This window comes from Streptomyces litchfieldiae, from assembly GCF_031845365.1.
GTDB lineage: Bacteria > Actinomycetota > Actinomycetes > Streptomycetales > Streptomycetaceae > Streptomyces > Streptomyces litchfieldiae.
Window position 1 is genome coordinate 277,222 of the sequence record NZ_JAVREL010000005.1, and the last position, 54,991, is coordinate 332,212.

Consider the following 54,991-nt stretch of genomic DNA (forward strand, 5'->3'; position numbering starts at 1 on the left):
GTGAACAGCTCCCGGAACGCCTCCGGGTCACCGTCGCGCACGCGGGCGTGCATGGAATAGCTCACCCCCCGTCTTGTCCGGTCGCGCGCTCCGGTTCCCGTGGCGCCTGTCACACGTTATGCACCGAGGAGGCCACCTAACCGAGCAGCCCGCCAATTGGGCTGAGGCTGCTCTCCTCACCCCCCTCTTCGGCGGGCGCGCTCTCCTCGGCCGGCTCGGCCGCGTCCCCCGCGTCGGGGGCGGCGGGCGCCGGAGCCGGCTGCTGCCCCTGCTGCTCAGCGGGGGACCGGGGCGCCGGCTCGGCCGGCTGCTGCGGGGCCGGCACCGTCCGCTCGGCGCTCGGCGACTCCGCCTCCCGGGTGTCCTCGGCGGACGGCTCGCCCGCGTCGTCGGGCTCCCGGCGGTCCGGCGCGGCGTCCTCGGCCGGATCGTTCGGCGTCCTCGGCGTCTCCTCGGCACCGGCGCCGTCCGCCGGGCGGTCCTCCGCCCGCTCGTCGCCCTTCTCGGTCTCCCCGGGCAGCGGCTCGCCGGGCAGATGGTTGCGCGGGGGCTGACCGGGCTCGGGGACCGTGGGGAACTGCGCGGACCGCACCGCGCTGCCCAGCAGCGAGCCGATCAGCAGCGCCAGCCCGAGCAGCAGCGTGGCCAGCGCCGCCCCCCGGCGCAGCACCCGGTGGCGCAGGTCGCTCAACGGGGCGCGTGGCCCCAGCGTGCGCCACGCCTCACCGGCCAGCCGCGCGTCCAGCGAGTAGACCGGGGCACCGGCGATCACCAGGGGCGACCACGCCGCGCACAGCAGCAGGTCGGGGGTGTCGTAGGCCGGGCCGTGCCCCCAGCTCACGGTGACCAGCAGCGCCAGGGACAGCAGCGCGCCGAGCCCGGCGGCCAGCCGCTGCCAGAGGCCGAAGACCGTCAGCACCCCGACGATGATCTGGGTGAACGCGACGCTCAGCCCGGCGCCCACCGGGTGGGCGAGCGCCCAGTCGTGCAGCGGGGCGGCCACGCTCCACGGCTGGAGCGAGCTGAGCCAGGCGTTCAACGAGCCGCGCTCGCCGCCGTCGAAGTACACCGGATCCGTGAGCTTGCCCATCCCGGCGTAGATCGCCACGAACCCGAGCAGCAGCCGCAGCGGCAACAGCACGACGCCCAGGCTCAGATGACGGCCCGGGTGGTACGCCTGGCGGCCGTCGTGAACGGCCGGGCGGGGCCGCTCCCGGGGCTCCTCGGCCGGCGGCCGGGCCGCGGTCGGCGGCGTCCCGGCCCGCTCGGGCGGCTGGGGCCGGCGCGGGCTCACGACCGGGGCCGGCGCCCTCTCGGTCGCCACCCGCGGCAGCACCCGCGTGTCACCGCCGCCGGCCACCGGCGCGTGCCCGGCCTCGCGCACCGCGCGGATCAGCGTGCCCGCCCCCGCGTCGCCCGGCGCGCTCCGCCCACTCCACACGAGCGGACGCCGGCGGGCCGCCGCGGGCACCCGGGGCAGCGGGCCGGTGGGCGGAACCGCGATGCTCACCGGGGGCGGGGTGGCGAGCTGCACCCGGAAACTGGCGTGGTTCACGATGACCTGGGCGGGGTCGCACGGCACCTTGACCGTGTTCAGCACCGGCTCGTCCATCGTCAGGCCGCGGGGTGTTCTGGTGTCCACACTCATCTAACCGAGTGACACAGACTTAGGACACTGCCTTGACCGAAGTCTGTCCGCGACCCGTCAAGGGCACGCCGGCGGCCGCCCCCGCCCGGCCTCAGCGGCGCCGCCGGGCCGCCTCGTAGAGAACGATCCCGGCGGCCACGCCGGCGTTCAGGCTCTCGGCACCGTCCGGGGCCATGGGGATGCGCGCCCGGATGTCACAGGTCTCGCCGACCAGGCGGGACAGGCCCTTGCCCTCGCTGCCCACCACGACGACCACCGGCCCGGACAGCGCCGCGACCTCGCCGAGCTCGACCTCGCCGTCGGCGGCCAGGCCGACCACGGTGAGCCCGGCCTTCTGGTACGCCTGGAGCGCCCGGGTCAGATTCGTCGCGCGGGCCACCGGGATACGCGCCGCCGCGCCCGCGGACGTCTTCCACGCGCCGGCGGTCATGCCCGCCGCGCGCCGCTCGGGCACCACCACGCCGTGCCCGCCGAACGCGGCGGCGGAACGGACCACCGCGCCCAGGTTCCGCGGGTCGGTGACGCCGTCCAGTGCGACGATCAACGGGTCCTGGCCCGCGTCGGCCGCCGCGTCGGTCAGGTCGTCCGGGTGGGCGTACTCGTAGGGCGGGACCTGGAGGACCAGGCCCTGGTGGTTCAGCCCGCCGGTGAGGCGGTCCAGCTCGGCGCGCGGGGCCTCCATCAGGTGCACGTCGCCGCGCTCCATGGCGAGCTTCACCGCGTCGGTGACGCGGTCGTCGGTCTCCAGGAACTGCTGCACGTACAGCGCCCCGGCGGGCACGCCGCCGCGCAGCGCCTCCAGCACCGGGTTGCGGCCGACGACCATCTCGGAGGGCGCCTTGCCGCCCCGCCGGGCGGCGGCCTGCCGGCCGGCGCCCTGCTTGCGGGACTTGGCCTCGGCGGCGCGCTGCTTGGGGTGCCCCTTGCGCATCTCCGCGGGCGGGGTGGGGCCCTTGCCCTTCAGGCCGCGGCGGCGCTGGCCGCCGCTGCCGATCTGAGGCCCCTTCTTGTTGGACGTGCGGCGGTTGGGCCGGGGGCTGTTGCCTGGCATGAGTGCGTGTGTTCCTTCTTCAGCTCAGTTCCCAGCGGGGACCGCTGGGAGTGTCCTCGATCACCAGGCCGGCGGACTGGAGTTCGTCACGAATGGCGTCCGCGGTGCCGTAGTCCTTGCGCTCGCGCGCGGCCTGCCGCTGCGCCAGCACCAGCCGCACCAGCGTGTCCACCACGCCGGTCAGCTCCTCGCTCCGGCCGCCGGCGGCGGCCCACGGGGCGGCCAGCGGGTCCAGGCCCAGCACGCCGAGCATGGCGCGCACCTGGGCGGCCAGCGCGGTGACCGACTCCTTGTCGCCCTCGGCCAGCGCGGCGTTGCCCTGCCGGACCGTGATGTGGACAGCGGCCATGGCCTGCGGCACACCGAGGTCCTCGTCCATGGCGGTGGCGAAGTCCTCCGGCATATCGGCCGCGGGCGCGAACTCGCCGACCTGCTCGACGGCGCGCTGGAGGAAGCCCTCGATGCGGCCGAACGCGGACTCGGCCTCGGCCAGCGCCTCCTCGCTGTACTCGATGGTGGAGCGGTAGTGCGGGGTGCCCAGGTAGTACCGCAGCACCACCGGGCGCCAGCGCTTCAGCATCTCGGCGGCGAGCACCGAGTTCCCCAGGGACTTGCTCATCTTCTCGCCGCTCATGGTGACCCAGGCGTTGTGCACCCAGTACCGTGCGAACTCGTCCCCCACCGCCCGGGACTGGGCGATCTCGTTCTCGTGGTGCGGGAAGATCAGGTCGATGCCGCCGCCGTGGATGTCGAACGCCGCGCCCAGGTACTTCTGCGCCATCGCCGAGCACTCCAGGTGCCAGCCGGGCCGGCCGCGCCCCCAAGGGGTCTCCCAGCTCGGCTCGCCCGGCTTGGCCGCCTTCCACATGGCGAAGTCGCGGGCGTCCCGCTTGCCGGTCTCGCCCTCGCCGGAGGGCTGGAGCAGATGGTCCAGATCCTGGTTGGACAGCTCCAGATAACCGGGGAAGCTGCGGACGTCGAAGTAGACGTTCCCGTCGGCCGGATACGCGTGACCGCGGCCGATCAGGGTGCGCATCATCTCGATCATCTCCGGCACATGGCCGGTGGCACGTGGTTCATAGGTGGGCGGCAGGCAGCCGAGCGCGGTGTAGGCGTCGTTGAACGCGCGCTCGTTCTCGAATCCGATGGCCCACCACGGGCGGCCCTGCTCGGCGCTCTTGGCGATGATCTTGTCATCGATGTCGGTGACGTTCCTGATGAACGTCACCTCGTAGCCGCGATGGGTGAGCCAGCGCCGCATGATGTCGAAGTTGAGCCCCGAGCGGATGTGCCCGATGTGCGGGGCCGCCTGCACCGTCGCGCCACAGAGGTAGATCGAGACACAGCCCGGCACGAGGGGGCTGAAGTCGCGGATCTTCCGGGCGGCGGTGTCATAGAGGCGAAGGGTCACGCGTCCAGAGTAGTGGGCCGGGGCCCTCCCCCGTGCCTGTCGGCACGGGGTCCGGCCGTACCCGAAGGTCTCGAACGGCCCGGACGGCGCACCGGCTTCAGGACCGGCTTCAGGACCGGGGCAGCACCAGGGCGGTGGCGATCGCGGCCAGCCCCTCGGCGCGCCCGGTCAGCCCCAGCCCGTCGGTCGTGGTGCCGGAGACCGAGACGGGCGCGCCGATCGCCTCGGACAGCGCTCGCTGCGCCTCCGCGCGGCGGCTGCCGATCCGGGGCCGGACGCCGATGACCTGGATCGCGACGTTGCCGATCTCGAACCCGGCGGCGCGCACGATACGGGCCGTCTCGCCGAGCAGGGCGACGCCGGAGGCGCCGGACCACTCGGGCCGGTCGGTGCCGAAGTGCTCGCCGAGGTCGCCGGTGCCCGAGGCGGAGAACAGCGCGTCGCAGGCGGCGTGCGCCGCGACGTCCCCGTCCGAGTGCCCGGCCAGCCCGAAGGAGGCGTCCGGCCAGTGCAGGCCCGCGCACCACAGCGCGCGGCCCTCCTCGAACGCGTGCACATCGGTGCCGACGCCCACCCGGAGGGCGGCGGGGGTGTCAGAAGCCATCGTTCTTTCTCCGGCGGGCGAGCACGGCCTCGGCGAGCACCAGGTCCAGCGGCCGGGTCACCTTGAACGCCTCCTCGTGCCCGGGCACGAGGACCACGGGAACGCCGAGCCGCTCCACCAGACCGGCGCAGTCGGTGGCGTCGCCGTCGCCCGGTCGCTCATGGGCCTCGACCAGAGTGGCGCGATCGAAGCCCTGGGGCGTCTGCACCGCACGCAATAGCGAACGGTCCGGCGTGCCGACCACCGGCTCCACCCCGCCGTCGGCGGCCGGAGCGGCGATCTGCTTCACCGTGTCGGTCACCGGGAGGGCGGGCACCACGGCGGGCGCGCCGGCCCGCACGGCGGCGGCCACCGCGTCCACGGTGTCCACCGGGACCAGCGGCCGGGCGGCGTCGTGCACCAGCACGACCTCGATGTCCTCGGGCAGCACGGCCAGGCCGCGTTTGACGGACTCCTGCCGGGTCGCGCCCCCGGCGACCACGACTTGGTCGACGGAGGGTGGCGGGGGGTGTTCGTCCAGGAGCGAGCGGACGGCGTCGACCTCGGCGGGCGGGGCCACCACGACGACGAGCGCGACGGCCCGGGCGCGGGCCATCGCGCGCACCGCGTGCACGAGCATCGGGGTGCCGTTGAGCGGGCGCAGCGCCTTGGGCGCGCCCGGGCCGAGCCGGACACCGCTGCCCGCCGCCGGGATGACGGCGGCGGTGCGGGGGAGCCGGGCGGCGGCGTTGGATGTGGTGTCTGTCATTTGGCGACGAGTGCAGGTTTGTTTGCAGGGTGGTGTTGGGTATGGCCTGAGCGTGCCGGGCACCACACGATCGGACCCTTCCGTGACAGGCCGGTCGAGCCAGCTTCACGGGCCCGGCACACCTTCCGAAAACGATCCGTACATGCGGCAGCGCCCGTAGACACTCGGGGAATGCCTTCCGGGCGCTGCGGCAGGCTGTCGCACGCTGACGAACTGAGTGTTCGAGAAGCCGTGTGTTCGACGAGTTCAGTGTTCGAGGATGGGTGGGCCGCGCTTTCAGGAGCCGTGCCTGATCAGGAGGCGAGAACCTCGTCCAGCAGGGATTCGGCTTTGTCCTCGTTGGTGGCCTCGGCGAGGGCGAGCTCGCTGACGAGGATCTGCCGTGCCTTGGCGAGCATGCGCTTCTCCCCGGCGGACAGGCCACGCTCGCGCTCCCGGCGCCACAGGTCACGCACGACTTCCGCGACCTTGATGACATCGCCGGAGGCCAGCTTCTCCAGATTCGCCTTGTACCGGCGGGACCAGTTGGTCGGCTCTTCGGCATACGGCGCGCGCAGCACCTCGAAGACCCGGTCCAGCCCGTCCTGCCCGACCACATCGCGCACGCCGACGAGCTCGGCGTTTTCCGCCGGCACGCGCACTTCCAGGTCACCCTGGGCGACCTTCAGTACCAAGTAGGTCTTGTCCACGCCTTTAATCTGGCGAGTTTCGATGGCCTCGATCAGCGCGGCCCCGTGATGGGGATAGACCACGGTGTCGCCAACCTTGAACGTCATGTGACAGGTACCCCTTCCGTGGCTCTCCATGCTAACACGGAAAGACGCCCCTTTGAATGACGTTTTCGCAGGTCAGGACCCATCTCGGGGGTTGACAAGGCCGCCTGTGGCGTGCTTCGACCGGTTCATACCGGCAGGTATCCGCAGGTGAGGGCGGGTCTTGACGGCTGGGGCAGTTCGTGGATCTACGCCCGGATGAAGACGAGAAAGGTCGGTTGACCGCCGAAAAGTGTCTGATTTGTCATGGTTGGCAGAATGCTCCCGGACACCAGTGCCGCTCTCGATGAATTGATCAACGGAAAGTCCCTTGATCACCAATTCCGCCGCGGCTTCCCGCAGCTTCCCGCAGCTTCCGAGGTGGGGCCCGGCGTTAGGCCCGGTAAGCGGCTTGGGTACCCTGTGGGCCGATAGATCAACAGGACTGTCCGAGGAGATGCCGCCGCCGTGAGCAGCAGCCTTCGACGCGGCGTGACCGCCGCTTTCTTCGCGCTCTCGATCGCCGCGCTGGCGGCCTGCGGCGCCGGCCATGACGCCGAGACCGGCGAAATCCGGCCGGACAACGCTGCCGCCCAGGTCGACGACATCAAGGTGCAGAACGTCAACGTGATACTGGCGGACGACGGCGAGGGCCCCGGTGCCGTCAGCGCCCGGCTGTTCAACGAGAGCGCCGAGGACCAGGTGCTGGAGGCCGTCCGGGTCGCCGACTCGGGCACGGCCTTCGAGCTGACGCCCGCGGAGGGCGAGAGCCGCGTCGTCGTGCCGGCCCACGGTTCGGTGGCGCTGGGCGGCGAGGGCAACGCGACCGCGCGGCTGGAGGACCCGGCCGCGGCGGACGTCGCCCTGGGCAACGCGCAGAAGCTGGTCTTCCTGCTGAGCGAGACGGGCGAGATCAGCCTGTCCGCCCGGGTGGTCGCCGACTCCGACGCGTTCGGCCACTACGAGGGCTGGGGCGCGACCCCGACCCCGGAGGCGCCGGCGGAGCCCGAGCCCCCGGCGGACGACGAGGCCGGCGCCGACCCCTCGGGCGAGGCGGACCCCGGCGCGGAGACCGAGGGCGCCGCGACCGAGGGCACCGAAACCGAGGGATCCGGGGAGCCGGCCGACGGCGAGACGGGTGAGACGGGCGCCACCGGTGAGACCGGCGAGACCGGGACCACGCCGGACGAGAGCGCTTCCGAGGACCCGGCGGACGACGGCCTCGTCGAGGACTGACCGGCACGGGCGACGGCACACGCGACGGCCGGGGGCGTGCCCCCCGGCCGTTGTCGTACGGCGGCGACCGTTCCGGAGCCCTGGGCCCGGCGCCTTAGGGCATGTATCGAGTTCCCGCCCGGGCCCGCGACGCCAGTCACGGCACCTCGCCGCTCCCCCAGACTCCGTCTGGGAGGTGCCCCCAGCCGAATCGCGCGAATACGGCCGGGTATGAGCTGCGATCCGGTGCCTTGCTGGGGGTACCTCCCAGGCCCCCAAGGGCCTGGGGGGGCACCGCGTCTGACGCCGCGGGCTGATCCGACCGGGAACTCGATACAGGCCCTAGGGCTCGAACTTGTAGCCGAGACCGCGCACGGTGACCAGGTACCGCGGGGCGCCCGGGTCGGGCTCGATCTTGGCGCGCAGGCGCTTGACGTGCACGTCCAGGGTCTTGGTGTCGCCGACGTAGTCGGCTCCCCACACCCGGTCGATGAGCTGCATGCGGGTCAGCACCCGTCCGGCGTTGCGCAGCAGCATCGCCAGCAGGTCGAACTCCTTCAGCGGCAGGTCCACCTTGCGGCCCGAGACGGTGACCACGTGCCGGTCGACGTCCATGCGCACGGGGCCCGCCTCCAGGGCGGCCGGGCTCTCCTCCTCCGACTCGCCGCGGCGCCGCAGCACCGCGCGGATGCGGGCCACCAGCTCTCGCGAGGAGAACGGCTTGGTCACGTAGTCGTCGGCCCCTATTTCCAGGCCGACGACCTTGTCGATTTCGCTGTCCTTGGCGGTCACCATGATGACCGGGACATTCGAGCGGCCCCTCAACTGGCGGCAGACCTCGGTGCCGGGCAGGCCCGGCAGCATGAGGTCGAGCAGAACCAGGTCGGCGCCGTTGCGCTCGAACTCGTCCAGCCCCTCGGGCCCCGTGGCCGCGGTGGCGACCTCGAAGCCTTCCTTGCGGAGCATGTACGACAGAGCGTCGCTGAACGACTCCTCGTCCTCGACGACGAGCACTCGGGTCACGGGAGGACCTCCCGGGCGGGATCGTTGGTGCGGGTGGGCTGTGGCTCCGGTCCGGCGACCGCGTCGGCTTCGGCGCTGTCGGGGAACTCGGCCGGTTCATGAAGGGTGCCACCGAGGCCCTCGCGTTTCCTGCGGGCGGCCAGATGACGTTCCCGCGCGCTGCCGGGTTCCGGCAGCCGCAGGGTGAACGTGGAGCCCTGTCCTTCAGCGCTCCACACCTGGACCTCCCCGCCGTGCGAGGCGGCCACGTGTTTGACGATCGCCAGCCCGAGGCCGGTGCCGCCGGTGGCCCGGGAACGCGCCGGGTCGACGCGGTAGAAGCGCTCGAAGACGCGCTCCCGGTCACTCTCGGGTATGCCGACGCCCTGGTCGGTCACGGCGATCTCGACCAGGTCCCCGCCCTGGGCGGGGACGCGGGAGCCGGCGATGGCGACGCGGGTGTGCGGCGGGCTGTAGTTGACCGCGTTCTCCACCAGGTTGCCCAGGGCGGCGGCGAGCTGGGCGCGGTTCCCCCAGACGGCGAGCTCGCCGACGCCGCCCGAGAGGATCGTGATCTGCTTGCTGCCGGCCTGCTGGCGGCAGCGGTCCATCGCCTCGGTGACCAGCTCCTCGACGGGCACCAGTTCGGCGTTGGACAGCATGTCGTTGTCCTGGACCCGGGAGAGGTCGATCAGCTCCTGGATGAGGTTGGTCAGGCGGGCGGCCTCGTTCTGCATGCGGCCGGCGAAGCGGGTGACCGCCTCGGGGTCGTCGGCGGCGTCCAGCACCGCCTCGGAGAGCAGGGAGAGGGCGCCGGCCGGGGTCTTGAGCTCGTGGCTGACGTTGGCCACGAAGTCGCGGCGGACGGCCTCGATGCGGCGGGCCTCGGTCAGGTCCTCGACCAGCAGCAGCACCAGGCGGGAGCCGAGCGGGGCGGCGCGGGCGGAGACGGCCAGCACGTCCGCGCGGCCCAGGCCCCGGCCGCGGCGCGGGAGGTCCAGCTCCAGCTCGCGTATCTCGCCGTCGCGGCGGGTGTCGCGGGCCATCTTCAGCATCGGCTCCACGGCCAGCCGGCCGCCGCGGACCAGGCCGAGCGCGTACGCCGCGGAGCTGGCCTTGACCACGCCGTCGCCCTCGTCGAGGACGACGGCCGAGGAGCGCAGGACCGACAGCACCGTGTCCACGCCGGGCGGCAGGACGGCCTCGGCGGGCTGGGGGGCGCCGTACGGACGTGTTCGTTCGCGCTCACTGAGACGGAATGCCAGCATGGCAATGACGCCGGTGCACACACCGGCTATCGCCGCCACTGCGGCGACCGCCGCGTTCACGTCCATATCCTCAGGTTATGCGGGGCTTGCCCGTGGGCCACAGATGTGACCGAAGATGCTCGTCCGACCGCCCGCGAGAGTTCACCTTGCTGACAGCGATGATTCACTTGACGGGGCGGAAGCGGCTGCTTTCCGGGCAGAGCCTCGGACGACACAGACCTGCCGCCGGCCGGTGAGGAAGGACAGTCATGCGTGACGCATATCACGAAGAGCTTGATGCGATCAGCGACCACCTGGTCGAAATGGCGCGATTCGTCGGGTCTGCCATTGGCCGGGCCACCACGGCGATGCTGGATGCCGACCTGAAGCTCGCGGAGAGCGTCATAGCCGCGGACGACAAGGTCGACACCATGCAGCGCGACCTGGAGAACTCGGCGATAGCCCTGCTGGCCAGGCAGCAGCCGGTGGCGACCGACCTGCGCATCGTCGTGATGTCGCTGCGGATGAGCGCCGACCTGGAGCGCTGTGGCGACCTGGCGCAGCACGTCGCGAAGGTGGCCCGGCTGCGGTTCCCCGACTCGGCGGTGCCGCGCGACCTGTCGGCCACCATCCTGGAGATGGGGCAGCTCGCCCAGCGGCTGATGGCCAAGGCCACCGAGGTGCTGATCACCAAGAACGTGGACCTGGCGATGCAGCTCGAACAGGACGACGACGAGATGGACTCGCTGCACCGGACGCTGTTCAGCCACCTGCTGGACGACCGGTGGAACCACGGCATCGAGACGGCGGTGGACGTGACGCTGCTCGGCCGTTACTACGAGCGCTTCGCCGACCACGCGGTGTCCATCGCCCGGCGGGTCGTCTACCTGGTCACCGGCGAGCACGCGGACGAGTTCACGCCGGAGCCGGAGACCACGGCCTGACCTCACGGCCCGGCCCGCGAGTGCGCCGTGGCGCACGGGCCGTGCTTCCGAGCGCCCGTCGCGCGCGGTTGACGCGCGGTGCCGGTGGCGGCGGGAATGGCTGCGGAAGTCTCGTTGCCGAGGAGGGATTTCATGGCTGCCTCACCTGCCTCACCCGCCCCGATATCCGTGCCCGCCCCCGCGCGTCCGCTGGAGCGGCGTCCGCTGCCGCTGCTGGGCGGCTGCGGCTGTGGCTCCGGTTGTAGCTGCGGCTGCCAGTCGGGCTCGAGCTGCCAGTGCGGAGGTAACTGCTGAGCACCCCGCCGGCCCCGGGGGTCCGCTAGCCGGCGGGGTCCCAGGGCAGCTCCGCGACCAGTTCGAACGTGGCGCCGTCGGCGCCGTGCCGCAGCGTTCCGCCGTCGAGCGCGGCCCGTTCCTCCAGGCCGGCCAGGCCGGCGCCCGCGCCGGGGATCTCCGCGCCGGCGGCGGCCGTGCCGGAGGCGAGCGGATTGCGCACGGTCACGGTGAGCCCGCGGCCGGGGGCCCCGGCGAGGGACACGGTGACGGGGGCGTCCGGGGCGTGCTTGCGCGCGTTGGTCAGGCCCTCCTGGACCACCCGGTAGGCCGTGCGCTGCACCGGACGGCGCAGCGCCGCGGCAGCCCGGGCGTCGTGGTCATGGGTGAGCGTGACGCGCTGCCCTGCCCGCGCGGCCTCGGCCACCAGTGCCTCGATGTCCTCGATCCCGGGCTGTGGCGCGCCCTCGGCCGCGCCGGTGCCGCGCAGCACGGTCAGGACCCCGCGCAGCTCCTCCAGCGCCTGGTGCGCGGTGTCGCGGATGAGCTGGGCGCTGTCGCTGATCTCCTGGACGGTCAGCGGTTTGGCGCCGCCGGTGGCGCTGTCGGTGCGGTAGGCGAGCGCCCCGGAGTGCACCGAGAGCAGCGAGATCCGGTGGGCCAGCACGTCGTGCATCTCGCGCGCGATGGCCTCCCGTTCCGTCCGGCGGGCGTCGGCCAGCCGCCGGGCGTGGTCGGCTCGTTCCCGCTGGGCGTCCGCGCGCAGCCGCAGCACGAGCTCGCGGCGCACCCGCATGCCGATGCCCCAGGTGAAGAGGAACAGCATGTACGCCGCGATGAACGCGACGGTGCTCCAGCCGCCCTCGTCCGGCACGGTGTACGCCAGCATGTAGGGCGCCGAGGCGGCCAGGTGCGCCAGGACCACCAGCAGGCCGGTGCGCAGGGGAACGCGCAGGCCGAGGTTGAGCAGGGCGACGCTGAGCGCGCCGAAGAACGTCGTGGAGATCGTGGCGACCGGCAGCAGGCCGAGCGCCAGGAGCAGCGGGTGGCGGCGGCGCCACCACACGGCGACGCAGGCGAGGGCGCCCAGCGGTGGATCGAGGAGGACGATCCACCGCGGGAGGTAGTCCGCCTCCTCGACGACCGGCAGGAGGGCGGCCCACAGCAGCACGGCGAAACCGAACGCCACCGTGTCGACGACCCAGTCGCGGCCGGTGCGGCGGGGAGCCCGGCCGGAACGGGCTCCCGAGGCCGGGCGCCGCTCCCCGGCGGACAGCAGCTCGCCGGGCAGCAGCCAGCGGTGCTCCCAGGTCTCCGACGCCCCCGTGTCGCTCATGCGCCTGAGCTTATGCGCGCGGAGGCGCCACCCGGTGCCCCTACTTCTTGCCCTGGTTCTTGACGGCCTCGATGGCCGCCTTGGCGGCGTCCGGGTCGAGGTAGGTGCCGCCGCGGACGACCGGGTGGTAGTCGGCGTCGAGCTCGTAGAGGAGCGGGATGCCGGTGGGGATGTTCAGCCCGACGATGTCGTCGTCGGAGATGTCGTCCAGGTGCTTGACCAGCGCGCGCAGGCTGTTGCCGTGGGCGGTGACCAGCACGGTGCGGCCGGTGTTGAGGTCGGGGACGATGCCGTCGTACCAGTACGGCAGCATCCGGATGACGACGTCCTTCAGGCACTCGGTGCGCGGGCGCAGTTCGCTGGGGATCGCGGCGTAGCGCGGGTCGTCGCTCTGCGACCACTCGGCGCCGTCCGCCAGCTCCGGCGGCGGCGTGTCGTAGGAGCGGCGCCACTTCATGAACTGCTCCTCGCCGAACTCGGCGAGGGTGGCGGCCTTGTCCTTGCCCTGGAGGGCGCCGTAGTGGCGCTCGTTCAGCCGCCAGGTGCGGCGCACGGGGATCCAGGCCCGGTCGGCCGCGTCCAGCGCGAGGTTCGCGGTGCGGATGGCGCGCTTGAGGGTCGAGGTGTGCAGCACGTCGGGGAGCAGCCCGGCGTCCTTCAGCAGCTCGCCGCCGCGGACGGCCTCCTTCTCGCCCTTCTCCGTCAGGTTGACGTCCACCCAGCCGGTGAACAGGTTCTTCGCGTTCCAATCGCTCTCGCCGTGGCGGAGCAAAATCAGCTTGTACGGTGCGTCGGCCATGCCCCCGAGATTAGACGAGGCGGCTGGCCCGGCCGGATGCGGCCCGGAGTTCCCCCGGGGTACAAAGTGAAGTAATGAGGGCATTTTCGCTGCGCGGGTCGCGGGGTCGGCACGCGCTGTTCAGTGTCCGCTCCATCGTCGGCCAGATGTTCATCCTCCAAGTGGTGCTCGTTTCGCTTCTGGTCGTCGCCGCGGCGCTCGCCCTCGTCCTCCAGTCGCGGCAGGACAAGACGGACGCCGCGTTCGACCGTTCCCTCGGCGTGGCGCAGACCGTCGCCAACGCGCCCGGCACCCGGGAGGCGCTGGTCGCCCCGGACCCGACGGCGGTGCTCCAGCCGCGGGCCGAGGCCATCCGCAAGGACGCCGCGGTGGACTTCGTCGTCGTGATGGACCCGACCGGCATCCGCTACACCCATCCCAAGCCCGACCGCATCGGCAAGCGCTTCGTCGGCACGCTGGAACCGGCGCGGCGCGGGGAGGTCGTCCGGGAGTCCATCAAGGGCACCATCGGCCCGCTGCACCAGGTCGTGGTGCCCGTCGAGAACGCCGACGGCGACGTGATCGGGCTGGTCAGCGCCGGTGTCACGGTCGACCGGATCAACCTGATGATCGCCGACGAGCTGCCCATCGTGCTGGCCTCGGCGGCCGGCGTCCTCGCGCTGGCCACCGGCGGCGCCGCGCTGGTCGGCCGCCGGCTGCTGCGCCAGACCCGCGGGATGGGCCCGCGCGAGATCACCCGCATGTACGAACACCACGACGCGGTGCTGCACGCGGTCCGCGAAGGCGTGCTGATCTTGGACGAGCACAACCGGCTGCTGCTCGCGAACGACGAGGCCCGCCGGCTGCTGGGCCTGCCGCCGGACGCGCCGGGGCGGCCGATCGACGAGCTCGGTCTGGACCGGGCCACCGTCGAGCTGCTGTCGGCCGACCGCGAGGTCACCGACGAGGTGCACCTGACGGGCGGCCGGCTGCTGGCCGTCAACCACCGGCCGATGCCCCGGGGCGAGGGCCCGCCCAGCAGCGTCACCACCCTGCGCGACACCACCGAGATGCGGGCGCTGTCCGGGCGGGCGGAGGCGGTGCAGCGGCGGCTGTCGCTGCTGTACACGGCGAGCGTGCGCATCGGGACCACACTGGAGGTGGCGCGCACGGCCGAGGAGCTGACCGAGGTCGCGGTGCCGGATTTCGCCGACTTCGTGACCGTGGACCTGGCCGCACCGGTGCTGCGCGGCGAGGTCGCGTCGGGCCGGGAGGCACCCATGCGCCGGGCGGCGACCGGTGGCATCACCGACGACCACCCGCTGTGGGCGGCGCGGCAGCGGGTCTCGCTGGACCCGAAGTCGCCGCAGATCAGGGGGCTGGCCAGCGGGCAGGCCGTGGCCGAGAGCGATCTGGCGGGCACCGACTGGTGGCGGGCGGGCGATGAGGAGCACGCCCGGCGGCTGCTGGACTACGGGATCCACTCGCTGATCGCGGCGCCGCTGCACGCGCGCGGCATGGTGCTGGGCGTGGCCAGCTTCTGGCGGTCCCGCAACCCGGAGCCGTTCGACACGGAGGACCTGTCGCTGGCCGAGGAGCTGGCGGCGCGCACGGCCGTCTGCGTCGACAACGCGCGCCGTTACACCCGCGAGCACGACATGGCCGCCACGCTCCAGAGCAGCCTGCTGCCGCGCGGGGTGCCGGAGCAGAACGCCGTCGAGGCGGCCTACCGCTACCGGCCCGCGCAGGCCATCGGCGGCGACTTCTTCGACGTCATCCCGCTGTCCGGCGCGCGCGTCGCGCTGGTCGTCGGCGACGTCGTCGGGCACGGCCTGCACGCCGCGGCCACCATGGGCCGGCTGCGCACCGCGGTGCACAACTTCGCCGCGCTGGACCTGCCGCCGGACGAACTGCTCGGCCGGCTGAGCGAGTTGGCCGACCGCGACGACCGCGACGAGTCGGACACCGACGGCCTGGGTTCGGTCACCGGCGCCACCTGTCTGTACGCGATCTACGACCCCGTCGAGGGCCATTGCACGATGGCCCGGGCCGGGCACCTGCCGCCGGCGCTGGTCCACCCGGACGGGCGGGTGGAGTTCCCCGAACTGTCGGCCCAGCCGCCGCTGGGCGTGGCCGCGGTGCCCTTCGAGACCGCGGAGCTGCGGCTGGCCGAGGGCAGCCGGCTTGTGCTCTACACCGACGGCCTGGTGGAGGCCCCGGACCGGGACATCGACGAGGGCCTGGAGCTGCTGCGCACCGCGCTGACCGGCCGGCCCGGCGATCCGGAGGAGATGTGCGACGCGGTGCTGGGCACGATGCTCCCGGCCCAGCCGCGCGACGACGTGGCGCTGCTGATCGCCAGCACCCGGGTGCTGCCCCCCGACCGGGTCGCCTCGTGGGACGTGCCGGTCACGCCCGCGTCGGTGACCACGGTCCGGGCCGAGGCCAGCCGCCGGCTTGCGTCCTGGGGGCTGGAGGGCATCTCGTTCATCACCGAACTGATTCTGACGGAGCTGATCACCAACGCGATCCGGCACGCCTCCGGCCCGATCCGGCTCCGGCTGCTGCTCGACCGCGCGCTGATCTGCGAGGTCTCCGACAGCAGCAGCACCTCGCCGCACCTGCGCCGGGCCGCCACGACGGACGAGGGCGGCCGCGGCCTGTTCCTGGTGGCGCAGTACGCCGAGCACTGGGGCACCCGCTACACGGCGACCGGCAAGATCATCTGGGCCGAGCAGCGGTTGCCCCGGGGGTACCCGGTCTGAACGGATCTACTCGGCGCCCTCGGGTCCGGCGGGCCGGGTGAGGTGGGCGAACGCGTCCAGGTTGCGGGTGGATTCGCCGCGCGCCGTGCGCCAGGCGTACTCCTTGCGGATCGCGGAGGCGAAGCCGAGCTCCAGCAGCGTGTTGAACGAGCCGTCCGCGGCCTCCAGCACGGTGCCCAGGATCCGGTCGATCTCCTCCGGCGTGACCGCGGCCAGCGGCAGCCGCCCGGCCAGATAGACGTCGCCGAGCCGGTCCAGCGCGAACGCGACGCCGTACAGCCGGGTGTTGCGCTCCAGCAGCCAGCGGTGCACCGCGGCGTGGTTCTCGTCGGGGCGGCGGATCACGAACGCGTTCACCGACAGCGAGTGCCGCCCCAGCACCAGCGAGCAGGTGGTGGCCAGCTTCCGGGTCCCGGGCAGCGTCACCACATACCGGCCGGGCTCGGGCGACTCCCAGGTGGCGCCGGAGTCGCGCAGGCAGTCCTCGATGATCCTGCTGCTGTCAGCCATGCGCCGATCCTAGGGGCTTGTCTGACAGCCCCCGCCGGGCGCACGTCGTCTGGCACCGCATCTCGCTGCTCCCCCAGACTTCGTCCGGGAGGTGCCCCCTGTCGCATCGCGCGAGTACGGCCAAGTACGAGCTGCGATACTCCGCCTTGCTGGGGGTACCTCCCAGGCCCCCAGGGCCTGGGGGAGCACGGCACCAGACGACGTGCGCTGACCCGACGCGAATTATCAGACAGACCCCAGGCCCGCGCCCGCCCGCGCGAACCGGCGTGCCTCGGCGGCGGCCCGGTAGACCGCGAGCGTGTCGGCGGCCGTGGCGTCCCAGCCGAAGCCGCGCGCGTGCCGGGCGGCGGCGGCGCCCAGCCGCTCGGACAGTCCGGGCCGGTCGGCGAACCGGCGCAGGGCGCGCGCGTAGTCCGCCGGGTCGTGGCCGTCGATGAGGAAGCCGGTGTCCCGGTCGCGCACGACGACCGGCAGGCCGCCGACCGCCGCGGCGATCACCGGCGTGCCGCACGCCTGCGCCTCCGCCGCGACCAGCCCGAACGACTCGCTGTAGGACGGCATCACCAGCACGCTGGCCGCCCGGTACCAGTCGGCCAGCTCGGCCTGCGCGACCGGCGGGCGGAACAGCGCCAGATCGGCCAGGCCCAGCCGCGCGGCCAGCTTCTGCATGCGCTCGGGCCGGGCCAGCCCGGTGCCGCTCGGCCCGCCCACGATCGGGACCAGCAGCCGCGAACGCAGCGACGGGTCGGCGTCCAGCAGCTCGCGAACGGCGTGCAGCAGGATGTCGGGCGCCTTCAGCGGCTGGATGCGGCCGGCGAACAGCGGGATGAACGCGTCCGGCGGCAGCCCCAGCCGGGCCCGGGCGGCGGCGCGGCCGTCACCGGGCCGGAACCGCTCCAGATTGACCCCCGGGTGCACCACGGCCGTGCGCCGCGGGTCGGCGTCGTAGTGCCGCACCAGCTCGGCCGCCTCCTCGGCGGTGTTGGCGATCAGCCGGTCGGCGGCCTGCACGATCTGGGTCTCGCCGATCACGCGCGCGGCCGGCTCGGGGGTGTCGCCGGTGGCCAGCGCGGCGTTCTTCACCTTGGCCATCGTGTGCATCGCGTGCACCAGCGGCACGCCCCAGCGCTCGGCGGCCAGCCAGCCGACGTGCCCGGACAGCCAGTAGTGGGAGTGCACCAGGTCGAAGTAGCCCGGCCGCTCGCCCGCCCAGATCTGCATCACGCCGTGCGTGAACGCGCAGAGCTGCGCGGGCAGCTCCTCCTTGCTCAGCCCCTCGTAGGGGCCCGCGTCGATGTGCCGCACCAGGACCCCGGGGGCCAGCTCGGCGGTCGGCGCCAGCGCGCCGGAGGTGGCCCGGGTGAAGATCTCCACCTCGATCCCCAGCGCCGCGAGCTGCCGCGACAGCTCGACGATGTAGACGTTCATCCCGCCGGCGTCACCGGTGCCCGGCTGGTCCAGCGGGGAAGTGTGCACACTCAGCATCGCGACCCGGCGGATGTGTGGCACCAAGCCTCCTGAATCGTCTGCGGCTCCGAAACCGTTGCGGCTTCCTCCGTACAACCACGCCCGGGGCGCACGCCTTCCCGATCCGCCCAGCCCATTGTGCCCAGCCATTACCCTCGACCGCATGGCCGAGGGGATGGTGACCCGCGGGACCACCAACCCCAACCGGCTGCGCCGGATGGACCGGTGGATCGCCGCCGCGCACGCCCCCGCGCTGCGCCGGGCGCCCGTGCCGCCGCTGGCCGTGGACCTGGGCTACGGCGCGGCGCCGGTGACCGCGGTGGAGCTGCTGGGGCGGCTGCGCCGGGTGCGCGCCGACGCGCGGGTGACCGGCGTGGAGATCGACCCGGCGCGCGTGGCCGCCGCCGCGCCGTACGCGCGCCCCGGGCTGCGTTTCGTGCGCGGGGGTTTCGAGGTGCCGCTGCCCGGCGGGGAACGTCCGCTGCTGATCCGGGCGGCCAACGTGCTGCGCCAGTACGACGAGGCCGAGGTGGCCGGCGCGTGGGCGCGGTTGTGCGCCCGGCTGGCGCCGGACGGGCTGCTGGTGGAGGGCACCTGCGACGAGATCGGCCGGCGGCACGTCTGGGTGGCGCTGGGCCCCGAGGGTCCGCGCACCGTGACGTTCGCCACCCGGCTGGCCACCCTGACCACGCCGTCCGAGCTGGCCGAACGGCTGCCCAAGGCGTTGATCCACCGGAACGTGCCGGGCGAGCCCGTGCACCGTTTCCTGCGTGACTTCGACCGCGCGTGGGCCGCCGCCGCGCCCTACGGGCCGCTGGGCGCGCGCCAGCGCTGGGTGCGCGCCGTGCGCGCCCTGGCCGCCGACTGGCCGCTGGCCGACGGCCCGCGGCGCTGGCGGCAGGGCGAGGTCACCGTCCGGTGGGCGGCGGTGGCCCCCCGCCGGTACCCGGGCTGAGCAGGGCCAGCGCCTCGTCCAGCAGCGCGCGGTTGCCCGGGTGGCTGAGCTGCGCGCGGGCGTGCGCCGGCGGGAGCCAGCGCACCTCGTCCACCTCGCGGCTGGGCACGAAGTGGCCGCCCACCGCCTCCGCCACCCAGTAGACGACCTCCTTGGGCCGCCCCCGGGCCAGGTAGCGGGCCGTGGTCAGCGACGGTCCGAGCCAACACTCCACGCCGGTCTCCTCGCGCACCTCGCGCCGCGCCGCGTCCGCCGGGGCCTCGCCCGCGTCCAGCTTGCCCTTGGGGTGCGACCAGTCGTCGTACTTGGGCCGGTGCACGAGCGCGACCTCGATGCCGCCGCCCGCGACGTCCGCCGCGCGGCGCCACAGCACACAGCCAGCGGCCCGTATCGGCCCCGCGTCAGCCATCTCCGCCACGCCGCTTCCTCCGGCCCTCGATCAGCGTCTCCTGGACGTTCCGCAGCGGCCGGCCCTCGGCGTCCGTCGCGTGCCGGGTCCAAGTGCCGTCCGGCCCGAGGTGCCAGGAGGCGGTGGTGTCCGCGGTGCCGGTGGCCAGCAGCCGGTTGAGCGAGGAGCGCTGCGCCGGGTCGGCGACGCGCACGAGCACCTCGATGCGGCGGTCCAGGTTGCGGTGCATCAGGTCGGCGCTGCCCAGCCACACCTCGCCCTCCCCGCCGGCGCCGAAGGCGAAGACGCGAGAGTGCTCCAGGAAGCGGCCGAGCACGCTGCGCACCCGGATGTTCTCGGACAGGCCCGGCACGCCGGGGCGCAGGGCGCAGATCCCGCGCACCCAGACGTCCACGGGCACCCCCGCCTGGGAGGCGCGGTAGAGCGCGTCGATGACGGCCTCGTCGACGATCGAGTTGACCTTGATCCGCACATAGGCGGGCAGGCCGTCGCGGTGGTTCTCGATCTCCTGCCGGATGCGGGTGAGCAGGCCCTCGCGCAGCGAGCGGGGGGCGACCAGCAGCCGGCGGTAGTTGTCCCGGCGGGAGTAGCCGGAGAGCCGGTTGAACAGGTCGGACAGGTCCGCGCCCACCTCGGCGTCGGCGGTCAGCAGCCCCAGGTCCTCATACAGGCGCGCGGTCTTCGGGTGGTAGTTGCCGGTGCCGACATGGGCGTAACGGCGCAGGTCCTCGCCCTCCTGCCGGACGACGAGGGACAGCTTGCAGTGCGTCTTCAGCCCGACCAGGCCGTAGACGACGTGGCAGCCGGCCTCCTCCAGCTTCCGCGCCCACTTGATGTTGGCGTGCTCGTCGAACCGCGCCTTGATCTCGACCAGGACCAGCACCTGCTTGCCGGACCGGGCGGCGTCGATGAGAGCGTCCACGATCGGCGAGTCGCCGGAGGTGCGGTACAGCGTCTGCTTGATCGCCAGCACGTCCGGGTCGGCCGCGGCCTGCTCCAGGAACGCCTGGACGGAGGTGGAGAACGAGTCGTACGGGTGGTGCAGCAGCACGTCCCGCACGCGCAGCGCGGCGAAGATGTCCGGCGCGGAGGCCGACTCCACCTCGGCCAGGTCCCGGTGGGTGCCGGCGACGAACTTCGGGTACTTCAGATCCGGCCGGTCCTGCCCGGCTATGGAGCCGAGGCCGGTGAGGTCCAGCGGGCCGGGCAGCGCGAAGACCTCCTCGTGGGTGATCTTCAGCTCGCGCACCAGCAGATCGAGCATCTCCGGGTCGATGGACTCCTCGACCTCCAGCCGCACCGGCGGGCCGAAGCGGCGGCGCAGCAGCTCCTTCTCCAGGGCCTGGAGCAGGTTCTCCGCGTCGTCCTCCTCGACCTCCAGGTCCTCGTTGCGGGTGACGCGGAAGACGTGGTGGGAGAGGACCTCCATGCCGCGGAACAGCTCTTCGAGGTGGGCCGCGATGACGTCCTCGACGGGCACGTAACGCTGCCGGGGCGTCGCCTCCAGGAAACGGGACAACAGCGGCGGGACCTTGACGCGGGCGAAGTGCTCGTTGCCGCTGGCCGGGTTCCGCACCTTGACGGCGAGGTTGAGCGAGAGGCCGGAGATGTAGGGGAACGGGTGCGCCGGGTCGACGGCCAGCGGCGTGAGGACCGGGAAGATCTTCTTGCGGAAGAGGGAGAAGAGGCGGGTCTGCTCCTGCTCGGTCAGGTCCGGCCAGCGCAGCAGGTGGATGCCCTGCTCGGCGAGCTGGGGCCCGACGGTCTTCTGGTAGCAGGCGGCGTGCCGGGTCATCTGGTCCCGGGCCGTGATGAGTATCGTCCCGAGCACCTCGCTGGGCGCCTGCCCGGTGACGGTGCGGGTGGCCACGTCGGTGGCTATGCGGCGCTTGAGGCCGGCGACGCGCACCATGAAGAACTCGTCCAGGTTGCTGGCGAAGATCGACAGGAAGTTCGCCCGCTCCAGCAGCGGCGTGTCGGGGTCCTCGGCCAGCTCCAGCACGCGCTCGTTGAACGCCAGCCAACTCCGCTCCCGGTCCAGGAAACGGTCGACGGGCAGCTCGGCGCTCGCCGGCACGGCCTGCTGGGTCTCCCCCGGCTCGATGACGGTCTCGGGCGCCGACTCCGGCTCGGCGCGCTCGCTGGGCTCGGCCGGCTGGGGCACGGTGTACGGACGGTTCTGCCGGACGCTCGTCTCCTGGCTCATACGTCCATTCTCACGCCTTCCGGACGAACGGGGCACGTCAGTGGGGTTAACAGAGTTAACCGATCGCACCCCGTCCGCGCCCTCCGCCCGGTAACGGTCCACCCACCGCTTCACGGTCCGCGCCGAGACGCCGTACCGCTCGGCGGCCCGCCGCAGGGACCACCCGTCGTCCACGACGCTCCGGGCGATCCGCAGCCGGACGGCCTCGGTGAGCGTGGGACGCGAGCGCTTGCCGGGACTCATGAATCGGACAGTACCCGCCCCGGGGCAACCTGACTCCGCCCGGCCCCGGGCCCCGTCCCCCGGCTAGGGCCTGTATCGAGTTCCCGGTCGGATCAGCCCGCGGCGTCAGACGCGGTGCCCCCCAGGCCCTTGGGGCCTGGGAGGTACCCCCAGCAAGGCACCGGATCGCAGCTCATACCCGGCCGTATTCGCGCGATTCGGCTGGGGGCACCTCCCAGACGGAGTCTGGGGGAGCGGCGAGGTGCCGTGACTGGCGTCGCGGGCCCGGGCGGGAACTCGATACAGGCCCTAGGACTCGGTCCGGTACATCAGATCCGTCTCGAACGTCCGGAAGCCCAGGCCCTCGTACACCCGCAGGGCCGGCGTGTTGTCCGCGTCCACGTACAGCATCGCCGTGGCCAGCGACCGGTCGCCAGCCAGGTGGCGCAGGCCGATCGCGGTCAGGGCGCGGCCCAGCCCCAGGCCCTGGGCCTCGGGCGCGACCCCGAGGACATAGACCTCGCCCAGGCCCTCCTCGGCGTGCACCTTCGTCCAGTGGAAGCCCAGCAGCCGCCCGTCCGCCGTCCGCTCACCGAGGAAGAAGCCCGCCGGGTCGAACCACGGCTCGGCCTTCCGCGCGTCGAGGTCGCGCTGGGTGAGCGAACCCTGCTCGGGGTGGTGGGCGAACGCCGCCGCGTTGACGGCCAGCCATGCCGCGTCGTCCTGACCGGGCACGAACGTCCGCACCCGCACGTCCTCCGGCAGCTTCGGCTCCGCCAGCCGCAGACCGCCCAACGGACGCCGCAACTGCCGTAGTTCGCGGAAGAGCGTCAGGCCCAGCAACTGCGCCAGATGCCGCGCCGCCGGATGCGCGCCGTGCGCCCACAGCCGCAGCCGGTGCCCCGACTCGGTCAGCAGCGCCTCCCCCAGCACGCGCCCGTAGCGCCGCCCCCGGTGGTCGGGGTGGACGACGAGTTCGCCCGAGGGGGCCTCCACCGGGTCGGTGCCGTCCAGTTGGGCGTAGCCGACGAGCACCCCCTCCCGGCGCATCAGCACATGCCGCACGCCCGCGCGCGCCCCGCCGCGCAGCAGCAGCCTGCCCTGCTCGGACACGGCGCTCTGCCCGTCGGCGCGCGCCGCCGCGTCGATCAGCCGCAGGACGTCCCGCAGTTCGTCCTCCGTCACCTGGTCCCGCACCAAGACGTCGCTCATGGTGGTGACCCTATGCCCGGTCCCGGTAGAGGACTTCGACGTACGCGATGCGTTCCTCCGCGCCACCGATGACGTCGAGGACGAGCATCCCCTGCTCCGGCTCCAGGATCACGTTCCGGTGCCCAGGCCCGTACGGCTTGCCCTCGGGGTGCTCGACGGTGGCGAAGCTCCGGCAGAAGTCGTCGCCGCAGCCGCAGTCGGCGACCAGCCGCAGCTCCGGGATCTGCCGGGCGAGTCCGGGCTCGCCCGCCTCGTTCAGCAGGGTCGTCAGCTCGGCGGCCAGCCGTGGATAGAGGTCGCCGACCAGAGGATTCGGATCCATGCGACGACCGTACCCATCGTTTCATCTCCTTGTTACACAACACCTCCTGACTGCTACGCGCGTAGCCACTAGGGTGCGGGCGGACTGAGGAGGATGAACCGCTCATGCACGCACGGAAGTACAGGCTGACCGCCGGCGCGGCGGTCGTGGCGGCCGCGGGGGCGCTCGCGGTCGCCCTGCCCGCCGCCCACGCGGCGCCCGACGAGCAGGGCGCCGGCCGGGGCCACGGCGGGGCCGGCCGGACCGTCGACCTCCAGGTGCTGGCCATCAACGACCTGCACGGCGCGCTCGAACCGCCCACCGGTACCAATGGCCAGGTGATCCACGAGCACGAGGACGGCACCACCGAGGCCATCGCCGCGGGCGGCGTGCAGTACCTGGCCACCGGGCTGCGCGAGGCCAGGCAGGGCGAGAGCCGCTCGGTGACCGTCGCCGCGGGCGACCTGATCGGCGCCACCCCGCTGCTGTCGGCCCTGTTCCACGACGAGCCCACCATCGAGGCGCTCAACGAGCTGGAGATGGACGTCGCCGGCGTGGGCAACCACGAGTTCGACGAGGGGTGGCGGGAGCTGATCCGGCTCCAGGAGGGCGGCTGCCACCCGGAGGACGGCTGCTATGTGGAGGGCCGCGAGTTCGAGGGCTCCGACTTCCCCTACCTGGCCGCCAACGTGGTCCACGAGGACACCGGTGAGCCCATCCTCGACCCGTACACCATCCAGAATTTGAACGGCGTCAAGGTCGGGTTCATCGGCGTCACCCTGGAGGGGACGGCGGACATCGTCACCCAGGAGGGCATCCAGGGGCTCGAATTCCTCGACGAGGTCGAGACGATCAACCGCTACACCGCCGAGCTGCGCCGGCGCGGCGTGAACGCGGTCGTCGCGCTGATCCACGAGGGCGGCTACCCGGCCTCCCCCGCGTACAACGCCGACTGCGACGTGGACGGCGGCGACCTGTCCGGCCCGATCGTGGACATCGCCCGGCGCACGGACGCGGGCGTGGACGCGCTGGTCACCGGCCACACCCACCAGCCGTACGTCTGCACCGTTCCGGACCCCACCGGCCGGGACCGGCTGGTCACCTCGGCGGCGTCGAACGGCCGGCTGTTCACCGAGCTGAACATGAAGTACGACTACCGGACGCGGGACATCGTGCGCACCTCGGTCGAGGGCACCAACCGGGTCGTGCACCGGGACCAGGAGCCGGCCCCCGACCTCACCCAGTTGATCGCCGACTGGAACGAGCTGGCCGCCCCGGTGTCCGGCGAGCCCATCGGCTGGATCTCCGAGGACATCCAGGGCCGGAACGCGGGCACGCCCGAGTTCCCGCTCGGCGACCTGATCGCCGACGCCCAGCTCGCGCACGCGCGGGAGTTGGACCCGGAGACCGATCTCGCCCTGATGAACCCGGGCGGCGTGCGCGCGGACCTGACGTACGCGGCGTCCGGCTCGGAGGGCGACGGCGTGGTCACCTATGGCGAGGGCTTCACGGTCCAGCCGTTCTCCAACACGGTCAACCTGCTGGATCTCACCGGCGAACAGTTGCTGACCGTGCTGCGCGAGCAGGTGAGCGGGACCAACGAGGCGGCGCCGAAGATCCTCCAGCCGTCCGAGGGCCTGAACTACACGCTGGACCTGACCCGGTCCGGCGCCGACCGGATCGTGGCCGACTCGGTGACGGTCGGCGGCGCGCCGCTGGACCCGGCGGCCACCTACCGGGTCGCGGTCAACTCGTTCCTGGCGGGCGGCGGCGACGGCTTCGGCACCCTCGCCGACGGCGCGAACCCGCTGGTCGGCTCGGACGACATGGTGGCGCTCGCCGACTACCTGACGGCGAACTCCACGGCGGACGCGCCGCTTGCGGCCCCGGCCGCCGACCGGATCACGGTCGTCCAGTAGCGGCCGTTCAGGCGGACACGACCGGTGCCCCGGGCGGCTGCGGCCCCCGGGGCACCGGCCGTGCCACGCCGGCGGTGCGCCGGGTCAGGGCGATCGCCGTGACCAGCAGTCCGTCGCGCGCCGCCCACCGGCCGGTGAACTCCGGCAGCCGGACGCCGTCCACCACGGGCCCCGGGACCAGCAGCCGGGCGGTGAACGTGCCCGCGCCCGGGTCCACCTCGATCCGCGCCTCCTCGAAGTCCAGCCACTTCCGCGTCAGCGGGAACCACACCTTGTAGACGCTCTCCTTGGCGCTGAACACCAGCCGCTCCCACGCCACTTCGGGCCGCCGCGCGGCCAGCTCGCGCAGCGCGGTCCGCTCCTCGGGCAGCGTGATCAGGCCGAGCACACCCGGGTCGGGCAGCGGCTCGTTCGGCTCGGCGTCGATCCCGACCCCGGCCAGCTCGCCGTCCCGGGCCACCGCGGCGGCGCGGTAGCCCCGGCAGTGCGTCATGGTGCCGACGAACCCGGCGGGCCAGCTCGGCGCGCCCCGCTCCCCCGGCAGCAGCGGCACGCGCGGCCCGCCGAGCCGGGCCAGCGCGGCGCGCGCGCACCCGCGCACGGTGCCGAACTCGCGCCGCCGCTCGGGCACGGCCGCCGCGATGTGCGCCTGCTCCTCCGGAAACAGCTCGGCCGGCTCGGCCGGATCCCCGAACGCCTCGACGACCGCCGCGGCCGACGGCAGCAGCGCGCTCAGCAGTCCCCCGCTCACCGATCCACCACCGTTTCCGCCGGCAGCACCGGCACCAGTTGCCCCGGGGGGCGTGAGCGGCGCTGCCACTCGCGGGGGTAGCCGAGCGAGACCTCCTGGTGCGGCACTCCCTCGTGGTGGATCAGCCGGGGGATGTGCAGATGCCCGTAGACGACGGTCGCGGCGCGGAAGCGGCGCGGCCAGTCCGCCGTGGCCTCGGTGCCGCACCACAGCGCGAACTCCGGGTAGCGCAGGATTCGGGTGGGCTCGCGCACCAGCGGGAAGTGGTTGACCAGGATGGTGGGCAGGTCCTCGGGCAGCTCGGTGGCCAGCCGCCGCTCGGTGAGCGCGACCCGCGCCCGGCACCACGCCTCGCGGCTGGGATACGGATCGTGCTGGAGGAGGAACTCGTCGGTGCAGATCACCCCCGCCTCCTCGGCCACGTCCAGCGCCTGCCGCTTGGTGAACGTGCCGGCCGGGCGGAACGAGTAGTCGTACAGCAGGAACAGCGGCACGATCACCGCCGGGCCACCGCGCCCGTGCCACACCGGATACGGGTCCTCCGGGGTGACGACGCCCAGCCGCCGGCACAGGTCCACCAGCCACGCGTAACGCCGCTCGCCGGTGAGCCGCACCGGGTCGTCCGACGGGGTCCACAGCTCATGGTTGCCCGGGACCCACACCACCTTGGCGAACCGCTCGCTCAGCAGGGTCAGCGTCCACTCGATGTCCTCCGCGAGCTCGCCGACGTCGCCCGCCACCAGCAGCCAGTCGTCGTCACCCTCCGGCCGCAGCCGGGAGACGATCTCCCGGTTCTCCTCGTACCGCACATGCAGATCACTGATGGCCACCAGCTCTCCCACGCGCAACTCCCCTCGAAAGCCGGAACGTTCACCGTAACCCACGACCCTCAAGAAACCTTTAAGTAAGCCTTAGGATGGCCGGTATGCCACCCCAGATCGCCAAGGAACTCACCATCGGGCAGCTCGCCCAGCGCAGCGGCGTCGCGACCTCCGCGCTCCGGTTCTACGAGGAGCAGGGCCTGATCAGCAGCCGCCGCACCTCGGGCAATCAGCGCCGCTACCGCCGGGACATGCTGCGCCGGGTCGCGTTCATCCGGGTCTCGCAGAACGTGGGAATGCCGCTCACCGCGATCCGCGAGGCGCTGGCCCGGCTGCCGGAGGGCCGCACGCCCAACAAGGCGGACTGGGCCGTCGTCTCCGAGACCTGGCGATCCGACCTCGACGCCCGGATCCGCCAGTTGACCCGCCTGCGGGACAACCTCACCGGCTGCATCGGCTGCGGCTGTCTGTCCCTGGAGACCTGCATGCTGGCCAACCCGTACGACATCTGCGGCCAGGAGGGCTGTGGCCCGCGCCGCCTGCTGGACGACTCCGTGGCCGCCGGCGTGGGCGTGGGCACCGGGGCGGGCGGCTGCGGCTAAGCGCCGTCCGCGGCGCCGTTCCCGGCCCCGGGCGGGGGCACGGGCGCGCCGGGCAGGCTCGTGACGGCCTCGGTGCCGCCGCCGTCGGCCGGGCGCAGGCTGACGTCCCCGCCGCACTCGCGCACGGCGCGGGCCACGATCGACAGGCCGAGCCCCGAGCCGGGCAGGCTGCGGGCGCCGGGCGAGCGCCAGAACCGTTCGAAGACGTGCGGCAGTTCGTCGGCCGGAATGCCCGGCCCGTGGTCGCGCACGCGCAGCACGCCGTTCCGCAGCGCCACCTCGACGCCGCCGCCGTCGCCCGCGCCGCCGAACTTGACGGCGTTGTCCAGCAGGTTCACCACGGCGCGCTCCAGCGACGTCGGCTCCGCCCGCACAAACCAGGGGTCGAGCTCGGCCTCGATCGGCATCCCCCGGGCGCGCAGCCGGGCGCGGGCCACCGCGCGCGAGACGATGTCGTGCAGCCCGACCAGCTCCAGCTTTCCGCTGCCCGCCGCGGCCTCCGGCCGGGACAGCTCCTGGAGGTCTCCGATCAGTGCGGCCAGCTCGCTGAGCTGCGCCGTCACCGAGGCAAGCAGCTCCCGCCGGTCCGCCTCGGGCAGCGCGCGGCCGGTCTCCTCGCTGCGGATCAGCAGCTCGATGTTGGTGCGCAGCGACGTCAGCGGGGTGCGCAGCTCGTGCCCGGCGTCGGCGATGAGCTGCTGCTGGAGCTCGCGGGAGGAGGCGAGGGCGGCCGTCATCGAGTTGAACGAACGGGACAGCCGCGCGATCTCGTCGTCCCCCGTCACGGGGATCCGCACGCTCAGGTCCTCGGTGCGCGCGATGTGCTCGGCGGCGTGCGTCAGCCGGTCCACCGGCCGCAGCCCCGCCCGGGCCAGCGCCACGCCGACCCCGGCCGCGCCCACGCCGCCGGCCACCCCGACCAGGACGAGCACCACGGTGAGCGACCGCAGCGGCCCGTTCACCTCGCTCAGCGGCCGGGCCACGGAGACCGCGGCGCGGCCACCGCCGAACGGGCCCTCCACCGGCCGGGTCATGACGCGGTACTCCGCGCCGTCCGAGCCGGTGGCGTTGTGCAGCTCCTGAGGGCTGCGGCCCTGCGCCACCGCGATGTCCGCCTCGGTCACCTCCAGGCTGGCGCCGCCCGCGATCAGGCACCTCCGGCCCTCGTCGTCCACGATCTGGATCGTGTAGTCGATCAGCCCCGGCACCTCGCCGTTCTCCTGGGCCGGCTGGTCCGACTCCGAGGCGCACACGCCCGCGCTCAGCACCCGGTCGATCTGGACGGGGTCGGCGCGGGTGCTGAGCAGCAGGTCGTCCACCGACTCGCGGAACTGCCCGCGCGCCAGGATCCACACCGCCACCGTCGAGACGGCCACGCCCAGCACGACGGCCAGCGCGGTCAGCATCGCCAGCCGGGTCCGCAGCGGCAGGCCCGCGTACCAGCGTTTCACCCGGGGCTCGCTCCGGCTCATGCGCGCAGCACGTAGCCGACACCGCGCACGGTGTGCACCAGGCGCGGCTCACCGCCGGCCTCGGTCTTGCGGCGCAGATACATGATGTAGACGTCCAGGGAGTTGGAGGAGGGCTCGTAGTCGAAGCCCCAGACGGCGTGCAGGATCTGCTCCCGGGTGAGGACCTGCCGGGGGTGCGCGAGGAACAGCTCCAGCAGCGTGTACTCCGTCCGCGTCAGCTCCACCGGCCGCTCGCCGCGGGTGACCTCGCGGGTCACCGGGTTCATCCGCAGGTCGGCGAAGGACATGACCGGCTCCCGCTCGGGGTCGGCGGCCTCGCCGCTGTACGCGCCGCGGCGCAGCAGCGCGCGCAGCCGGGCCAGCAGCTCGTCCAGCTCGAACGGCTTGACGAGGTAGTCGTCGGCGCCCGCGTCCAGCCCGCTGACGCGGTCGCCGACGGTGTCCCGCGCGGTGAGCATCAGGATGGGCACCCTGTCCCCCAGGGCCCGCAGCCGCCGGGCCGTGGTGAGCCCGTCCATCCGCGGCATCAGCACGTCCAGCACGATGGCGTCGGGCGTGTACGTCTCCAGCTTGGCCAGCGCCTCGACGCCGTCCTCGGCGGTCTCGGTGGCGTAGCCCTCGAACGCCAGGCTGCGCCGCAGTGCCTCGCGCACCGCCGGCTCGTCGTCGACGATCAGCACGCGCGAACCGGAACCCTCAGCCATGCGCCCAGTCTCGCATCACGCACCGGCCTCCAGGCTGCTCAGCACCTGCCGCACGGTGTTCACCGGGATGGCGAAGCCGAGCCCGGCGCTGCCGGCGTCCTGCGAGGTGCTGTACATGGCCGAGTTGATGCCGATGATCTCGCCGTCCATGTTGACCAGCGCGCCGCCGGAGTTGCCCGGGTTGAGGGAGGCGTCGGTCTGGATCGCCTTGTAGGTGGTGGTGGACGAGCCGATGTCGCCGTTGTACTGCCCGCCGCCGAACTCGAACGGCCACTCGCTGCCCGCGCCCGGCTGCTGTTGCGGGGCCTCCTCCTTGCTGACGGTCACCTCGCGGTCGAGGGCGGAGACGATGCCGCTGGTCACGGTGCCGGTCAGCCCCTCGGGGGAGCCGATGGCCACGACCTGGTCGCCGACCGCGACGTCGTCGGAGTCGCCGAGGGTGGCGGGCTTGAGGCCGCTGACGTCCTGGGCCTGGATCACGGCGAGGTCGGTGTCCGGGTCGGTGCCGGTGACCGTGGCCGTGGCGGTGGAGCCGTTCGCGAAGGTGACCTCCACGGTGGAGGCGCCGGAGACGACGTGGTTGTTGGTGAGGATCTCGCCGTCCGCGGAGAGGATCACCCCGGAGCCGGTCGCGGTCCCGGTGGAGATCTCGACCACGCTGGGGCTGACGGCCGCGGCCACCGAGGCCACGGTGCCGTTCGTCCCGGTGGACACGCTGGTCGCGGAGGTGGCGCCGCCCGATCCGCCGATGCCGCCCGAGGAGTCGTCCAGCAGCGTGGCGGTTCCGCCGCCCACCGCGGCGGCGACGATGGCGACGGCGGCGAAGAGCGCCACCGGCTTCCGCGCCCGGTGCCGCGGGCCCGGGGCGGGGGGCCCGGCGGGCTGCGGCGGGTAGACCGGATTGTTCTGACCTGCACTGCTTGCCTGGTATTCGCTCATGTCACCGACTGTGCGCCGCGAACATGAGAGGACTCTGAGGCGTACCTCAGAATCGCCTGCCTAATTCAACGGGGTCAGTCGGCGGGGCAGCCGCAGGACCGGCGGATCCGCATATGGACCGGGAACTGGCGCAGCCGGTCGCCAGGCGCGGGGCCGCCGCCGTTGTCCGAGGGGTCGCCGATGGCGAGGTCCACCGCGGCGCGCGCCATCGCCTCGCGGTCGGAGCCGACGGTGGTCAGCGGCGGATCGGTCAGCGCCGCTTCCTTCACATCGTCGAAGCCGGCCACGGCCAGCTCGCCCGGCACGTCGATCCGCAGCTCCCGCGCCGCCCGCAGCACGCCGATGGCCTGGTCGTCCGTCGCGCACACCAGCGCGGGCGGCCGGTCGGGCCCGGCCAGCAGCTCCAGCGCCACCCGGTAGGCGTCGTAACGGTTGTACGGGGCCTTGAACAGCCGGCCCTCCGTGCTCAGCCCGGCCTCCGTCATGGCCTGGCGCCAGCCGGTGACGTGGTCCGTGACGGGGTCGCCCGACTCGGGCGTGGAGTCCACGCCGCCCAGGCAGGCCACATAGGCGTGCCCATGGTCCAGCAGATGCCGGGTGACGCTCCGCGCGCCGCCGACGTCGTCGAGCACGACGGCCACGTCGTCGATCGCGTCCGGCCTGCGGTGCAGCAGCACCACGCGGGCGTCCCAGGCGTCGATCTCGGCGGCGGCGTGCTCGCTGGGCCCCTGGCTGATGAGGATCAGCCCGGAGACGCGCATCCCCAGGAAGGCCCGCAGATAGTGCACCTCGCGCTCGTCGAGGTAGTCCGAATTGCCGACCAGGACCATCTTGCCGCGCTCGGCCGCGGCCTGTTCGACGGCGTGGGCCATCTCCGCGAAGAACGCCTGCCGCGCGTCCGGCACGATCAGGCCTATCAGGTCCGTGCGCTGGGAGGCCATCGCCTGCGCGACCCGGTCCGGGCGGTAGCCCAGCTCCTTGATCGCGGCCAGCACTCGCTCCCGCGTACCCGGCGCCACCGGACGCGGCCCGTTGTTGATGACGTAGCTGACGACCGCGGTCGACGTACCCGCCAGTCGCGCTACATCGTCCCGCGTCACCTTGGCCACGGGCCGTAGTCTACGCGCGCAACCGCCCCAGGGGGTACGGGGTTCAGGACCCTGTCCCGGCCTGGGGCGGCGGTGACGCGGAGGGGCGTGCGCGGCGCTCAGTTGCGGCGCGCGGCCTCCTTGACGAGCTGCTCGGCCTCACGCGTGACGGCGCGGGCGTGCTCGTCCTCGGCCTTCTCCTTCTCGGGCACCACGAAGCGGTAGCCGACGTTCCGCACGGTGCCGATCAGCGACTCGTGCTCCGGGCCGAGCTTGGCGCGCAGCCGTCGGACGTGCACGTCCACGGTGCGGGTGCCGCCGAAGTAGTCGTAGCCCCAGACCTCCTGGAGGAGCTGGGCGCGGGTGAAGACCCGGCCCGGGTGCTGGGCGAGGTACTTCAGCAGCTCGAACTCCTTGAAGGTGAGATCGAGCACACGGCCCTTGAGCTTCGCGCTGTAGGTGGCCTCGTCCACGGACAGGTCGCCGTTGCGGATCTCCATCGGGCTGTCGTCGGTGGAGAGCTGCTGGCGGCCGGTGGCCAGCCGCAGCCGGGCCTCCACCTCGGCTGGGCCCGCGGTGTCCAGGACCACGTCGTCCACGCCCCAGTCCGCCGTCACCGCGGCCAGGCCGCCCTCGGTGACGATGAGGACCAGCGGGCAGCCGGGGCCCGTGGAGCGCAGCAACTGGCAGAGGGAACGGACCTGCGGCAGATCCTTGCGGCCGTCGATGAGAATGACGTCGGCGCTGGGGGCGTCCACCAGGGCCGGGCCCTCGGCGGGGGCCACCCGTACGTTGTGCAGCAGCAGTTCGAGGGCAGGGAGCACTTGCGAGGACGGCTGGAGGGCGTTGGTCAGGAGAAGCAGCGAACTCATTCGGGGGCGTTCCTTCCTCAGTCCTGGCAAGGGGACGATGCGAGCGGCTCTGCCCGGAAAGCGCAAAAGGACCCGGGATGGCGTCAGTGCCCGGATCCTTTCAACGCCAGCAGCATAACCGAAACAATTCACCTTGTGCACGGGCGCGGGTCACACTCCATCGGGTAACGGCGTGGGCCGGGCGCGCACCGGGTGGCGCGGGAGGCCATCATGAGTCGGCACCACCCGGACACAGGCACAGACCCGACAGACACCGAGAGCGGAGACCCGATGGCGAGGGGCACGATCCGTTACTGGGCCGCGGCGAAGGCCGCCGCCGGCACCGCGGAGGAGGCGTACGAGGCCGCCACGCTCGCCGGCGCGCTGGCCGAGGCGCGCGACAGGCACGCCGACCGCCCCGAGTTCGCGCGCGTGCTGGTGCGCTGCTCGTTCCTGGTGAACGGGGCGCAGGTCGGCGCGGGCGGGCACGACGCCGTGGCGCTGCCGGAGGGCGGCACGGTCGAGGTACTGCCGCCGTTCGCCGGCGGTGCGGTGTGAGCGCCCCGGCGGAGGCGCCGCGGGTCGCGGCCGGGCCGCGGCACCGCGCGCGGTCGCCGATCATCGCGCCGGGCATCCTGCCGGCGCTGCTCACCGTCGCGCTGGCCGGGCTGCTGGCCGGGAGCGCGCAACTGGGACAGGCGGCGGCGCTGCCCGCGGTGGTGGTGCTCCAGGCGGTCACGGCGGCGGGCTGGTTCCGGCTGAACGGGATGTGGCCCGCGCGGCAGGGCATCCTGCTCGCCTTCCTGGGCGGGCTGGCCGCGGACGCCGCGCTGCTGCTGGCCCCGGTGGACCGGGCGCCGGAGGCGGTGATCGGGGTGGGCGGGGCCTGGTTCCTGCTGGTGCTGGTGTTGCAGCTCCGGCACCGGGGGTCCGCCGACGAGCGGCTGGACTCGCTGACCGCGACGGCCGCCTCCGCGTTGCTGACCGTGCTCGCCGCCGGTCATCTGGCGGCGGTCGACGTCTCGGAGACCGCCGTGACGGTGACGGCGGCCGGGGTCGCGGCGGCCACGCTGTTCCGCGCGCTGCCCGCCCCCGCCTTCCTCTCCCCCGTCCTCGCGCTGCTGGCCGGCGCCGGGGCCGGGGCGGTGGCCGCCTACCGGCTGGCCGACACGGGCGCCGAGGCGGTGGCGGTCGCCGCGGCCGGCGGGCTGTGCGCGGTGATCGGGCTGCGGGTGGCCAGCTACGACTTCCCCTCTCGGTTCGTCCACTTCACGGCCGGGGTCGCGCTGCCGCTGACCGCCGCGGCGCCCGCGGTGTATCCGCTGGCCCGGGCGCTGTGGTGATCGCGCCCGCGCTCCGACGCGTGTAACGGACATGCTGCAAGCCGCGCCCGGCCCTCCGCCGGGCGCGGCGCGCGGGATACAGTCCCCCGGACTTGTGTGACCACCACCAGGGGGATCCCGACCCGATGCGCGCTCTGCGAATAAGTTCGATCATTTTTGGCGTTCTGGTCGTGCTGGCCATCGTCGGTGACCGCGTGGCGCTGTGGATCGCCGAGGGAGAGGTGGCCTCCCGGGCCCGGGACACCCTGGGCCTGGCCTCGGAGCCGAGCGTGTCGGTCAAGGGCTTCCCGTTCCTCACGCAGGTCGCGGGCGGTCATCTGGACCGGGTGGACCTGGGCCTGGACGCGTACGCGGCGCAGGTGGACGGCCAGACGCTCACCGTTTCCGACCTGAGCGTCGAACTCGAGGGCGTGGAGCTGACCGACGGCTACACCGGCGCGGTCGCCGAGCGGGCCGACGGCGGGGGACTGGTCTCGTACGAGGAGCTGACCCGCGCCTACGGCGAGCTGCTGGCCGTCAGCGGGAACGGCTTCGGCGTGGAGTTCGGCTACGCGGAGGGCGGTCGGCTGCTGCTCACCCTCCAGGCCAGCATGATGGGCCAGAGCCTGGACGTCGGCGAGGTGACCGGCGACATCGTGCTGGAGAACGGCACCCTCACGCTCGAGGTCGACGAGGAGGAGATCCCGGACACCGGCGGCCCCGAGGTGCAGCAGGCCATCCGGGACCAGCTCGACCAGGAGCACACGATCAGCGGCCTGCCGGACGGGCTGACCCTGGACTCCGTGCAGCCCACCCAGGAGGGGCTGGCCCTCACGGTCACCGGCAGCAACATGACGATCGGCTGAGCCGCGGCCGGCCCGGGCCCCGGGCGGCGATCCGGCCGGCGATCCCGGTATGCAGACAACGATGTCTCAGCATCCGGAACACCAGTGACACGAACGGCGGCGAATCCGTACGATCGCGGGCATGACGCGACAGGCTGCGGGCACCCCCGCCGGGGGACTGACGAAGCGACGGGCGGTTGATCTGTGCCGCGTCGCCGCCATGCTCTGTCGCCGCGTCGGCTGACGACCACGCCTCATCTTCCGTGCGGTGCCGCGCCGCGACTCTCTTCGCCGCGTATGCCCACGCCCCCGGTACGCCCCCTCAACGCCCGATCGCCGAAGGAGAACAAGCATGAGCCGCAGTGACGTCCTGGTGGACGCCGACTGGGTCACCTCCCACCTCGACGACCCGAAGGTCGTGCTCGTGGAAGTCGACGAGGACACCTCCGCCTACGAGAAGAACCACATCAGGAACGCCGTCCGCATCGACTGGAAGAAGGAGCTCCAGGACCCGGTCCGCCGCGACTTCGTCGACCAGGCCGGTTTCGAGGCGCTCCTGTCCGCCAAGGGCATCGCAGGCGACGACACGGTGGTCCTCTACGGCGGCAACAACAACTGGTTCGCGGCCTACGCCTACTGGTACTTCAAGCTGTACGGCCACCAGGACGTCCGCCTGCTGGACGGTGGCCGCAAGAAGTGGGAGCTGGACGCCCGCGAGCTGGTCGAGGAGGTCCCGGAGCGCGCCGCCACCGAGTACCGCGCGCAGCCGCAGGACACCTCGATCCGCGCGTTCCGCGACGAGGTCGTCGCCGCCATCGGCACGCAGAACCTGGTCGACGTCCGCTCCCCCGACGAGTTCAGCGGCAAGCTGCTGGCCCCGGCGCACCTGCCGCAGGAGCAGTCGCAGGTCGGCGGCCACGTGCCCACCGCCCGCAACATCCCCTGGTCCAAGTCGGCCAACGACGACGGCACCTTCCGCTCCGACGAGGAGCTGGCGGAGCTGTACCGGGAGGAGGGCGTGGACCTGGCGAAGGACACCATCGCCTACTGCCGCATCGGTGAGCGTTCCGCGCACACCTGGTTCGTGCTGCACGAGCTGCTGGGCGTGCCGAACGTCAAGAACTACGACGGGTCCTGGACCGAGTACGGCTCGTTGGTGGGCGTTCCCGTCGAGACCGGCCCGGCCAAGTAACCGGCCGAGACGGCCGACAGAGAAGGAGAGAGGGACGCGCCATGTGCGGAGCGAAGCCCGGCGGCCCGGACGCCGCCTCGATCAAGCCCGGTGAGACGACGATCCAGGGTTCGGTGACCCGGGACGGCGAGCCGGTGACCGGTTATGTCCGGCTGCTGGACAGCACCGGCGAGTTCACCGCCGAGGTCCCGACCTCCGCGAGCGGCCAGTTCCGCTTCTACGCGGCCGAGGGCACCTGGACCGTGCGCGCGCTGGTCCCCGGCGGCACGGCGGACCGGAAGGTCGTCGCCCAGCAGGGCGGGCTGACCGAGGTCACGATCGCGGTCTAGGCCGGCCGTCCGACCGGACCGACACACGATGAGGGCCGCGCTCCCCGACGGGGGGCGCGGCCTTTGTTGCCCCGTTTTGCGTGCTTTTCACTCGTGGAGTTATGGGCGGTTGTGCGTCATGTCAGTAGACGAGCGCGCGTACGCCCTCGGGCATGATCTCGCTCACGAAGACCTGCGCCCCGGCGATGCGTACGCCGTCGATCACATCCTCCTCCTCGATCCCCCTCCGGGCGGCACACTGTGTGCACAGGGTGATCCGCCCCCCGGCCTGGATACCGTCGATCAGGTCCGGCAGCGGCGCGGCGTGCGGAAGCTGGAACTCCGCCGCGCGGCCCGGGAGGGCGAACCACGCCGATTCCCCGGTCAGCCACAGCGACACCTCCACCCCACTGGCGGCGGCGACCGCCGCCACCGTGAACGCCTGTGAGCACCGCTCCGGGGCATCCGCCCCGGCCGTCACCTTGATCACCAGTTTCTGTGCCATGGCGCCACCGTAGCCCTGCGAGCCACGGGGCTAACGGGTCGTGCCACAGGTGCCGCAGACCCAATCCCCGCGGGGGCCCTGGTGCATGGCTCCACCGCAATTCGGACAACTCATGATCACACCCTTTCCACACGCTTAGACGCGGAAGCGTACGAGCGCGTTCAGCCGCAGTGATCACAAAACGGTCAAGCCGCACGAAGCCGTTGCCTCCGGCGGCCCACCTCAACTGAGATTCCCCCTGGACGAGGACTAGACTCGGGCGCGCGTGGAATTCACATTCCCGTGCTGCACCACGAAGCGCCACACCGCACCACGAGGAGCACTTGTGCTAGAGGCATTCTTCATCACCCTGATGGCCCTGGTCGTCGTCGGCAGCGGCGCCTTCGCGGCCCTCGTCGTGATGAAGCTCTACCAGGGCCAGCGCTGACGATGATCGAGATCCCGTCCGACCTGAACCCCGGTCTGGTCCCGCTCGCGTTCCTCCTCGGCACCTGGCAGGGCGCCGGTGTGGCCGCCCTCGACAAGTTCGGCGGCCCCGACGCCGAGGCGTGCAACTTCGGCCAGGAGGTCACGTTCTCCCACGACGGCCGCGACTTCCTGGAGTTCTCCTCCCGCACCTGGCGGCTGGACGCCGACGGCAAGCGGCTGGACCCGCTGGAGACCGAGCACGGGTACTGGCGCATCAAGGACCGCCAGTTGGAGGTCGTCATGGTCCGCGACCAGGGCGTCGCGGAGGTCTGGTACGGCGAGCTGGCCGAGGGCAAGCCGCAGATCGACCTGGCCACCGACGCCGTCGCGCGCACCGCGGTCTCCCCGCCGTACACGGGCGGCAAGCGGCTGTACGGCTATGTGAACGGCGACCTGATGTGGGTGGGCGAGAAGGCCACCCCGGACGTTCCGCTCCAGGCCTATATGTCGGCCCACCTGAAGAAGGCCGTGGACCCGCGCCTGGGGGCACCTCCCAGCCCGGAGGGCTGGGGGAGGGTCGCCGACATCAAGGACCTGCCGGACGACGGCATCGCCTTCTTCCGCTGATCCCTCGCCGCTGGCGAGGGCGCACGGCGGGCGCGTCGAGGTGGACACGGAGCCGGGCCGCGGCGCCACGTTCCGGCTGGTGCTCCCCCGGAACGCTCAGAACGTGCGCAGCGCGCCGCCGTCCACGGGGATCACCGAGCCGGTCACATAGCCGGCGGCCGGCGACAGCAGGAACGCGGCGACCCGGCCGAACTCCTCGGGCTCGCCGTACCGGCCCAGCGGGATCCCGGCCAGGGCCCGCTCCCGCGCGGCCTCGTCGGCGCCCGCGTCCAACTGGCGCATGCGGTCGGTGGCGATCCGCCCGGGCAGCAGCCCGAACACCCGTACCCCGTGCGGTCCGTACTCGTCCGCCAGGTCCTTGGCGACCATGGCCAGGCCGGGCCGCAGCCCGTTGGAGATGCCCAGGCCCGGGACCGGGGACCGCGCCGAGGTGGACAGCACCATGCCGACGGCGCCGCCCGCGCCCACCCGGCCGACGATCGTGCGGGCGGCGCGCACCGCGCCCAGGAAGACCGACTCGAACGCCGCCCGCCACTGCTCGTCCGAGGCAGCGGCGGCCGTGCCGGGCGGCGGGCCGCCCACCGAGATCAGCGCGCCGTCCAGCCGGCCGAAGCCGTTGAGCGCCGCCTCGACCAGCCGCCCGGGGAGGTCGGCGGCGGCCAGGTCGCCGGGCAGGCCCACCGCCTTCTCCGCCCCGCCCAGCCGCTCGACGGCGGCGGCCACCTCCCGTTCGTCGCGCGAGGACACCACCACCCGCGCGCCGTCGGCCACCAGCGCGGCGGCCGTCGCATAGCCCAAGCCCTTGCTTCCGCCGGTCACCACGTACACCCGGTCGGCCAGTCGCAGATCCATCGCGCGCTCCTTGTCGCTCGTCGGCCCCCGCCCATGATCGGACACGGCCATACTTCCAGCGGACTTTGAGGCGGCACGCAGGGGGCGCCCACACGAGGCGCGCAGCATCCGGGACATGACACCGAAGAAGCACACCCGGCCGGCCCTGGCCACCGCCCTGCTCACCCTCGCCGCGCTCACCGCGCTCCCGGGGTGCGGCTGTTCGCCGATTGCCTGCGCGAGAACGGCATCGACACGCCGGCCCCGGACCCGGCCGCCGGGCTGGAGACCGGCGCGGTGGCCCTGCTGGTCGGCGGCGTCGGGGTCGCCAACACGATGGTGATTTCGGTCCTCGAACGGCGCTCCGAGATCGGTCTGCGCCGTGCGCTGGGCGCCACCCGGGGCCAGATCCGCGGCCAGTTCCTGGTCGAGTCGCTGCTGCTGTCCGCCCTCGGCGGGGCGGGCGGGGTGCTGGTCGGAACCGTGGTGACCAGCGGTTACGCCGCCGTGCAGGGCCGGCCCGCCCTCGTTCCGGCGTGGGCGACGGGCGGCGGGCTGGCGGCCACGGTCGGCATCGGCGCGCTGGCCGGCTTCTGGCCCGCGGTGCGCGCGGCGCGACTCGCGCCGACGGAGGCACTTACGGCGGTTTGACGCCGGAACCCGCAGGATGGAGACGCCTCCTTGCACGGACCCCGCCGAATCCCCTCGGGCGGGGTCCGTGCCCTCCTCCACCCACCTACACTGGGCGACGTGGTGAGCACCGACTGGCAGACCGATCTGCGCAAGCGCGGCTACCGGCTGACCCCGCAGCGGCAGCTTGTGCTGGAGGCTGTCGACAAGCTGGAGCACTCCACCCCGGAGGACATCCTCACCGAGGTCCGCCGCACCGCCGGCGGGGTGAACATCTCCACGGTCTACCGCACGCTGGAGCTCCTGGAGGAGCTGGGCCTGGTCAGCCACGCGCATCTGGGCCACGGCGCCCCGACGTACCACCTGGCCGAGCGCCACCAGCATCTGCACCTCATGTGCCGCGACTGCGAGAAGGTCGTGGAGGCGGATCTGGAGGTGGCCGGGCCGTTCGCCGAGGAGCTGCGCGAGCGCTTCGGCTTCGAGACCGACTTGCGGCACTTCGCGATCTTCGGCCGCTGTCAGGAGTGCGCCGCGCGCGGGCCCGAGCCGCGGGAGGGCCCGGCGTCGTAGGCTGGCGGCATGTCGTACGCGAGTCCGCTGTTGTCCCTGCCGGGCGCCGTCGCCGCCGACCAACCGGATGCCGGGGTCGCCGCGCACTACGGCGATCTCTTCCGCGAGCAGCGCGCGCTCGCCGCCGGCGACGGCTTCGTCGACCTGTCGCACCGGGACGTGGTCACCGTCACCGGGCCGGACCGGCTGGGCTGGCTGCATCTGCTGCTCACCCAGCACGTGGCCGAGCTGGCGCCCGGGCAGGCCACCGAGGCCCTGATCCTCTCCGCCAAGGGGCACATCGAACATGTGCTGTACCTGGTGGACGACGGCACGACGACCTGGCTGCACACCGAGCCCGGCGCCGCGGGGGCGTTGATCGCCTATCTGGAGAGCATGAAGTTCTTCTACCGGGTGGAGGTCACCGACCGCACCGCCGAGTTCGCGGTGGTGCACCTCCCGGCGGGCTCCATCGCCCAGGTGCCGGCCGGCACGGTGGTGCGCGAAACGCCGTACGGGCGGGACGTGTTCCTGCCGCGCGACCGGCTGACCGCGTTCGCCGAGGCGCACGGCCCGGCGGCCGGCGTGCTCGCCTTCGAGGCGCTGCGCGTCGAGGGGCACCGCCCGCGGCTGGGCCGGGAGACCGACCACCGCACCATTCCGCACGAGCTGGGCTGGCTGGACACCGCGGTCCATCTGCACAAGGGCTGCTACCGCGGCCAGGAGACGGTGGCCCGGGTGCAGAACCTGGGCCGGCCGCCCCGGCGGCTGGTGTTCCTGCACCTGGACGGCAGCGAGGTGAAGCTGCCCGAGCACGGCGCCCCGGTCCGGCTGGCGGCGGACGGCGCCGAGGGCCGGCAGTTGGGCTTCGTCACCACCTCGGCCCGCCACCACGAGCTGGGCCCGATCGCGCTGGCCCTCATCAAGCGGAACGTGCCGGCCGACGCGGATCTGCTGGCCGGTGACACCCCGGCCGCCCAGGAGATCGTCGTCCCGGCCTGACGCCTTCCGTGGCTCACAGTTCGAGCAGCACGGTGAACGGCCCGTCGTTGGTCAGCGAGACCCGCATCTGCGCGCCGAAGCGACCCGTTTCGACGTGCGCCCCCAGCGCGCGCAGGTGCGCGCAGACGGCGTCGACAAGCGGCTCGGCGACCTCGCCCGGGGCGGCGGCCTGCCACGTGGGGCGCCTGCCCTTGCGGGCGTCACCGTAGAGGGTGAACTGCGAGACCACGAGCAGCGGCGCCCCCGTGTCCGAGCAGGACTTCTCGCCGTCCAGCACGCGCAGCGTCCACAGCTTGCGGGCCAGCTTGGCGGCCGTTTCCCCGGTGTCCTCATGGGTGGCGCCCACCAGCACACACAGGCCCTGGCCCTGAATCTCACCGACAGTCTCGCCGTCGACCACGACGGCGGCTCCGTCCACCCGCTGCACCACTGCTCGCATGCGGATCATCATGCCGGAACGCCACCGTTCCCCCCGAGCGCCCTCCGGATGGGTGCCACAACGCTGCGCGGGCTGGGTACACAGTGACACGATGCGTGCCGAGGGGTACGTAGCGCACCACCGCGCCACAACAGGGACGAGGGGACTAAAACCGCATGATCACACCGGGCCCCGGCACGCGCAGCGTCCACCGGGACGCCGCGCGGCCCGATCTGTCGGCGCTGCGGCTGGCCGAGCTGCGGGAGCTGCGCCGGGCGGCGCAGCGCGAAGAGGCCGATCTGAGCTTCGTGCGGCGGCTGTTGCAGGGCCGCATCGACATCCTCCAGGCGGAGCGGCGGCGCCGCGTCACCCAGGAGCCGGGACCGCTGGACCAGCTTCCGGTGATCCTGGCCGACGGGCCCTCGCGGCAGCGGTCCTCGGCGCGTCATGTGACGCTGGGCACGCCGTCGAGCGAGGAGTACCGGCTGCTGGCGGAGGAGATGCTGGGCGAGGTCGAGCTGTCGGACCTGTCCGCGCTGGGCGACGACGGGCTGCACGACGCGCTGGGCCGGCTCGCCCGCTGGGAGGCCGAGGTGTCGCGGCGCCGGCAGGCGCTGCACCGGACGGCGGACCACTGCGGCGCGGAGATCGCGCGCCGGTACCGTGAGGGCGAGGCCCAGGTCGACGACCTGCTGTCTTAGGTCCTGTCCGCGTGCGTGCCTGGGGGTACCTCCCGCTTGCGGGGGAGCGTCGCGGGCCCGGGAAGACCGGCCGGACAGGGCCTACGGGCAGGGGCCGCACGATCCGCCGAGTTCAGGAGAGTTCTGCCATGGACCCGATGACGCCCGTCCTCGCCGAGGTGGTCCGGTCCGGCTTCGTCGAGGGCCGGCACCGCGGCTCGCTGGTGGTGCTGGCCGCCGACGGTTCGGTCGAGCGGGCGCTGGGCGACGTCACCGGGCCCGTCTTCCCGCGGTCGAGCAACAAGCCCATGCAGGCCGCGGCGGTGCTGCGAACCGAGGTCGGCCTGGCCGGCGAACGGCTCGCGCTGGCCGCGGGCAGCCATGCCGGGGAGGACTTCCACCGGGAGCTGGTGGCCCGGATGCTGGCCGACGCCGGGCTGGACGAGGAGGCGCTGCGCTGCCCGGCGGACCGGCCGGGCTATGGCGCGGGGCCGGGGCCGAGCTCCCGGCTGGCGATGAACTGCTCGGGGAAGCACGCCGCGATGCTCGCCGCCTGCGTGGCGCGCGGCTGGCCGCTGGAGACGTACACCTCGCCGTCGCATCCGCTCCAGACGCTGATCCGGGACACGGTGGAGGCGTCCACCGGGGAGCCGGTGGCCCATGTGGGCGTGGACGGCTGCGGCGCGCCGCTGTTCGCGTTCTCGCTGACCGGGCTGGCGCGGGCCTTCCGCGCCTATGTGCTGGCCGAGCCGGACAGCGCGGCGCGGCGGGTGGCGGACGCGATGCGGGCGCACCCGGAGTATGTGGCGGGCACCGGGCGGGCCGACACGCTGCTGATGCGGGCTGTGCCGGGGCTGCTGGCGAAGGCGGGCGCGGAGGGCGTGCAGGCGGTGGCGCTGCCGGACGGGCGGGCGCTGGCGCTCAAGATCGAGGACGGCAACGGGCGGGCCCGGGTCCCGGTGCTGGCCGCGGCCCTCACAGCGCTGGGCGTGGACGCCTCGGCGCTGCCGGACGAGCCGGTGCGGGGCGGCGGCGAGCCGGTCGGCGAGATCCGCGCCGTCATCTGAGGCGGGGCCGGGCCGCTCCCCCGGACGCCCGGAAAACGCGTTGGCCCGGGCGTCCGGGGAGCGCATAGCCTCACCCGTATGGCCCTGCAGACCCGTTTTGTCGCCGACAGCCCCTCCGACACCGACGCCTGGATACGCGCCGCCTTCACCGGCTTCCTCAACCCACCGGCCATCCCCCAGGAGAGCCTGGACCAGCGGCGGGCCCGGCAGGACTTCTCCCGGGCGCGCGGGACGTTCGACGGCGACCGGTGCGTCGCCACCTTCCGCAGCTTCGATCAGCGGCTGACCGTGGTGGGCGGCGGGACGATCGCCGCCAACGCGATATCCGGCGTGACGGTGACCGCGACCCACCGGCGGCGGGGGCTGCTGAGCCGGATGATGCGCGACGACCTTGCGGAGGCCAGGGAGCGCGGGGACGTGGCGGCCACGCTGATCGCCGCGGAGTACCCGATCTACGGACGGTTCGGTTTCGGCCCGGCCACCTCGTTCGTCGACTGGAAGGTGAACGGCCTGCGGACCGGACTCGACCCGCGCTGGTCGCTTCCGGAGAGCGAGGGATCGCTCGCGTTCGTCGACGGAGCGGAAGTACGCAAGGTCGGACCGGATCTGCATGAGCGGTTCCGTCTCGGCCAGCCGGGGGCGATCGACCGCAAGGCGCTGTTCTGGGAACGGGAGACGGGCGAGGTGCGCTTCGCCCCGGATCCGTGGGAGGAGCCGTTCCACGTGCTCCACCGGGACGCCGCCGGCGTGCCGCAGGGCCTGGTCACGTTCACCACGAACGACGACTGGGAAGCGGGGATGCCGAACAACACCGCCACCGTGCGCGATCTGTTCGCGACCTCACCCGACGCCGAGCGCGCGCTGTGGCGCTTCCTGCTGTCGGTGGACTGGGTCTCCACGGTGAGCGCCGTCTGTGCCGCCCCGGACTCCGTGCTGCCATCGATGCTGCCGAACCGCCGCGCCGCCGCCGTCGCCAGGTCCGCCGACTTCCTCTGGCTGCGCCCGCTCGACCTGCCGAAGCTGCTCGGCGCCCGGACGTACGCGACCGAGGGCGAGCTGGTGCTGGACGTGCGCGACCCGCTCGGGCTCACGCAGGGCCGCTATCTTCTGAGCGCCGCGCGGGAGGGCGGCGAGGCCCGGCCCACCACGCGCGAACCCGATCTGACGCTGGGCACCGGGGCGCTGGGCCAGCTCTACCTGGGCGAGGTGACCGCGGCGCGGCTCCTGGCCTCCGGCGAGCTGAGCGAGGACAGCGAGAGGGCGGCGGCCCGTGCGGATCTGCTGTTCCACACGGGACGCCGCCCCTGGTGCCCCGACATCTTCTGAATTTCTTTCGATTTTCAGATTCTCATCTGACGTCTTCTGACCCGGCACCCTCTGGCCGATTCCGCTCGGCGGATCGCTCAGAGGCTGCCGACCAACAGTGTCACCAACACCGTCGCGCCCACACATGCACAGGTGAAGTTCCGCCTGTGCACCCCCGTCCGCAAGATCAAGAGACCGATCAGGCCCGGCAGACCGAACTGGATCTCCACTGCCCGCTCCACCGCGATGCCGAAGGCAGCCACGGCGATAGTCGAGACAAGCATGACCCCTCCTCACATCACGTCAACTTTGCCGAACTTCCGTTTAGTTGGCCAAGTTGTCGACCAACTATACGCTTGTTTTCCCCAGTTGGCGGTACGTTGGAAACGTCCTCATATCAACCTTCCGGATCTGGCCGAAAGTTGTATGGTGTTGAGCCGTGAGTCAGGAGACCGCCCCGGACAGCGAGACCACGCAGCAAGCCGGTGATCTGCTCTCTCCCGACCACGTCGCGGGGGTGTTGCGGGACCGCATACGTTCGGGGGAGCTGCCGCGGCACGCCAAGCTGCCCACCCAGCGCGCTCTGGTCGAGGAGTTCCGCGTCAACCGGACCACGGTCCGGCAGGCGCTGGCGATCCTGGAGCGCGAGGGCTACCTCAGTGCCCGGGGGCGCGGCGCCCCCGCCGTCGTCAGCTCTCCCGCCCTCGACCTCCCGCGCCCGGCCGGCGTCGAGGTCGCCGACCGCATCGCGGTGGCGTTCCAGTCCGACGACATCACGATCGACGCCTTCTGCCTGACCACCGAGACCCTCAACGCCGCCCTGTCCGGCCCGCTCATCGCCATCTCCACGGGCGAACTGGCGCCCGAGTCCATCTCCATTCGAGTGATGCTGGCCGACCCCGACGCGCCGCTGGCCTATCCCCGGCTGGTCTCCGACGCCGGTGACCGGCGTCCGCTGGAGCGCCTGCGCCGCCTCACCCGCACCTTCTCCACCTCCGTGCGCCACCAGCTCACCTCCCTCGCCGAGATGGGCCTCGTGCCCAAGGTCAGCGTGGAGATCCGGGGCGTTCCCATCACCCCGGTGCAGAAGGTCTATCTGCTCAATGGCACCGAAGTGCTCACGGCCTACTACCAGGTCGTTCCGAGAGTCGTCGAATACGAGCAGGAACAGCTTGAGATCTATGACGTACTCGGCCTGAACTCAAAAGTATTCCGCTCTTCCTCGGACACCGCGTTTGTCGAGGAGTCCCACCAGTGGTTCGAGTCCCTCTGGTCAACGCTGGCCCAACCGCTCACACTCGGTTAGATGAGGGAACTCATCAGTAACGCGCACTGTGTTCTCTTCGACTTCGACGGTCCGGTCTGCCACCTCTTCGCCGCGCACTCCGCCGAGTCCATCGCGGATCTGCTCCGCGACCTCGCCGCCGAGCTGTCGGTGTCGGGGCTGCTCACCGCGGAGTTACGGGACTCGCCCGACCCGCACCAGGTGCTGCGCGGCATCGCCAGCCGCCGGCCCGCGCCCGGAGTCGTGTCCCGGCTCGAAGCCGCGCTGACCCGCGAGGAGATCTCCGCCGCGGCGACCGCGCATCCCACCCCCTACGCCGCCGCGCTGATCGCGGCACTGTCCACCCGCGGCCGGCAGGTCGCCATCGCCACGAACAACTCCCCCCTGGCCGCGGAGCATTACCTGAACCGGCACCAGCTCGCCGGCTACGTCGGCGGCCGGGTGCACGGCCGCACCCGCGACATCGCGCTCCTCAAGCCGCACCCGGACTCGCTGCTGCGCGCGCTGGCCTCCACGAGAACGCCGCCGCGCCGGGCGCTCATGATCGGCGACAGCGTCGCCGACCTCGTCGCCGCCCGCGCGGCGGGCGTTCCGTTCCTGGGTTTCGCCTGGGACGACGGTGGCGCGGACCGGCTCGCGGCGGCAGGCGCGCACGAGGTGGTGCGCTCCCTGGAGCACGTCCTCACCGCGCTGATCACCCCCGCGCCCGGGCGAGATGCACCCTTTTGAGCCATCGGAAACGTTCCCGCGGCGGCGTACCGTTCTGCTACTCGTAACCAACACGCTGCCGGAAGGCCATCACCATGAGCCAGCCGCTGCCACGGTCCACCCTGCGCGGTCACCACCGCGTCTGGCAGGTCCTGCGTGCGGAGGGCGAACTGGCGCCCCCGGGACGGCTCAAGGCCGGCCTGCCACGTCCCGGGGTGCACCGCTTCGACCCGCGCTGCTTCACCAATGAGGAGGACGTTCTCGTCGAACTCGCCCAGCTCGGCATGAAACGCATCGCCCCGGTCTACCGGTTGGGGCCCGGCGACATGCGGGTGCACGGCTATATCGAGGGCGAGCCGCTGTCCGTTTCCCGACCCCCGGGAACGGCACTCTCCCGATCCGAAATCGCCCAGCTCGCCGACCTTTTCGGCCAGTTGGGCACCATTCCCCCCGCCGCGCTGGAGCGGGTGCACGCCTGCCCGTCGTTCCTGCGCCCGTACACCAGCCGGGACTTCCTGCGCGGGCTCGTGCGCTTCACCCGCCGCCGGGTGTACGCGGTGCACGGGCCCGCCCTGCGCGGGCTGTTCCACGCGCTGCGCGTCGACCCGGCGGTCCTCGCCCCCACCGGCCCGCTGGTCAGGAGCGCCGCGCTGCTGGCCGACCGGCCGTTCTGCCTGCTGCACGGCGATCTGCACCGGGACAACCTGATCGTCGCCGAGGCCGACGGCATGCTGTGGACCATCGACTGGGAGCTGGCCCTGATCGGCGACCCGCTCTACGACTTGGCCACGCATCTGCATCTGATGCGGTATCCGCCCACCCAGGAGCACGCCGTGCTCACCCGGTGGGCCCGGGTGATGGAGGGCCAACTGCCGGGCTCGACCGCGGGACTGTCCCGCGACCTGCCGCGCTACCTCGCGTACAAACGCGTCCAGTCCGTCTTCACCGACGTGATCCGGCAGGCCCATCTGGTGCGCGCCACACCCCCCGACGAGCTGCCCGAACAGCTCGGCAGAGCCGGGGAGTTGGTCAGCGCGGCGCTGCGCGGAGCGGCGCGGACCCTGGGGCTGGGCAAAGTGCCCGGCCCCAGGGCCGTGGAGGCGGTCTACGCCGCGTTCAGTGCCGTTCCAACTGCACCTTCGGCAGTGCCCGCTCCAGCGGGGCGGGCAGCCACCAGGCACGCCGGCCCATGAGCTGCATGGCGGCGGGGACGACGAGGCAGCGGATGATCACCGCGTCCACGAAGATCGCCACCGCCATGCCGAAGCCGAGCTGCTGGAGCATGCGCTCCGGGCTGAACAGGAAGGCCGCGAAGACCACGATCATGATGGCGCCCGCCGCCGTGATCACGGCACCGGTGTTCGCCAGGCCCTCGCGGACGGCGAGCTGCGGGTCCTTCGTGCGCTCCCACTCCTCGTGGATGCGGGAGACCAGGAAGATCTCGTAGTCCATCGAGAGGCCGAAGACGATGGCGAACATCGTCACCGGCAGATACGCCTCGATCGGGCCGGGCTCGAAGCCGAACATGCCCTCCTGGAAGACCAGGGTCATGGCGCCGAGCGCGGCCCCGATGCTCAGCAGGTTCAGCACGGCGGCCTTGAGCGGGATCAGGATCGAGCGGAACACGGTCATCAGCAGGATCAGCGACAGGCCGACCACGATCGCGATGAACAGCGGCATGCGCTCGGCGACCTTGTCCGAGTAGTCCTCGGTGGCCGCGGTCGCGCCGCCCACCAGGTACTGCGCGCCGGACTCCGCCTCCAGCTCCGGCAGCACCTCGCCGCGCAGGCTGGAGACCAGGTCCGAGGTCTCCTCGTCCTGCGGCGAGGAGTCCGGGAAGACGAACACCGTGGCGATGGCGCCGTCCTCGGTGGGCACCGGCTCGGTGGCGGCCTGCACGCCGTCCGTGTCGTTCAGCACCTGCGACGCGGCGGCGGCGGCCTGCTCGGCGCCATTGTCGCCGCCGTCGGCGACCACGATCAGCGGCCCGTTGAAGCCGGGGCCGAAGCCCTCGGACAGCAGGTCGTACGCCTGCCGGCTGGTCGACTCGGCCTTGTCGTTGCCCGCGTCGGCGAAGCCGAGCCGCAGGGTCAGCGCGGGTGCGGCCAGCGCGCCCAGCGCGACGACGGCCACCAGGATGGCGATCAGCGGGTGGCGCTGCACGGTGGCGCCCAGCTTGCGCCAGCCGGTGCCCTCCGGCGCCTTGCCGCTCGCGGCGCGCTTGGCGGCGCGCGCGGTGAACTGCCGGGCGAAGCGCTCGCCGAACACGCCGAGCAGTGCCGGCAGCAGCGTCAGCGAGGCGATCATCGTCACCAGCACGACCAGCGCCACGGACAGCGCCAGGCCCTGCAACGAGCCCAGGCCGAGCGCGACCAGGCCGAGCAGCGCGAGGATGACCGTGCAGCCCGCGAAGAACACCGTCCGCCCGGCGGCGTCCATCGCCCGCGTGGTGGCCTCCTCCGGCGCGGCGCCCTTCACCAGCTCCTGCCGGTAACGGGCGAAGCTGAGCAGCGCGTAGTCGATGCCGACGCCGAGACCCACCAGCATCATCGAGTACGGGGTGTAGTCCGCGATCGTGAACGCGTGCGAGAACAGCGCGATCAGCCCGATCGTGGAGCCGACCGCGAACAGCGCGGTGATGATGGGCAGTCCGGCGGCGATGATCGTGCCGAACATGAACACGAGGATCACCAGCGCGACCAGGATGCCCAGGCTCTCGCCGATGCCGGTCTCGCCGGTGGCCAGGATCCGGGCGGCCTCGCCGCCCAGTTCCACCCGCAGCCCGTCGCCCTCGGCCTCCTGCGCGGTCTCCAGGATGCGCTCGACGTCCGGCTTGGACATCTGCTCGGACGGGGTGTCCAGGACGACGGTGGCGTAGCCGATGGTGCCGTCCTCCGAGACCGCCGACTCGTCGTCGTAGAGGCTGCGCACCTGGCTGACCCGGGGCAGCTCCGCCACCTCGGCCAGCATCTCCTCGATGCGCTGCTCGACGACGGGGTCGGCGAGCCCGTTCTCGTCCTGCACGACGATGTCCACGGTGTCCCCGGCCTGCGCGGAGCCGTGCTCCGCCAGCAGGTCGGCGGCCTCCTGCGACTCGGTGCCGGGCAGGGAGTAGTCCTCGCGGTAGTCGCTGCCGGTGGCCGAGGCGATGGCCCAGACCCCGACGAGGACGGCGAGCCAGAGGCCGAGGGCGAGCTTTCGGCGGCGGTGGGCGAAGCCGGCGACGCGTGCGAACACGCTCGCGCGGCCGGTCGCCTCTGTGGTGGCGGTCATGCTTCTTTCTCTCCAGTCGGGTGCGTCGGTGCTCGGTACGTCGGTTCGCGGTGCGTCGGTGACATCAGAAGTAGGCGGGGGCGGGTCCTTCGACCCGGCGGCCGAAGGTGCGCCAGAGCCACACCTGGCCGGCGAGCAGCAGCGGCAGGATGACCAGCAGGGCGGGTACCACCAGCCGCAGCGCGGTATCGCTCGCCGCCGAGTCGGACAGCGGCAGCCGGGCCCCGGCCAGCAGCGGCAGCACGAACATCACGGCGGAGGTCAGCGCGAACGAGTTGCCGCCGGCGCCCCGCCCGGCCACCTGCCGGGCCCGCTCGAACGGCACGCCGCTCAGCCGCAGCGCGGCGAAGCCCATGCCGTGCGCCAGGAAGAGCAGCGCGATGGCCAGGGAGGTGACCGCGCCCAGGGCGGGCGGCGCCGGCTCGGTGGGCGTGTCGGTCAGCAGCGAGGCGATAAGCCAGCCCCAGCTCAGCGCCAGCGTCCAACTCCCCACCACGGTCAGCCAGAAGCCCGCGCGCGGGGCCTGCCGTCCCCACCACAGCCCGGCGTCGCGGATCATCCAGCCGGCCAGCAGCGGCACGAGGACCAGGACCAGGCCGCTGAACAGCTCGCCCTCCAGGGCCGGGAAGCAGCCGATGAACACCCCGGCGGTGGCCACCAGCCATACCTCGTTGGCCAGGAACACCGGCCACACGCCAGCGACGGCCAGTTGGCGTTCGGACTCCTCCCGGCCCAGGTACGGCAGCAGCATCCCCAGGCCGATGTCGGCGCCGCCGAGCACGAAGTAGCCGGCGAAGAAGAATCCCAGCAGCAGCGCGGCGATCAGTTCCATGAAGCGTTCCCTCCTCTCGGGCCCGTGGGCTCGGATCAGTACGTGGCAACGGCCACGGGCTCGGGACGGCTGTCCTCCGGGGGCCGGCGGGGCTCGGTGTACCCGCGGCGCGCCCAGCGGAGCAGCAGCCACCAGTTGACGACGATCAGCAGCGCGAACAGCGGGACGAACACCCCGACGGACACCCACATCTGGGTCGTGGACACCTCCGACACGGCGTCCTCGGTGCGCAGCAGCCCGTAGACCACCCAGGGCTGGCGGCCGGCCTCGCGGAACACCCAGCCGGCGATCATCGCCACATAGGGCAGCGGCACCAGCGCCATCAGCACCACGTGCCAGACGCGGAAGCGGGACACGGCCCTGCGGAACGCGGCCAGCACGGCGCTGATCAGCAGCGGGATCGTGATCAGGCCGAAGACGGCCATCATCAGCATCCCGGCGCCCTGCGTCAGCGCCTCCGGCGGCACGTAGTCACCGGGCCCGAACCGTTCCGTCATCTCGGCCTGGAGCCGGGCGATCTCCTCGGAGTTGTCCTCGAAGACGGCGAGCTTCATCGGCTGCCACTCGCCGATGTTCTCCTCCTGCATGCCGCCGAAGGTGACCGTGACGAACAGCGCGGGCAGCGCGGCGTAGACCCCGATGCGCAGGCTGCGCCGGTAGAAGCCGTCGGAGTCGTCCGTCCTGCGCCGGAAAAGGTGATAGGCGCTGACCCCGGCCATGAACAGCGCGCCGGTCAGCAGCGCGGCGGCCGCGATGTGGCCGAACGCCAGCAGCGCGCTGGAGTTGGTCAGCATCGCGCCGGTGTCGCCGAGCTCCAGCGTGCCGTCCTCGGTGACGCGGTGCCCCTCGGGCTGGTTGAGGAAGCCGTTGGTGACGAGGATCCAGTACGCGGAGAGGTACGCCGTCAGCGTCACCACCCACAGCACGGCGAGGTGGACCCACTTGTTGAAACGGTCCCAGCCGAGCATCCACAGCGCGAGGAAGGTGGACTCGACGAAGAACGCGAGCACCGTCTCCAACGCCAGCGAGGCGCCGAACACATCGCCCGCGTAGTGACCCAACCCGGCCCAGGCCAGCCCGAACTGGAACTCCATCACCAGGCCGGTGACGATGCCGATGGCGTAGTTGATGACGTATAGCTGACCCCAGAAGCGCACCATCCGGGTGTGCACGGGCTGCCCGCCGCGCAGCGTCGCGCGGGTCTGGAGCACGGCCAGGATCGTCGCCAGGCCGAGCGTCAGCGATACGAACAGGAAGTGTCCGCCGGCGGTCAGCGCGAACTGCCAGCGCGCGAGGTCAAGGGTCTCCGCATCCACGCTCCTACGGTCGGGCCACGGTTACCCGTGCCACGTCCCCCGCCGGAGTGCACCCCGCGTACGCCGTGAGTTGCGCCCGGGCGCCGGCGCGTACTCCAGCGGTTGGCGCCCCCGGGCGGCTAGCTGAGCCAGCCCGGCGTGATCATGCCCGACTCGTAGGCGAGGATGACCAGTTGGGCCCGGTCGCGGACATCCAGCTTGGTCATGATGCGGCTGACGTGCGTCTTCGCCGTGGCCGGGCTGAGCACCAGGCGCCGCGCGATCTCGTCGTTCGTCAGCCCGGCGCCGACCAGACCCATCACCTCGCGCTCGCGCTCGGTGAGGGCGTTCAGCCGGGGGCTGGGGTCCGGCTGCCGGGCGCGGCCGGCGAACTCGGCGATCAGCCGCCGCGTCACGGTCGGCGCGATCAGCGCGTCGCCGCGCGCGCAGACGCGGATGCCGTGCAGCAGCTCCATCGGCTCGGTGTCCTTGACGAGGAACCCCGAGGCGCCCGCGCGCAGCGCGCCGTACACGTAGTCGTCCACGTCGAAGGTGGTCAGGATGACCACCCGCACCTGGGCCAGCCGCTCGTCGGCCACGATCCGCTCGGTGGCGGCGAGCCCGTCCTCCTCCGGCATCCGGATGTCCATCAGCACGATGTCGGGCCGCAGTTCACGGGCCAGCGTCACGGCCTCGGCGCCGGTGGCCGCCTCGCCGACGACCTCTATGTCGTCCTCGTCCTCCAGGATGGACCGGAACCCGGCCCGGACCAGCTTCTGATCATCGGCCAGCACAACTCTGATGCGCGCGGTCATGCGCTCAGCCTAGATTCCGACCACCACCGGCGGCACCACGCGCCCGGCTCAGGACCCGCCGACCGCGCCGCTGGGGGCGAGCGCCGGGGGCTCGGCCGGCTCCGCCAGTGGCAGCCGGGCGTCGACGCGGAAGCCGCGGCCGGTGTTCTCCGCGGTCAGCGCGCCGCCCAGCGCCCGGGCGCGCTCCCGCATGCCCGCGATCCCGCTGCCCTGCGCGCCGTCCAGCGCGCCCTGCCCGTTGTCGTCGACGACGACGCGCAGCTCGCCCGGGGCGTAGTCGACCCGGATGGTGGCGCTGTCGGCCTGGGCGTGCCGGGTGATGTTCGTCAGCGACTCCTGCACGATGCGGTACGCCGCCAGCGAGATCTGCGGCGGCACGACGGGCGGCTCGCCGGTCGTCTCGACGTTCACCTTCAGGCCGGTGGCGGCGGCGCGGTCGGCCAGCTCGCCGATCCGCTCCAGACCGGCCGGGGCGGGCGCGGTGGGCGCGTCCTCGTCCACCTGGCGCAGCACGCCGAGCGTGGCGCGCAGCTCGCGCAGCGCCTCCTTGCTGGTGTCGCGGACGAACTCCAGCGCGGCGACCAGCTCTTCGGTCTGCCCGGGCCGCTTGGCGCTGCGGTGCACGGCCGCCGCCGCCTGCACGTTGATGAGCGAGATGTTGTGGCCGAGCACGTCGTGCAGCTCGCGGGCGAGCCGGAGCCGTTCCTCGGTGGCGGACTGGCGGGCGCGCACGTCCCGTTCGCGCTCGGCGGCCAGCGCGCGTTGCTCGGTCTCGTGCAGATACGCCTGCCGCACGCGAACGGCGTGGCCGAACGCGATGACACTCAGGAACCAGCCCAGGATCAGCGCGATGGCCATGTTGTCCACCTCGCGCTGCCCGTCCGGTCCGATGACCACGAACTCGCCGTAGGCGATGACCAGCATGACCACCACCGCCAGCGCGACGACCGCCGCCATGTGGCCGGCTCTGGCGCAGGTGTAGAGGGCGATCATGAAGCAGACCAGCGGCGTGACGCCGTCCACCGACGACATCGGGAAGTACAGCATCGCGGTCGTCAGGACCACCCCGGCCGCCGGCACCGGCCACTTGTGGCGCAGGCCGAGCGCCAGCCAGCCCAGCACCACCAGCAGGCGGCCGGCCACCACGGCCGCGAGGCCGCCCTCCTCGTCGCGGAATAACAGCGACGCGCTGTCGCCGACCAGGACGAGGCCCGTGAGCAGCATGGTGCGATCCCACCGGAACGCCCGCACGAATGAGGCAAGCATGGCTACCAGAGTACGTAGGCTTGGGCGATACAGCGCTACCCAGGAGGACGTCCCCATGACCGGCCCGGCACCGGAGAGCAACGAGCCCGCGCACGACCCCGAGGTGCTTCAGCTCGCGTCGAAGATCTTCGACCTGGCCCGCCAGGGGGACACCGCGACGGTCGCCGCGTATGTGGACGCGGGCGTACCGGCCAATCTGAGCAACGACAAGGGCGACACCCTGCTGATGCTGGCCGCCTACCACGGCCACGCGGACACCGTGTCGGCGCTGCTGGCGCGCGGCGCGGACCCGGGGCGGGGGAACGACAAGGGCCAGACCCCGATCGCCGGCGCGGTGTTCAAGGGCGAGACGGAGGTGGTCCGCACCCTGCTCGCCGCGGGCGCGGACCCGGCGGCCGGGCAGCCCTCGGCCATCGACACCGCCCGGATGTTCGGCAGGAGCGAGCTGCTGGAGCTGTTCGGGCAGGGCTGACGGGCGTCCCTCAGCCGGGAAGCCCGTACAGCCGCCACGCTCCCCCAGGCCCTTGAGGGCCTGGGAGGTACCCCGGCCGGCGTGGCGGTGGTACGGATAGCAGCCGCAGCGCGACCATCCGGCAGCCGGTGGGCCGGACCGCGCGGATGAAGTTGGTGAGCAGCAGCGGATCGGCCCGGTGCGGCCGCAGATCGGGGTCGCCGAATCCGGTGCACCTGGAGGGGCAGCCCGGTGCGCGCGGCGGACCACATGAGGTGGCGCAGCACCCCGTGGCAGTGCTGGTCCACCAGCGGGGGCAACTCCCGGACGAACGGCGCCCGTTCAGTAACGGTCACGGGTGGCGGCGGCGATCTCGTCCGGGGTCGCCGCGGCGAACAGCATGACCTCGCCCTGCCGGACGGCCATGATCGCGGCGTGCAGCTCCTCGCCGAGGGCCCGGCGCAGCACGTCCGACCGTTCGAAGTGGTCGAGGGCCACGGGCAGCGAGGTCGGCAGCCGGTCGGGCACGTCGCCGGCGCTCGCGGCGGGGTCGCCGGACACGGGCGGCGGCAGCGTCCGGCCGGCCGCGATGCCCGCCAGCCCGGCGGCGATGACACCACCGGCGACCAGATAGGGGTTGGCGGCGCCGTCGAAGCACTTGATCTCGGCGTTGGCCGCGCCCTGGTCGTCGGGCGCGCCGGTGATGAAGCGCAGCGCGGCCTCGCGGTTCTCCAGGCCCCAGCAGCGGAAGGCACCGGCCCAGTGGGAGGGCTTGAGCCGCAGATAGCTGGCGGGCGTGGGCGCGCCGAGGGCGAGCAGCGCGGGCAGCTCGGCGAGCACACCGGCGAGGAACGCCTCGCACAGGCCGGTCATGCCGAACGGGCCGTCGCCGTCGCGGCAGACGTTCTTGCCACCCTGCCAGAGGCTGAGGTGCAGATGCCGGCCGCTGCCGACGCCGTCCGGATCGAGGACCGGCGCGAACGAGGCGGCCAGCCCGTGCCGCGTGGAGACGGCGCGCACGGTCTCGCGGACCAGCACGGCGAGGTCGGCGGCCGCGACCGGGTCGGCCGGCGCGACAGACACCTCGAACTGGCCGGGGGTGTACTCCGGATGGATCTGGAACACCTCAAGGCCCTGGGCGGTGAGCGCGGCCATGAGCTCGTCGAGGTAGGCG

The 54,991-nt window shown here is 72.8% G+C and carries 56 protein-coding genes and 2 pseudogenes (2 of these 58 running past the window's edge); 23 read left to right on the forward strand and 35 right to left on the reverse strand.

Annotated features, from left to right (window positions below):
* The 7 genes from RM590_RS11980 to RM590_RS12010 all read right to left on the reverse strand — a co-directional run.
* Positions 1-53, reverse strand: the beginning of a protein-coding gene (locus RM590_RS11980) for an RNA polymerase sigma factor (RefSeq protein WP_311704459.1). It extends 562 nt beyond the left edge of the window; only the first 53 of its 615 coding nucleotides appear in the window; its start codon is at positions 51-53; its stop codon lies off the left edge, out of view.
* An 83-nt stretch (positions 54-136) separates the two neighbouring features.
* A complete protein-coding gene (locus RM590_RS11985) occupies positions 137-1,648 on the reverse strand; it encodes a DoxX family membrane protein (protein WP_311704460.1) in 1,512 nt (503 codons plus the stop codon).
* 91 nt (positions 1,649-1,739) lie between these two features.
* Positions 1,740-2,699, reverse strand: coding sequence for a 23S rRNA (guanosine(2251)-2'-O)-methyltransferase RlmB (rlmB, locus tag RM590_RS11990; protein WP_311704461.1), 960 nt, complete (start codon positions 2,697-2,699; stop codon positions 1,740-1,742).
* 19 nt (positions 2,700-2,718) lie between these two features.
* Positions 2,719-4,110 (reverse strand): cysteine--tRNA ligase, encoded by a 1,392-nt coding sequence (gene cysS, locus RM590_RS11995; protein ID WP_311704462.1) that lies wholly within the window; start codon positions 4,108-4,110, stop codon positions 2,719-2,721.
* Between the two features lie 109 nt (positions 4,111-4,219).
* Positions 4,220-4,714 (reverse strand): 2-C-methyl-D-erythritol 2,4-cyclodiphosphate synthase, encoded by a 495-nt coding sequence (ispF, locus tag RM590_RS12000; RefSeq protein WP_311704463.1) that lies wholly within the window; start codon positions 4,712-4,714, stop codon positions 4,220-4,222.
* Positions 4,704-5,462, reverse strand: a complete 759-nt coding sequence (ispD, locus tag RM590_RS12005) for a 2-C-methyl-D-erythritol 4-phosphate cytidylyltransferase (protein ID WP_311704464.1) — start codon at positions 5,460-5,462, stop codon at positions 4,704-4,706. The genes ispF and ispD overlap by 11 nt, the downstream gene beginning before the upstream one ends.
* Positions 5,463-5,755: 293 nt before the next feature.
* Complete coding sequence (locus RM590_RS12010; protein WP_049563928.1) at positions 5,756-6,238, reverse strand: CarD family transcriptional regulator; 483 nt, start codon at positions 6,236-6,238, stop codon at positions 5,756-5,758.
* Positions 6,239-6,682: 444 nt separating this feature from the next.
* Here RM590_RS12010 and RM590_RS12015 point away from each other — a divergent pair, with 444 nt between their 5' ends.
* On the forward strand, positions 6,683-7,450 hold the full coding sequence (locus RM590_RS12015) for a DUF461 domain-containing protein (RefSeq protein ID WP_311704465.1): 768 nt from the start codon (positions 6,683-6,685) through the stop codon (positions 7,448-7,450).
* Positions 7,451-7,771: 321 nt separating this feature from the next.
* Here the strand turns inward: RM590_RS12015 and RM590_RS12020 are convergent, their stop codons facing one another.
* Positions 7,772-8,452, reverse strand: coding sequence for a response regulator transcription factor (locus RM590_RS12020; RefSeq protein ID WP_049563925.1), 681 nt, complete (start codon positions 8,450-8,452; stop codon positions 7,772-7,774).
* Positions 8,449-9,765, reverse strand: a complete 1,317-nt coding sequence (locus tag RM590_RS12025; protein ID WP_311704466.1) for a sensor histidine kinase — start codon at positions 9,763-9,765, stop codon at positions 8,449-8,451. Before RM590_RS12025 ends, RM590_RS12020 begins: the two co-directional genes overlap by 4 nt.
* Positions 9,766-9,947: 182 nt before the next feature.
* On the opposite strand from RM590_RS12025, the gene phoU reads away from it, so the two are divergent.
* On the forward strand, positions 9,948-10,622 hold the full coding sequence (phoU, locus tag RM590_RS12030; protein WP_311704467.1) for a phosphate signaling complex protein PhoU: 675 nt from the start codon (positions 9,948-9,950) through the stop codon (positions 10,620-10,622).
* 319 nt (positions 10,623-10,941) lie between these two features.
* Here phoU and RM590_RS12035 read toward each other — a convergent pair whose 3' ends face one another.
* Positions 10,942-12,231, reverse strand: coding sequence for a sensor histidine kinase (locus RM590_RS12035; RefSeq protein WP_311704468.1), 1,290 nt, complete (start codon positions 12,229-12,231; stop codon positions 10,942-10,944).
* Between the two features lie 40 nt (positions 12,232-12,271).
* A complete protein-coding gene (locus RM590_RS12040; RefSeq protein ID WP_311704469.1) occupies positions 12,272-13,030 on the reverse strand; it encodes a phosphoglyceromutase in 759 nt (252 codons plus the stop codon).
* 74 nt (positions 13,031-13,104) lie between these two features.
* Here RM590_RS12040 and RM590_RS12045 point away from each other — a divergent pair, with 74 nt between their 5' ends.
* Positions 13,105-15,774 carry a SpoIIE family protein phosphatase gene (locus RM590_RS12045; RefSeq protein ID WP_311704470.1) on the forward strand — a complete coding sequence of 890 codons (2,670 nt, stop codon included), beginning with the start codon at positions 13,105-13,107 and terminating at the stop codon, positions 15,772-15,774.
* A 6-nt stretch (positions 15,775-15,780) separates the two neighbouring features.
* Here the strand turns inward: RM590_RS12045 and RM590_RS12050 are convergent, their stop codons facing one another.
* Together RM590_RS12050 and mshA are read right to left on the reverse strand one after the other, a co-directional pair.
* Entirely contained in the window at positions 15,781-16,284 is a 504-nt protein-coding gene (locus RM590_RS12050; RefSeq protein ID WP_311704471.1) for a type III secretion system chaperone family protein, read from the reverse strand.
* A 225-nt stretch (positions 16,285-16,509) separates the two neighbouring features.
* The gene (gene mshA, locus RM590_RS12055) at positions 16,510-17,901 is read right to left on the reverse strand and encodes a D-inositol-3-phosphate glycosyltransferase (RefSeq protein ID WP_311704472.1); all 1,392 of its coding nucleotides are present in this window, start codon (positions 17,899-17,901) and stop codon (positions 16,510-16,512) included.
* 13 nt (positions 17,902-17,914) lie between these two features.
* On the opposite strand from mshA, the gene RM590_RS12060 reads away from it, so the two are divergent.
* Entirely contained in the window at positions 17,915-18,706 is a 792-nt protein-coding gene (locus tag RM590_RS12060) for a class I SAM-dependent methyltransferase (protein WP_311704473.1), read from the forward strand.
* Here RM590_RS12060 and RM590_RS12065 read toward each other — a convergent pair.
* From RM590_RS12065 to RM590_RS12085, 5 genes and pseudogenes are all read right to left on the reverse strand, one after another.
* Entirely contained in the window at positions 18,660-19,115 is a 456-nt protein-coding gene (locus RM590_RS12065) for an NUDIX hydrolase (RefSeq protein ID WP_311704579.1), read from the reverse strand. The genes RM590_RS12060 and RM590_RS12065 overlap by 47 nt on opposite strands.
* The gene (locus RM590_RS12070) at positions 19,108-21,321 is read right to left on the reverse strand and encodes an RNA degradosome polyphosphate kinase (RefSeq protein WP_311704580.1); all 2,214 of its coding nucleotides are present in this window, start codon (positions 21,319-21,321) and stop codon (positions 19,108-19,110) included. Before RM590_RS12070 ends, RM590_RS12065 begins: the two co-directional genes overlap by 8 nt.
* A gap of 48 nt (positions 21,322-21,369) precedes the next feature.
* Positions 21,370-21,564, reverse strand: a pseudogene (locus RM590_RS12075) (helix-turn-helix domain-containing protein); the annotation flags it as partial.
* 288 nt (positions 21,565-21,852) lie between these two features.
* Entirely contained in the window at positions 21,853-22,755 is a 903-nt protein-coding gene (gene mshD, locus RM590_RS12080) for a mycothiol synthase (RefSeq protein WP_311704474.1), read from the reverse strand.
* A gap of 10 nt (positions 22,756-22,765) precedes the next feature.
* Complete coding sequence (locus RM590_RS12085) at positions 22,766-23,077, reverse strand: hypothetical protein (protein ID WP_311704475.1); 312 nt, start codon at positions 23,075-23,077, stop codon at positions 22,766-22,768.
* A 104-nt stretch (positions 23,078-23,181) separates the two neighbouring features.
* Here RM590_RS12085 and RM590_RS12090 point away from each other — a divergent pair, with 104 nt between their 5' ends.
* Positions 23,182-24,975, forward strand: coding sequence for a bifunctional metallophosphatase/5'-nucleotidase (locus RM590_RS12090; RefSeq protein WP_311704476.1), 1,794 nt, complete (start codon positions 23,182-23,184; stop codon positions 24,973-24,975).
* A 7-nt stretch (positions 24,976-24,982) separates the two neighbouring features.
* On the opposite strand, the gene RM590_RS12095 is transcribed toward RM590_RS12090, so the two are convergent.
* Complete coding sequence (locus RM590_RS12095) at positions 24,983-25,714, reverse strand: 4'-phosphopantetheinyl transferase family protein (protein WP_311704581.1); 732 nt, start codon at positions 25,712-25,714, stop codon at positions 24,983-24,985.
* Between the two features lie 8 nt (positions 25,715-25,722).
* Positions 25,723-26,568 (reverse strand): metallophosphoesterase family protein, encoded by an 846-nt coding sequence (locus tag RM590_RS12100; RefSeq protein WP_311704477.1) that lies wholly within the window; start codon positions 26,566-26,568, stop codon positions 25,723-25,725.
* A 74-nt stretch (positions 26,569-26,642) separates the two neighbouring features.
* Between RM590_RS12100 and soxR the strand changes: the two genes are divergently transcribed.
* Positions 26,643-27,149 carry a redox-sensitive transcriptional activator SoxR gene (gene soxR, locus RM590_RS12105; protein ID WP_311704478.1) on the forward strand — a complete coding sequence of 169 codons (507 nt, stop codon included), beginning with the start codon at positions 26,643-26,645 and terminating at the stop codon, positions 27,147-27,149.
* Here soxR and RM590_RS12110 read toward each other — a convergent pair.
* From RM590_RS12110 to RM590_RS12130, 5 genes are all read right to left on the reverse strand, one after another.
* Complete coding sequence (locus RM590_RS12110; protein ID WP_311704479.1) at positions 27,146-28,621, reverse strand: sensor histidine kinase; 1,476 nt, start codon at positions 28,619-28,621, stop codon at positions 27,146-27,148. The genes soxR and RM590_RS12110 overlap by 4 nt on opposite strands.
* Positions 28,618-29,325: a response regulator transcription factor gene (locus RM590_RS12115; protein WP_311704480.1), complete on the reverse strand. Its 708-nt coding sequence runs from the start codon at positions 29,323-29,325 to the stop codon at positions 28,618-28,620. The genes RM590_RS12110 and RM590_RS12115 overlap by 4 nt, the downstream gene beginning before the upstream one ends.
* Before the next feature lie 15 nt (positions 29,326-29,340).
* Complete coding sequence (locus tag RM590_RS12120; RefSeq protein WP_311704481.1) at positions 29,341-30,264, reverse strand: S1C family serine protease; 924 nt, start codon at positions 30,262-30,264, stop codon at positions 29,341-29,343.
* A 74-nt stretch (positions 30,265-30,338) separates the two neighbouring features.
* Positions 30,339-31,373: a LacI family DNA-binding transcriptional regulator gene (locus RM590_RS12125; RefSeq protein ID WP_311704482.1), complete on the reverse strand. Its 1,035-nt coding sequence runs from the start codon at positions 31,371-31,373 to the stop codon at positions 30,339-30,341.
* Between the two features lie 98 nt (positions 31,374-31,471).
* A complete protein-coding gene (locus tag RM590_RS12130; protein ID WP_311704483.1) occupies positions 31,472-32,224 on the reverse strand; it encodes a response regulator transcription factor in 753 nt (250 codons plus the stop codon).
* Positions 32,225-32,494: 270 nt separating this feature from the next.
* Between RM590_RS12130 and RM590_RS12135 the strand changes: the two genes are divergently transcribed.
* The 6 genes from RM590_RS12135 to RM590_RS12155 all read left to right on the forward strand — a co-directional run bounded on the left by RM590_RS12135 (position 32,495) and on the right by RM590_RS12155 (position 35,891).
* Positions 32,495-32,761, forward strand: a complete 267-nt coding sequence (locus RM590_RS12135; protein ID WP_311704484.1) for a MoaD/ThiS family protein — start codon at positions 32,495-32,497, stop codon at positions 32,759-32,761.
* Complete coding sequence (locus tag RM590_RS12140) at positions 32,758-33,546, forward strand: hypothetical protein (protein WP_394813855.1); 789 nt, start codon at positions 32,758-32,760, stop codon at positions 33,544-33,546. The genes RM590_RS12135 and RM590_RS12140 overlap by 4 nt, the downstream gene beginning before the upstream one ends.
* Before the next feature lie 125 nt (positions 33,547-33,671).
* Positions 33,672-34,391, forward strand: a complete 720-nt coding sequence (locus RM590_RS12145) for an LmeA family phospholipid-binding protein (RefSeq protein ID WP_311704485.1) — start codon at positions 33,672-33,674, stop codon at positions 34,389-34,391.
* Between the two features lie 121 nt (positions 34,392-34,512).
* Positions 34,513-34,614 carry a putative leader peptide gene (locus RM590_RS36005; protein WP_347877143.1) on the forward strand — a complete coding sequence of 34 codons (102 nt, stop codon included), beginning with the start codon at positions 34,513-34,515 and terminating at the stop codon, positions 34,612-34,614.
* 108 nt (positions 34,615-34,722) lie between these two features.
* Positions 34,723-35,562 carry a sulfurtransferase gene (locus RM590_RS12150; protein WP_311704486.1) on the forward strand — a complete coding sequence of 280 codons (840 nt, stop codon included), beginning with the start codon at positions 34,723-34,725 and terminating at the stop codon, positions 35,560-35,562.
* A 41-nt stretch (positions 35,563-35,603) separates the two neighbouring features.
* Complete coding sequence (locus RM590_RS12155) at positions 35,604-35,891, forward strand: DUF1416 domain-containing protein (RefSeq protein WP_311704487.1); 288 nt, start codon at positions 35,604-35,606, stop codon at positions 35,889-35,891.
* A gap of 121 nt (positions 35,892-36,012) precedes the next feature.
* On the opposite strand, the gene RM590_RS12160 is transcribed toward RM590_RS12155, so the two are convergent.
* On the reverse strand, positions 36,013-36,375 hold the full coding sequence (locus tag RM590_RS12160; RefSeq protein ID WP_311704488.1) for a DsrE family protein: 363 nt from the start codon (positions 36,373-36,375) through the stop codon (positions 36,013-36,015).
* Between the two features lie 429 nt (positions 36,376-36,804).
* Between RM590_RS12160 and RM590_RS12165 the strand changes: the two genes are divergently transcribed.
* Positions 36,805-37,410: an FABP family protein gene (locus RM590_RS12165; RefSeq protein WP_311704489.1), complete on the forward strand. Its 606-nt coding sequence runs from the start codon at positions 36,805-36,807 to the stop codon at positions 37,408-37,410.
* 96 nt (positions 37,411-37,506) lie between these two features.
* Here the strand turns inward: RM590_RS12165 and RM590_RS12170 are convergent, their stop codons facing one another.
* Positions 37,507-38,262 carry an SDR family oxidoreductase gene (locus tag RM590_RS12170; protein WP_311704490.1) on the reverse strand — a complete coding sequence of 252 codons (756 nt, stop codon included), beginning with the start codon at positions 38,260-38,262 and terminating at the stop codon, positions 37,507-37,509.
* Between the two features lie 261 nt (positions 38,263-38,523).
* Here RM590_RS12170 and RM590_RS12175 point away from each other — a divergent pair.
* The 3 genes and pseudogenes from RM590_RS12175 to ygfZ form a co-directional block, all read left to right on the forward strand.
* Positions 38,524-38,892: pseudogene (locus tag RM590_RS12175) on the forward strand (ABC transporter permease); the annotation flags it as partial.
* A gap of 99 nt (positions 38,893-38,991) precedes the next feature.
* Positions 38,992-39,441: a Fur family transcriptional regulator gene (locus RM590_RS12180; protein ID WP_311704491.1), complete on the forward strand. Its 450-nt coding sequence runs from the start codon at positions 38,992-38,994 to the stop codon at positions 39,439-39,441.
* A 9-nt stretch (positions 39,442-39,450) separates the two neighbouring features.
* The gene (gene ygfZ / locus RM590_RS12185; protein ID WP_311704492.1) at positions 39,451-40,422 is read left to right on the forward strand and encodes a CAF17-like 4Fe-4S cluster assembly/insertion protein YgfZ; all 972 of its coding nucleotides are present in this window, start codon (positions 39,451-39,453) and stop codon (positions 40,420-40,422) included.
* Positions 40,423-40,435: 13 nt separating this feature from the next.
* Here ygfZ and dtd read toward each other — a convergent pair whose 3' ends face one another.
* A complete protein-coding gene (gene dtd / locus RM590_RS12190) occupies positions 40,436-40,861 on the reverse strand; it encodes a D-aminoacyl-tRNA deacylase (RefSeq protein WP_311704493.1) in 426 nt (141 codons plus the stop codon).
* 155 nt (positions 40,862-41,016) lie between these two features.
* Here dtd and RM590_RS12195 point away from each other — a divergent pair, with 155 nt between their 5' ends.
* From RM590_RS12195 to RM590_RS12205, 3 genes are all read left to right on the forward strand, one after another.
* Positions 41,017-41,541, forward strand: coding sequence for an RsiG family protein (locus tag RM590_RS12195; RefSeq protein WP_311704494.1), 525 nt, complete (start codon positions 41,017-41,019; stop codon positions 41,539-41,541).
* 128 nt (positions 41,542-41,669) lie between these two features.
* The gene (locus RM590_RS12200; RefSeq protein WP_311704495.1) at positions 41,670-42,587 is read left to right on the forward strand and encodes an asparaginase; all 918 of its coding nucleotides are present in this window, start codon (positions 41,670-41,672) and stop codon (positions 42,585-42,587) included.
* A gap of 78 nt (positions 42,588-42,665) precedes the next feature.
* Complete coding sequence (locus tag RM590_RS12205) at positions 42,666-43,913, forward strand: GNAT family N-acetyltransferase (RefSeq protein ID WP_311704496.1); 1,248 nt, start codon at positions 42,666-42,668, stop codon at positions 43,911-43,913.
* 77 nt (positions 43,914-43,990) lie between these two features.
* Here the strand turns inward: RM590_RS12205 and RM590_RS12210 are convergent, their stop codons facing one another.
* Entirely contained in the window at positions 43,991-44,176 is a 186-nt protein-coding gene (locus RM590_RS12210; protein WP_311704497.1) for a hypothetical protein, read from the reverse strand.
* Positions 44,177-44,331: 155 nt separating this feature from the next.
* Here RM590_RS12210 and RM590_RS12215 point away from each other — a divergent pair, with 155 nt between their 5' ends.
* From RM590_RS12215 to RM590_RS12225, 3 genes are all read left to right on the forward strand, one after another.
* Positions 44,332-45,198: a winged helix-turn-helix domain-containing protein gene (locus tag RM590_RS12215; RefSeq protein WP_311704498.1), complete on the forward strand. Its 867-nt coding sequence runs from the start codon at positions 44,332-44,334 to the stop codon at positions 45,196-45,198.
* Positions 45,199-45,906, forward strand: coding sequence for an HAD family hydrolase (locus RM590_RS12220; RefSeq protein WP_311704499.1), 708 nt, complete (start codon positions 45,199-45,201; stop codon positions 45,904-45,906).
* Between the two features lie 74 nt (positions 45,907-45,980).
* Positions 45,981-47,078, forward strand: coding sequence for an aminoglycoside phosphotransferase family protein (locus RM590_RS12225; RefSeq protein ID WP_311704500.1), 1,098 nt, complete (start codon positions 45,981-45,983; stop codon positions 47,076-47,078).
* On the opposite strand, the gene RM590_RS12230 is transcribed toward RM590_RS12225, so the two are convergent.
* The 5 genes from RM590_RS12230 to RM590_RS12250 form a co-directional block, all read right to left on the reverse strand.
* Entirely contained in the window at positions 47,002-49,158 is a 2,157-nt protein-coding gene (locus tag RM590_RS12230; protein WP_311704501.1) for an MMPL family transporter, read from the reverse strand. The two genes, RM590_RS12225 and RM590_RS12230, sit on opposite strands and share 77 nt — an antisense overlap.
* Before the next feature lie 64 nt (positions 49,159-49,222).
* A complete protein-coding gene (locus RM590_RS12235) occupies positions 49,223-49,990 on the reverse strand; it encodes a cytochrome d ubiquinol oxidase subunit II (protein ID WP_311704502.1) in 768 nt (255 codons plus the stop codon).
* 35 nt (positions 49,991-50,025) lie between these two features.
* Positions 50,026-51,306: a cytochrome ubiquinol oxidase subunit I gene (locus tag RM590_RS12240; protein ID WP_311704503.1), complete on the reverse strand. Its 1,281-nt coding sequence runs from the start codon at positions 51,304-51,306 to the stop codon at positions 50,026-50,028.
* A 119-nt stretch (positions 51,307-51,425) separates the two neighbouring features.
* Complete coding sequence (locus RM590_RS12245) at positions 51,426-52,100, reverse strand: response regulator transcription factor (protein ID WP_311704504.1); 675 nt, start codon at positions 52,098-52,100, stop codon at positions 51,426-51,428.
* A gap of 48 nt (positions 52,101-52,148) precedes the next feature.
* Positions 52,149-53,366, reverse strand: coding sequence for a sensor histidine kinase (locus RM590_RS12250; RefSeq protein WP_311704505.1), 1,218 nt, complete (start codon positions 53,364-53,366; stop codon positions 52,149-52,151).
* A 55-nt stretch (positions 53,367-53,421) separates the two neighbouring features.
* On the opposite strand from RM590_RS12250, the gene RM590_RS12255 reads away from it, so the two are divergent.
* The gene (locus RM590_RS12255) at positions 53,422-53,838 is read left to right on the forward strand and encodes an ankyrin repeat domain-containing protein (protein ID WP_311704506.1); all 417 of its coding nucleotides are present in this window, start codon (positions 53,422-53,424) and stop codon (positions 53,836-53,838) included.
* 321 nt (positions 53,839-54,159) lie between these two features.
* On the opposite strand, the gene RM590_RS12260 is transcribed toward RM590_RS12255, so the two are convergent.
* Positions 54,160-54,991 carry the 3' portion of a type I glutamate--ammonia ligase gene (locus RM590_RS12260; protein ID WP_311704507.1) on the reverse strand. The gene runs 491 nt beyond the window's last position, so the window shows 832 of its 1,323 coding nt (coding positions 492-1,323); the start codon falls outside the window, past its right edge; it ends in the stop codon at positions 54,160-54,162.

Excerpts from the sequence above, each read along its gene's own strand:
- RM590_RS12195 (WP_311704494.1), top strand. The coding sequence starts at position 41,017 with ATGATCACACCGGGCCCCGGCACGCGCAGCGTCCACCGGGACGCCGCG.
- RM590_RS12090 (WP_311704476.1), top strand. The coding sequence starts at position 23,182 with ATGCACGCACGGAAGTACAGGCTGACCGCCGGCGCGGCGGTCGTGGCG.
- dtd (WP_311704493.1), bottom strand. The coding sequence starts at position 40,861 with ATGCGAGCAGTGGTGCAGCGGGTGGACGGAGCCGCCGTCGTGGTCGAC.
- ygfZ (WP_311704492.1), top strand. The coding sequence starts at position 39,451 with ATGTCGTACGCGAGTCCGCTGTTGTCCCTGCCGGGCGCCGTCGCCGCC.
- mshD (WP_311704474.1), bottom strand. The coding sequence starts at position 22,755 with ATGAGCGACGTCTTGGTGCGGGACCAGGTGACGGAGGACGAACTGCGG.
- RM590_RS12160 (WP_311704488.1), bottom strand. The coding sequence starts at position 36,375 with ATGGCACAGAAACTGGTGATCAAGGTGACGGCCGGGGCGGATGCCCCG.
- RM590_RS12060 (WP_311704473.1), top strand. The coding sequence starts at position 17,915 with ATGGCCGAGGGGATGGTGACCCGCGGGACCACCAACCCCAACCGGCTG.
- RM590_RS12220 (WP_311704499.1), top strand. The coding sequence starts at position 45,199 with ATGAGGGAACTCATCAGTAACGCGCACTGTGTTCTCTTCGACTTCGAC.
- RM590_RS12050 (WP_311704471.1), bottom strand. The coding sequence starts at position 16,284 with ATGGCTGACAGCAGCAGGATCATCGAGGACTGCCTGCGCGACTCCGGC.
- RM590_RS12040 (WP_311704469.1), bottom strand. The coding sequence starts at position 13,030 with ATGGCCGACGCACCGTACAAGCTGATTTTGCTCCGCCACGGCGAGAGC.
- rlmB (WP_311704461.1), bottom strand. The coding sequence starts at position 2,699 with ATGCCAGGCAACAGCCCCCGGCCCAACCGCCGCACGTCCAACAAGAAG.
- RM590_RS12210 (WP_311704497.1), bottom strand. The coding sequence starts at position 44,176 with ATGCTTGTCTCGACTATCGCCGTGGCTGCCTTCGGCATCGCGGTGGAG.
- RM590_RS12065 (WP_311704579.1), bottom strand. The coding sequence starts at position 19,115 with ATGGCTGACGCGGGGCCGATACGGGCCGCTGGCTGTGTGCTGTGGCGC.
- soxR (WP_311704478.1), top strand. The coding sequence starts at position 26,643 with ATGGCCGGTATGCCACCCCAGATCGCCAAGGAACTCACCATCGGGCAG.
- phoU (WP_311704467.1), top strand. The coding sequence starts at position 9,948 with ATGCGTGACGCATATCACGAAGAGCTTGATGCGATCAGCGACCACCTG.
- RM590_RS12230 (WP_311704501.1), bottom strand. The coding sequence starts at position 49,158 with ATGACCGCCACCACAGAGGCGACCGGCCGCGCGAGCGTGTTCGCACGC.
- RM590_RS12070 (WP_311704580.1), bottom strand. The coding sequence starts at position 21,321 with ATGAGCCAGGAGACGAGCGTCCGGCAGAACCGTCCGTACACCGTGCCC.
- RM590_RS12025 (WP_311704466.1), bottom strand. The coding sequence starts at position 9,765 with ATGGACGTGAACGCGGCGGTCGCCGCAGTGGCGGCGATAGCCGGTGTG.
- RM590_RS12110 (WP_311704479.1), bottom strand. The coding sequence starts at position 28,621 with ATGAGCCGGAGCGAGCCCCGGGTGAAACGCTGGTACGCGGGCCTGCCG.
- mshA (WP_311704472.1), bottom strand. The coding sequence starts at position 17,901 with ATGGCTGGGCACAATGGGCTGGGCGGATCGGGAAGGCGTGCGCCCCGG.
- RM590_RS12200 (WP_311704495.1), top strand. The coding sequence starts at position 41,670 with ATGGACCCGATGACGCCCGTCCTCGCCGAGGTGGTCCGGTCCGGCTTC.
- RM590_RS12165 (WP_311704489.1), top strand. The coding sequence starts at position 36,805 with ATGATCGAGATCCCGTCCGACCTGAACCCCGGTCTGGTCCCGCTCGCG.
- RM590_RS12120 (WP_311704481.1), bottom strand. The coding sequence starts at position 30,264 with ATGAGCGAATACCAGGCAAGCAGTGCAGGTCAGAACAATCCGGTCTAC.
- RM590_RS12205 (WP_311704496.1), top strand. The coding sequence starts at position 42,666 with ATGGCCCTGCAGACCCGTTTTGTCGCCGACAGCCCCTCCGACACCGAC.
- RM590_RS12130 (WP_311704483.1), bottom strand. The coding sequence starts at position 32,224 with ATGAGTTCGCTGCTTCTCCTGACCAACGCCCTCCAGCCGTCCTCGCAA.
- RM590_RS12135 (WP_311704484.1), top strand. The coding sequence starts at position 32,495 with ATGGCGAGGGGCACGATCCGTTACTGGGCCGCGGCGAAGGCCGCCGCC.
- RM590_RS12235 (WP_311704502.1), bottom strand. The coding sequence starts at position 49,990 with ATGGAACTGATCGCCGCGCTGCTGCTGGGATTCTTCTTCGCCGGCTAC.
- RM590_RS12115 (WP_311704480.1), bottom strand. The coding sequence starts at position 29,325 with ATGGCTGAGGGTTCCGGTTCGCGCGTGCTGATCGTCGACGACGAGCCG.
- RM590_RS12255 (WP_311704506.1), top strand. The coding sequence starts at position 53,422 with ATGACCGGCCCGGCACCGGAGAGCAACGAGCCCGCGCACGACCCCGAG.
- RM590_RS12225 (WP_311704500.1), top strand. The coding sequence starts at position 45,981 with ATGAGCCAGCCGCTGCCACGGTCCACCCTGCGCGGTCACCACCGCGTC.
- RM590_RS12170 (WP_311704490.1), bottom strand. The coding sequence starts at position 38,262 with ATGGATCTGCGACTGGCCGACCGGGTGTACGTGGTGACCGGCGGAAGC.
- ispD (WP_311704464.1), bottom strand. The coding sequence starts at position 5,462 with ATGACAGACACCACATCCAACGCCGCCGCCCGGCTCCCCCGCACCGCC.
- RM590_RS11985 (WP_311704460.1), bottom strand. The coding sequence starts at position 1,648 with ATGAGTGTGGACACCAGAACACCCCGCGGCCTGACGATGGACGAGCCG.
- RM590_RS12150 (WP_311704486.1), top strand. The coding sequence starts at position 34,723 with ATGAGCCGCAGTGACGTCCTGGTGGACGCCGACTGGGTCACCTCCCAC.
- RM590_RS12250 (WP_311704505.1), bottom strand. The coding sequence starts at position 53,366 with ATGCTTGCCTCATTCGTGCGGGCGTTCCGGTGGGATCGCACCATGCTG.
- RM590_RS12145 (WP_311704485.1), top strand. The coding sequence starts at position 33,672 with ATGCGCGCTCTGCGAATAAGTTCGATCATTTTTGGCGTTCTGGTCGTG.
- RM590_RS12035 (WP_311704468.1), bottom strand. The coding sequence starts at position 12,231 with ATGAGCGACACGGGGGCGTCGGAGACCTGGGAGCACCGCTGGCTGCTG.
- RM590_RS12085 (WP_311704475.1), bottom strand. The coding sequence starts at position 23,077 with ATGGATCCGAATCCTCTGGTCGGCGACCTCTATCCACGGCTGGCCGCC.
- RM590_RS12045 (WP_311704470.1), top strand. The coding sequence starts at position 13,105 with ATGAGGGCATTTTCGCTGCGCGGGTCGCGGGGTCGGCACGCGCTGTTC.
- RM590_RS12155 (WP_311704487.1), top strand. The coding sequence starts at position 35,604 with ATGTGCGGAGCGAAGCCCGGCGGCCCGGACGCCGCCTCGATCAAGCCC.
- RM590_RS12010 (WP_049563928.1), bottom strand. The coding sequence starts at position 6,238 with ATGACGTTCAAGGTTGGCGACACCGTGGTCTATCCCCATCACGGGGCC.
- RM590_RS36005 (WP_347877143.1), top strand. The coding sequence starts at position 34,513 with ATGACGCGACAGGCTGCGGGCACCCCCGCCGGGGGACTGACGAAGCGA.
- ispF (WP_311704463.1), bottom strand. The coding sequence starts at position 4,714 with ATGGCTTCTGACACCCCCGCCGCCCTCCGGGTGGGCGTCGGCACCGAT.
- RM590_RS12245 (WP_311704504.1), bottom strand. The coding sequence starts at position 52,100 with ATGACCGCGCGCATCAGAGTTGTGCTGGCCGATGATCAGAAGCTGGTC.